Genomic DNA, 52147 nt, shown 5'->3' with positions numbered 1-52147 from the left:
TGCCCGGGGGCGACCCCCGGACCCCCGGCAGTCGGGGGTGTGGCCCTGGCCGGGGTTGCGAGGCGGGCTGGGTCAGCCGAGTGCCTTGCCGGGCAGTTCGACCTTGGCGCCCAGCTCGACGAGCTTCTCCATGAAGTTCTCGTAGCCCCGGTTGATCAGGTCGATTCCGTGGACCCGGGACGTGCCCTGGGCCGCGAGGGCGGCGATCAGGTAGGAGAAGCCGCCGCGGAGGTCCGGGATGACCAGGTCGGCGCCCTGGAGCTTGGTGGGGCCGGAGACGACCGCGGAGTGCAGGAAGTTGCGCTGGCCGAAACGGCAGTCGGAGCCGCCCAGGCACTCGCGGTAGAGCTGGATGTGCGCGCCCATCTGGTTGAGCGCCGAGGTGAAGCCGAGACGCGACTCGTACACCGTCTCGTGGATGATCGACAGGCCCGTGGCCTGCGTCAGGGCCACGACCAGCGGCTGCTGCCAGTCGGTCTGGAAGCCGGGGTGGACGTCCGTCTCCAGAGCGATGGACTTCAGCTGGCCGCCGGGGTGCCAGAAGCGGATGCCCTCGTCGTCGATACGGAAGGCGCCGCCCACCTTGCGGTAGGTGTTCAGGAACGTCATCATCGACCGCTGCTGCGCGCCGCGGACGTAGATGTTGCCCTCGGTCGCCAGCGCGGCGGACGCCCAGGAGGCGGCCTCCAGGCGGTCCGAGAGGGCGCGGTGGTCGTAGCCGCCGAGCGTGTCCACACCCGTGATGCGGATCGTCCGGTCGGTGTCCATCGCGATGATGGCGCCCATCTTCTGCAGGACGCAGATCAGGTCCTCGATCTCCGGCTCCACGGCCGCGTTCGAGAGCTCCGTGACGCCCTCGGCGAGGACGGCCGTCAGCAGCACCTGCTCGGTCGCGCCCACGGACGGGTACGGCAGCCGGATCTTCGTGCCGCGCAGCCGCTGCGGGGCCTCCAGGTACTGCCCGTCGTCCCGCTTCTCGATCTTCGCGCCGAACTGCCGCAGCACGTCGAAGTGGAAGTCGATCGGCCGGCCGCCGATGTCGCAGCCGCCGAGGCCGGGGATGAAGGCGTGCCCGAGACGGTGCAGCAGCGGGCCGCAGAACAGGATCGGGATGCGGCTGGAGCCCGCGTGCGCGTCGATGTCGGCGACGTTCGCGCTCTCGACGTACGTCGGGTCCATCACCAGCTCGCCCGGCTCCTCGCCCGGCCGGACCGTCACGCCGTGCAGCTGCAGCAGGCCGCGTACGACCCGCACGTCACGGATGTCCGGAACGTTGCGCAGTCGACTCGGCTCACTGCCCAGCAGGGCGGCGACCATGGCCTTGGGCACGAGGTTCTTCGCGCCGCGGACACGGATCTCGCCCTCGAGCGGGGTTCCGCCGTGGACAAGGAGGACATCGTCGTTGACGGTCATGTATCTCGCGTTCCATGGAAGGTGGGGCAGGGCTGGAGAGAGACAGAGTAATCGCCGAGTGCCCTTGTCCCGTAAGCCCAGGAGGCGCTCAGGAAGGTCATGGCTGTGTCACAACACGAACCGTTTCTCACCGGCCACGCAAGGTCACCGTGAGACCGCCGCCACGCGCGTGTGCCCGGCCCGCCTCCAGGCTCCCCACCTGCCCCTCACCCCTGACGCCGCATTGCCTCCCCACTCCGGGGGAAGATGCGGGATCATGTCTGGCATGACCGAGGTGTCCTCGCTCACAGGGCGGCTGCTCGTGGCAACCCCCGCCCTGGCGGACCCGAACTTCGACCGTGCGGTGGTGCTCCTCCTCGACCACGACGAGGAGGGCTCGCTCGGTGTCGTCCTCAACCGTCCGACGCCGGTGGGCGTGGGCGACATCCTCGAGGACTGGGCGGACCTCACCGGCGAACCGGGCGTCGTCTTCCAGGGCGGCCCGGTCTCCCTGGACTCCGCGCTCGGCGTGGCCGTGATCCCCGGCGGCTCCGGCGTCGACGGCGCCCCCCTGGGCTGGCGGCGGGTGCACGGCGCGATCGGCCTCGTCGACCTGGAGGCCCCGCCGGAGCTGCTCGCCTCGGCCCTCGGCTCCCTGAGGATCTTCGCCGGGTACGCCGGCTGGGGCCCCGGCCAGCTGGAGGACGAGCTGGTGGACGGCGCCTGGTACGTCGTCGAGTCGGAGCCCGGCGACGTCTCCTCGCCGGAGCCGGAGAGACTCTGGCGCGAGGTGCTGCGCCGCCAGCGCAACGAGCTGGCGATGGTGGCCACCTATCCGGACGACCCGTCGCTCAACTGATGGGTGTGAGCTTCAGTACCCTTGGGCCCATGAGCACTCTTGAGCCCGAGCGCGGCACCGGTACGGGGACCCTCGTAGAGCCGACGCCGCAGGTGTCGTCCGGTGACGGTGACCACGAGCGCTTCGCGCACTACGTCCAGAAGGACAAGATCATGGCGAGCGCTCTCGACGGGACCCCCGTCGTGGCGCTGTGCGGCAAGGTCTGGGTGCCCGGTCGCGACCCGAAGAAGTACCCCGTGTGCCCCATGTGCAAGGAGATCTACGAGTCCATGGGCTCCGGTGGCGACGACAACGGCGGCAAGGGCGACAAGTGACCGCCTGACACGCGATCAGGGGCGGCGGGCGGGAATCGGCGAGCGCCCGAGGTTCACCGAGGGTGCGTCGCGGATCTGGTTCGTCCGGTACGTCGCCAAGTGGCTCTTCGCGCGCGTGGGCTGCGCGGGTGTCACCCCTCGACGCCTCGGCGCCCTGGTCCGGCCGGCGAGCCCGCGGCGCTCGCGACGGGCCCGCGCGCAGTGGACACCGGTGGGGAGGAACCCTGCGGGGTCACCGAAGAGTGGCAATTCGAGCGCACCGGTGATGCCGTGCCAAATCGGCCCATCTCCCCGGTGAGATGGGCGAATGCCTCCTAGCGGACCCCCGCGTTCGGGCCTTGCGAAGATGTGCCAGAGTTGCCACGTCCGCCCTGTCAGCACGTACCGTACGGCAGCACAGGCGGGACCAGGTGGGGCAGCGGGAAGGGGCAGCCGGTTTTGAGCACGCACGCACCGCAGGCGGCGCACGCCGTCACGCTGCCCACGTCGTTGGACGAGGCCGTCACGGCCCTCTCGGCGAACCCCGCGGCCGTTCCGGTGGCCGGCGGCACCGACCTCATGGCCGCCGTCAACTCCGGGCAGCTCAGGCCCGCCGCCCTGGTCGGCCTCGGCCGGATCAGCGAGATCCGCGGCTGGCAGTACCAGGACGGCCACGCCCTGCTCGGCGCCGGACTCACGCACGCGCGTATGGGACGCCCCGACTTCGCAGCCCTCATCCCCGCGCTCGCCGCCGCCTCGCGCGCCGCCGGACCCCCGCACATCCGCAACGCGGGCACCCTGGGCGGCAACATCGCCTCGGCCGCGCCCACCGGCGACGCGCTGCCCGTGCTGGCCGCGCTGGAGGCGACCCTGATCGTCGCGGGCCAGGGCGGAGCCCGACGCGAGATCCCGGTGTCGCATCTGCTCGCCGGCATGGAGATGCTGCGCGGCGGCGAACTCATCGGCTACGTGCGCGTGCCGCTGCTGCACGCCCCCCAGGTCTTCCTGAAGGCGACCGGACGCACCGGCCCGGGCCGCGCCGTCGCATCCGTCGCCCTCGTCCTCGACCCCGCCCGGCGCGGCGTCAGGTGCGCCGTCGGCGCGATCGCGCCGATGCCGCTGCGGCCCCTCGAGGCCGAGCAGTGGGTCGCCCAGCTCATCGACTGGGACAACAGCCGCGCGATCGTCCCCGAGGCCCTGACCGCCTTCGGGGAGTACGTGGCGGCCGCCTGCATCCCCGACCCGGTCCCGGCCGAGGACGGCTCCGTGCAGCCGCTGCCGCCCGCCGTACTGCATCTGCGGCGCACCGTCGCCGCGCTGGCCCGACGAGCACTGGGGAGGGCGCTGTCGTGACCGACGACCAGCACGGACAGGACCACGGGCACCAGCACGGACGAGATCACGATCAGGGGCAGGGCGCGCCCCAGGGCGCGGGCCGCTGGGACCCGCTGCCCCAGGGCGACTACGACGACGGTGCCACCGCCTTCGTCAAGCTCCCCGAGGGCGGCGTGGACGCGCTCCTCGCCGCGCGCGGGGAAAGCCCGCTGGCGGCTCCCGGACACGGCTACGTCCCGCCGCGGATCACGGCGGCGCCCGACCGGCCCGACGCCGACGCGAGCGGCACGGGCGCGTGGCCGTCCCCGGTCGGCGGCGCCGAGTGGCCCGCCCCCGCGAGCGGGTCGAGCGTGGGCGACGACCGGTTCACGTACAACCCGGGCTCGACCGGACAGTGGACGTTCGAGGAGACCCCGGCGGCCCCCGCGCCCGCTCCCGGCCATGACGTGACCGGGCAGTGGTCCATTCCGGTCGCAGGCGGCGACCTCCCCGACGAGTCGGGCGAGTTCACCGCCTCGGCCCTGGTCGAGCAGTGGGGCGGCGCGCCCCCGGCCACCCTGCCCGGGGGTGCGCCCGCGCCCTGGGCGACGGAGCCGGCGCAGGACCCGGCCGACCCGTCGGCGCAGCCCTGGGAGCCGCAGCCGGAGAGCGCCGACCGTCCCGGCCGTGCGGCGGCGTCCGAACGGCATGCCGACGACGTCTCCCTGTTCGCGCCCCGGGCCGGGGACGAGGACGGCGCGCACGCCGTGGAGGCCCACGAGGCCGCCTACGGGACCTCCGAGGCCCACGGGGGCACGCAAGAGGCTCACAGGGGCCCTGAGGGCCCGTACAGCGGCTCGCGCGAGCCCTACGCCGAGCCCGGGGCCGCCGCAGAGGGCGTGCACGACCCGGAGTCCGGACATGACGTCGACGCCGTGCGGGACGCGTACGGCGACCGCGACCCGGACGCCGTACGAGACACGGAGGCCGCACCCGGAGCAATCGCCCCGGAGGACTCGCGGGCCGGGAACGCGGACCACTCGCACTCCGAGCCGTCCGCCGACGACGCAGAGACGGAATCCGCCGCTCCACGGTCCGAGGCCGACGCGTCCGACGCCGGCGACGACACCGTGTCGTCCACGCGCGTGGACGACGGCCACGGCGCCCACCCGCGGGAGGACCCCGACGCCGACCAGCCGCCCGCGGCGCCGCCCTTCCACGAGGAACACCCCCTCGCCTCCTACGTGCTGCGCGTGAACGGCTCCGACCGCCCGGTCACCGACGCCTGGATCGGCGAGTCCCTGCTCTACGTCCTGCGCGAGCGGCTCGGACTCGCGGGCGCCAAGGACGGCTGCTCGCAGGGCGAGTGCGGGGCCTGCAACGTCCAGGTGGACGGCCGCCTCGTCGCCTCCTGCCTGGTCCCCGCCGTCACCACCGCCGGCAGCGAGGTCCGCACCGTGGAGGGCCTCGCCGTCGACGGGCAGCCCTCGGACGTGCAGCGGGCGCTCGCCCGGTGCGGGGCGGTGCAGTGCGGTTTCTGCGTGCCCGGCATGGCGATGACCGTGCACGACCTGCTGGAGGGCAACCCCGCCCCCACCGAGCTGGAGGCCCGCCAGGCGCTCTGCGGCAACCTGTGCCGCTGCTCCGGCTACCGGGGCGTCCTGCGGGCCGTCCAGGACGTCGTCGACGAACGCGAGGCGCACGCCGCCGCGGACGCTGAGACGGACGGCGACGAGGCACGTATTCCGCACCAGGCGGGTCCGGGCGCGGGCGGCGTCCACCCGTCGGCGTTCGAGAACCCGGCACAGCCCCATCCGCACGACCCGGTGTACGGACAGGGCCAGGACGGAGGCCAGGCGTGACCAACGAAGCAGCCACCGCGACGAGCCCCGCGGAGGCCGCCCCGGACCCCGAGCCGATCCCGCACGGCCTCGGCGTCTCACTGCCGCCCGCCGACACGCGCGCCAAGACGGAGGGCACCTTCCCCTACGCGGCCGACCTGTGGGCCGAAGGCCTGCTCTGGGCGGCCGTGCTGCGCTCCCCGCACGCCCACGCGCGCATCGTCTCCATCGACACCTCCCACGCCCGCGAGATGCCCGGCGTGCGCGCCGTCGTCACCCACGAGGACGTGCCCGGCAGCGCGCTGCACGGCCGGGGCACGGCGGACCGCCCGGTGTTCGCCTCCGACGTCGTACGCCACCACGGCGAACCCATCGCCGCCGTCGCCGCCGACCACCCCGACACCGCGCGCATGGCCGCCGCGGCCGTCATCGTCGAGTACGAGGTCCTCGACCCGGTCGTCGACCCCGAACTCGCCTTCGAGGCCGAGTCGCTGCACCCCGACGGCAACCTCATCCGGCACATCCCGCTGCACCACGGAGACCCCGCCGCGGCCGGCGAGATCGTCGTCGAGGGCCAGTACCGCATCGGCCGCGCCGACCCCGCCCCCATCGGCGCCGAGGCCGGCCTAGCGGTGCCCCGCCCCGACGGCGGCGTGGAGCTGTACCTCGCCTCCACCGACCCGCACAGCGACCGCGACACCGCCGCCGCCTGCTTCGGGCTGACACCCGATCGGGTGAAGATCGTGGTCACCGGTGTGCCCGGCGCCACCGCCGACCGCGAGGACCAGGGCTTCCAGCTCCCGCTCGGCCTGCTCGCCCTGAGGACGGGCTGCCCGGTGAAGCTCACGGCGACCCGCGAGGAGTCCTTCCTCGGCCACGCCCACCGCCACCCCACCCTGCTCAGATACCGCCACCACGCCGACGCCGAGGGCCGGCTCGTCAAGGTCGAGGCGCAGATCCTGCTCGACGCCGGCGCGTACGCCGACACCTCCGCCGAGGCCCTGGCCGCCGCCGTCTCCTTCGCCTGCGGCCCCTACGTCGTCCCGAACGCCTTCATCGAGGGCTGGGCGGTGCGCACCAACAACCCGCCCTCCGGGCACGTCCGGGGCGAGGGCGCGATGCAGGTGTGCGCCGCCTACGAGGCGCAGATGGACAAGCTGGCGAAGAAGCTGGGCGTCGACCCGGCGGAGCTGCGCCTGCGCAACGTCATGGCGACCGGGGACGTGCTGCCGACCGGTCAGACGGTGACCTGTCCCGCGCCCGTCGCCGAACTCCTCCAGGCCGTGCAGGAGTTCCCCCTGCCGCCGCTGCCGAAGGACACCCCCGAGGAGGACTGGCTGCTGCCCGGCGGCCCCGAGGGCGCGGGCGAACCCGGCGCGGTGCGCCGCGGCGTGGGCTACGGCCTGGGCATGGTGCACATGCTCGGCGCCGAGGGCGCGGACGAGGTGTCCACGGCCACCGTCAAGGTCCTGGACGGCGTCGCGACGGTGCTGTGCGCGGCGGTGGAGACCGGGCAGGGCTTCACCACCCTCGCCCGCCAGATCGTCCAGGAGACCCTGGGAATCGACGAGGTGCACGTGGCGCCCGTCGACACCGACCAGCCGCCCGCCGGGCCGAGCTGCCACGGCCGGCACACGTGGGTGTCCGGCGGCGCGGTGGAACGCGCGGCCAAGATGGTCCGCACCCAGCTGCTCCAGCCCCTCGCGCACAAGTTCGGCATGTCCACCGAGCTGCTCCAGATCACCGACGGCAAGATCACCTCGTACGACGGCGTCCTGTCGACCACGGTCGCCGAGGAGCTGCACGGCAAGGAGCTGTGGGCGACGGCCCAGTGCCGCCCGCACCCGACCGAGCCGCTCGACGCGTCCGGCCAGGGCGACGCCTTCGTCGGGCTCGCCTTCTGCGCGGTCCGCGCGGTGGTCGACGTCGACATCGAGCTGGGCTCGGTGCGGGTGGTGGAGATGGCGGTCGCCCAGGACGTCGGCCGGGTGCTCAACCCCGCGCAGCTGACCGCCCGCATCGAGGCGGGCGTCACCCAGGGCGTCGGCATCGCGCTCACCGAGAACCTGCGCACCCCGCGCGGCCTCGTCCGCCACCCCGACCTCACCGGCTACGCCCTGCCGACCGCCCTGGACGTGCCCGACATCCGGATCGTCAAACTGGTCGAGGAACGCGACGTCGTCGCCCCCTTCGGCGCGAAGGCGGCCAGCGCGGTACCGGTGGTGACGTCCCCCGCGGCCATCGCCTCGGCGGTGCGCGCCGCCACCGGCCGCCCCGTCAACCGCCTCCCGATAAGACCGCAGGCAGCGGTGGTGACGGGGCAGTGACCGACCAGGATCCCCAGCGCTACGAACCGCCGCCCGCGGTGGGAAAGCTGCTGCTGTGGATCCTGCTGTTCGTGGCGGCGGCGGTCGTGGTCGTGCTCGGCGGGGTCTACTTCACGTGAACCCCCTCTCCGGCGCCTGCCGGGCGGGGAGCGCGGAGACGGCCGGGGTGATTCCCGTGAGCTGCCGTGAGACGGGAACGATCTCGGACGCGGTGACGTCTTCCCAGGCGAGGGCCGTTGTCAGTGGTGCCGCGTAGTGTTCGGGGAAGTGGGACGGCGGCGGGCGCGGCGACGCGGGCCGCCGCCGGGACGGCACACTTCACGCACGGGGGAACCACATGGGCACGACCGGTACCGCCGCCGGCACGGCGGTGATCACCTTCACCGACTCCGAGCTGGACCCGTACGTCACGCACGCGCCGACGCGCCGCTGGCTGACCGGGCCCGGACTGCCGGGCGTCGGCGGCCTGCTGACCTTCGACGCGCTCCGCGCGGACGGACTGCGCACCGTGGGCGACTCCACGGGCGAACCGGACGACGGCATGGCGGCCGGCCTGAGCGAACAGCTCGTCATAGGAGGGCTCGCCGGGTCGGACGGCCCGCGCGGGGAGTCGGTCCTGCTCGACGGCTCCACCGGCGAGATCACGACGACGTACTTCCTCCACGACCGCCCCCACCTGATGGGCCGCCGGCCGCTCGCGCCGTCCCTGGAGACGCTCGTGCGCTTCGCGACGGCGGCCGACGAACTGGCGGCGCTGCGCGGCCAGTTCGCCGCCTACGCGGGCCGCTACGGCCCCGAGGCGGTGGCGCAGGCCTCCGCCCAGCTCCTCGCGCTGTACGAGGCCGGGGCGCACGGCGAGGTACCGCCGTTCTGGCGTCTGATCGCGGTGATACGTCCCCTCGCCCTGATCGCGGGCCCCGGCACCCGCTCGGACCTGGCCCTCGACCTCCCGCCCCGCCTCCTGGACGACGAGTTCGGCTCCCGCGCCGTCGTCCGCTTCGAGGACGTCGACTTCCCGTCCGCCCTCACCCATGAGCCGAGCCGCCGTTTCCTGGCCGAGGTGGGCCTGCCGGAGGAATGCGTCTGGTTCGCCCTGGACACCGACGCCCCGCTCCCCACCCTCGCCGATCACCACGCGGACGACAGCCACGCCCGACTCCCCGCCGAAGCCGCCCACTTGATCCGTCTCGGCGCGCTGTCCGAGGGCGTCAGCCTGGTCCTGGACGGCGCCACGGGCGCGGTCCTGACCTGGTCCGGGGCGATGTCGGCGCTGTGCCCCCTGAACGCCGACGTCTCCACCCTCGCCGTCACCCTCTGGCTGATCCACAGAGCGAAGACCCTGGACGCCGACCACGATCTCACCGAGGCCTACGACCAGCTCGCCACCACCCTCACCCGGACCCTCGCCACCCTGGACCCGCTGGCCTGCGCCCGCACGTCGGCGGCGGCACAGGAGGACGACGGCCGGCGCTACTGGCCGAGCGCGTTCGCGGACGAAGCGGGCGGAGGCCTGCGGAGCGCGGTCTAGTGCTCTGACCGGGAAGGTTCGCCGGGTTGGAGGTTGGGGCGGTTGGCTGGACGGTGACGTCCGTTCCGACGGCTGGAGGCGTGTGTGGCCGAGCCTGTGCGGGTGCGCAGACTGACCGATCAGGAAGGGCAGAAGCTGCAGCAGATCGTGCGCCGGGGCAGCACCAACTCGGTGCGCTACCGCCGGGCGATGATGCTGCTCGCTTCGGCTGGCGGCAACCGGGTCCCGGTAATCGCCCATCTGGTCCAGGCCGACCAAGCTCGGCCAGCCCTTCACTCGCTGGTCGATCCGCAAACTCGCCGCATACCTGCGCCGCGTGCACGGACGCGTCATCCGCATCGGCCGGGAAGCCTTACGGCGCCTGCTCCGGTGCCGAGGCAGCACCTTCCAGCGCACCAAGACCTGGAAGCAGTCCCCCGACCCCCGAGCGCGACGCCAAGCTCGACCGCATCGAGCACGTCCTGGAGCACTTCCCGGACCGGGCCTTCGCCTTCGATGAGTTCGGGCCCCTGGGCATCAGGCCGACCGCCGGCTCCTGCTGGGCGAAGCAGGGCAAGCCCGACCGCCTGCCGGCGACGTACCACCGCACCCATGGCGTCACCTACTTCCACGGCTGTTACTCCGTCGGCGACGACCAGTTGTGGGGCGTCAACCGCCGCCGCAAAGGCACCGCCAACACCCTGACCCCGGCGAACGTTCCCGGTCACAGCATTAGTGAGTTGACCGCGATGGTCGGCCGGGTTGGGGTGCGACGATCTCGGTTTCCGGTCGGGTGCAGGACCTGCCACTTCGTCGTGGAAGGAGTCCTGTGATGGTCAGGCCGGTACGGGCCCGTCGGCTGACGGACGACGAGGGCCGCACCCTGCTGCGGATCGTGCGGCGGGCGGCACGGCACGATCAAGGTCCGTAGGGCGATGATGATCCTCGCGTCGTCCTCGGGCAACACTGACGAGGCGATCGCCGCGCTGGTCGCGGCCGATCCGAACACCCGTCCGCGATGGGATCCACGCGTGCAACGACCGGGGCCCGGCGCGTTGGAGCCGCAGTGGTCCTGCGGCCGACCGCGGCGGATCGCCGGGCCGACGAGGCGTACATCGTCGAGTCGCCAAGATGCGACCCAGGAAGTCCGGGGTGGACACTTTTAGCAGGACACCAGTGTCTCTCGAAATCGATCAGAGGAGTGATCGCCATGACCGAGGAACTGGTCCCTCCTCTCACGGTCGTTCGCCCCGGCGAGGGCGCCGAGGGCTTCCTCGGTTCCATCGGAGTGGTCTTCAAGCTCTGGGGTGCCGATACCAACGGCGCCTTGTCGGTCGTCGAGCACCCGTTCCCGGTCGGCGCGCTGGTTCCGCCGCACCTGCACACCCGCGAGGACGAGTACTCGATCGTCACCGAAGGCGAGATCGGCTTCCGCTCAGGCGACCGCGAAGCCGTGCTGGGCCCCGGCGGCTACATCACCAAGCCGCGCGGCGAGCTGCACACCATGTGGAACGCCGGCTCGGTCCCTGCCCGCATGATCGAGATCATCAGCCCGGCCGGTTTCGAGAACTGCTTCCGCGAGCTGGCCGAGATGTTCGCCGACGGCCCGCCGCCGTCCGCGGACGCGATCCCGGCACTCGTGGCCAAGTACGGGGTCGAATTCGGCCAGCCGGAGTGGCTGCCGGACGTCATCGCGCGGTTCGAGCTGACGCCGCCGCCGGGAGCGTAACCCACAACCCGCTGACCAGCCAGAACGCCACCGCCTAGAGAAACGCCTTCCAGGTCGCCGCACCCATGCCCGCCCAGGTCGGACCCCGGATTCGGCACTCCAGGCCGCTGAATCACTCGGAACGCGGGCTTCACCAAAGCCGACCATCTGACCCACAGTTGCCTACTGTCGCGGCGCACGATCTGCTGAAGCTTCTGCCCCACCTGGTCGGTCAGTCTGTGCACACGAACGGGCTCAGCCGCCCGCGGCTCCAGGGGTCGGATCGACCATCACCGCACGTTCAACGCCACGACCACCAACCCGGCGAACCTATGCGGTCACAGCACTAGACGCATCTGCCCTGCGCTCGGCATCGAGGCCTCGGGCTACTCCCGGGCCGCGGTGTCGGGGTCGATGCCGTGGGCGCGCAATGGCGTCGACGGTCTACGAGGAGCACGTCCTGGAAGGCCCACCGGCGCAGCTGCACGATTCCGGGACTGCGGAACAGCTCGAAGAACCCGAGCCCACGGGTCCAGAAGTCCACTGAAACGGCCAGATCACTCGTGGGAACGGTCGCGAACGCGGGCATTCCGTAGATGCCCCGGAACAACTCGGGCGCAAGCGCATCAGGCCCGGGAACGGGCACAGGACTCATCTCGAACGCGTCGTATCAGTCGCTCATGAGCCCACCTTGATCCCTCCCGCAACGTGAGGGTCAAGCCGGACCGCTGCGGGAGCGGCCCGCAGTCGGTGCGTTCACTGACTTGGTGCATAGAGCAGTTGGCCGGCGCCGAGATAGCCTCGGCGCTGCCATCGTTCAACGGGGAGGGCCGAGGCATGCGAGGGCAGGACTGGATCGAAGACGCCGGAGCGCTGTTCGAAGCGGCGATGTTCGGCGGGGACTCGTCCGCGTTGGAGCGGTCCGATGAGGTGCTGGACGCGGTCGAGGCGCCGCTTTCCATGGCGCGGGGCAAGGTTCTGCACGTCCGCTTCCTCGAGGACCGCGACGAGAACAGCCAGGAACTGGTGCTGTTCGAGCGCGCGGCCGAGTTGTATCAGCGTCTGGGGGAGGCGTCGGGTGAGGCGGAGGCGTTGTTCTGGATCGGCTGCTGGCATCAGGTGGTCAAGGGCGACAGCGCCGCCGGCAGGCCGTACTTCGAGCGGTCGTACGCGCTGGCGAAATCCGTCGACGACCGGATGACGATGTCCTATGCGGTTCGCCATCTCGGCTTCGCGGACAGGGACGCAGGCCACTTCGAGCAGGCCCGCGAGCGGCTGACCGAATCGGTGCGACTGCGCCGGGAGATCGGCTTCAGGGCCGGAGAAGCGGCCGGCCTGGTGGCATTGGCCTACCTCGCGGCCGAGACCGGCGGCTCGTCGGAGGCGCTCCATCACCTCGACGAGGCCCAGTCGGTCGCAGAAAGCTGCGGTGCCAAGGCCGTGTGCGGGTGGATCGAGGAAGCCCGCACTGTCATCCGCTCCTAGTATCCGGCCGGCTTCTGATCAGAGGATGTTGTCCCTCCGCAGGTCGAACGCCGAGTCGGATTCCCGCCAGCGTCCGGGGCCGGTGCGGGCAATGCTCAACGTCATGAACCGACTTGAGGGAAACGTGGCCTTGATCACGGGCGGCAGCCGGGGTATCGGCGCCGCTGTGGCGTTACGGCTGGCAGAAGAAGGCGCCGACGTCGTCCTGACCTATGAGAACAGTACGGAACGCGCCGCCGAGGTGGTGGAGCAGATCAAGGCAAGAGGCCGCCGGGCATCGGCCGTCCAGGCCGACTGCGCCGCTCCCGAGGCACTCACCGCCGCGGTGGACGAAGCCGCCGCGACGTTCGGCAGACTCGACATCCTGGTCAACAACGCCGGTGTGTTCATCGTCGGTCCGCTCGAGGATCTGGGGCCGACAGACATCGATCGCACCCTGGCGGTGAACGTCCGGGCGCCGTTCGCTGCGTCTCAGGCGGCCGTGCGTCATATGGGCCGGGGCGGCCGCATCATCAACATCGGCAGCAACGTCGCCGAACGTGCGGTCTTCCCCGGACTGGCGCTGTACTCGATGAGCAAGACGGCTCTGGCCGGGATGACGAAGGGTCTCGCCCGAGAACTCGGTCCGCGTGGAGTCACCGTCAACCTGGTGCATCCCGGCCCCACCGACACGGATGCCAACCCCGCTGACGGGCCGAACGCCGAGGCGATCGCCGGCTTCACCGCTGTGGGCCGCTATGCGGAAGCGGCCGAGATCGCGGCCACCGTCGCGCACCTGGCGAGTGCGGACGGCTCGTACATCACCGGAGCCTCGATCCATGTCGACGGCGGCTTCACGGCCTGACACGCGAACTCGTCCCTGGCGCCCGCGCCGAGCATGGCGAACCGCCGGGACTGAGGAAAACCTGAGACGCACAGCCGAAAGGGTGGCACCTACGAGGGGTGCCACCCCTTCCGTTCGCCTGATCAGGAACTCGCTTTGCCCTCTCGCGCTCCATCTTCGGTCAGTGCCACGGGGGCTTCACCGAGCCCGCGGCCCGGTGACATCCATGGTTGATGGTTCCCCTGGTGGACGTCATCATGTGGCCTCACGCGTATGGCTGCTGACGGCCCAGGGAGGACCGGTGGCTGAGCAGGTTTGGCGCAAGAGCTCACGATCCGCTAGTGGCGCGAACTGCCTTGAGATGGCACGTGCCCGTGACGGCATAAGGATTCGCGATTCGAAGATGGCGGAAGGTCCGCAACTACCCTTCACGTCAGCCAACTGGAGCCAATTCCTCCGTTACGTTAGTTCGTCCGCTTAGTTCCTCGTTCTCCTATGCCATCTTGCTGCAGGCTCCGTTGCTGGAGACGATGTCTGCTAGTCGCTACCGAGTCGGGGGTGGAGATGCCACATCGCAGGCCGTGGAAACATTGGACTCTCTGGATAGCAGCCGGAACAGGAGCCGTAGCTCTCGTCGCCTGGACCCCATTTATCCTGCGCGCAGCAGCACCCGCCGGAATGGACTGGAGCAGGTTGAGCGAGGTAAGCCAGGCTTACGGAGCAGTAGCAGTAATCTTCTCCGCTGCAGCTTTTCTCGGAGCGATGGTCTCGATCTGGCACCAGGCTAAACAGACGCGCATTATGCATGAAGAGATCCGATCATCCATGCATAAGGAGCTCATGCTCCGAGCCCTGGACGACGAGACGCTCATGCATTGCTGGGAACCGCCGCCCGAGCCCTGTACGTTTCAAGAGGCACGGCAGCACACGTTTTGTAATTTGATCTACCGGCTTTGGCTTACGGACTATTTGGTCGGTCGAATGACCCGTGCATCTACGCGACTAACGCTAGAGGCGCATTTTAGGGGCGAGGTTGCACGTCGCCACTGGCGAATTTCTGGTCAAGGGTGGAACGACTGGGCAAACGCAAGTGCGAATAGACGAGAGCAGGACTTCGTTTCACTCACTCAGCATGTATTCGAGAGAGCTACAGCTGCAGGGCCGCCAGTCGAAGCGAATTCTTACTACGTGCCGCCACGAGTCTGAGATACGCGCAGGGTATAGAGCGGAATGCAAAATTGGTTACCTGGAGGCGTTTTCTGAGTATCCTGGGGGTTTCTTCGCATGATCTCACGTGCTCGTTTTGCAGGTTTGTTCTGGTTGAGCTGGGCTTGATCCGAGCACGTTCGAAGATGGGCAGGGCGAACGAACGGCTTCGGGCGGTCACGTACGGAGATGAACGTGACGGAAACTGAGACGGTATGTGACCCCTTCCCGGTGCCGCACTCCTTCACTTGCTGGCGCAGCGGATCGGGGGTCTACGCTCGGTGCGTCAGGGTGGCACCTCCCGCTCAGCCGTACGGGACCAGTCGTTCCGGCGGAGACGGCCGCCTTGCCACACCTGGTCGGCGCTCTGTCTCCCGCTGGGTGATCGGTGCCTCTGGCGGCTCAGTAGTCAGAATCCTGCAACCGACTGGGCTCGTGGATGGTCCTGAGGGATGTGAGACCGAATCTGTCCCGCCGTCGGGGCCTGCGCCTGTGGCCTGTTGGCCCAGTCCTCTCCCTGACCTTCCTGACCGCCCTAGCCGTCGCCGGCGCAGTGTTCTTCACCGTATGGGACCTGTTGGGAGTTCATGGCCTCAAGTCCGAACCTCGCATCGATTCTGGAACTCTTTTTGACCTGGTGAAGCTATCCTTCGGAGTAGTCGGTGGGGCCGGGGCCTTGGTCGCCCTCGTCGTGGCCTATCGACGCCAGCGCGTCGACGAGGATGCGGCCCTAAGAGAATCCACCCGGCTGCACACCGAGCGTTTCACCACAGCAGTTTCTCAGCTTGGCGAGGAGTCCGCCGCAGTGCGTCTGGGCGGGGTGCATGCGCTCGCTGGTCTTGCCGATGATGCGCCGACTCGCGACTTGCGCCAGACCTGTATCGACGTTCTGTGCGCTTACCTCCGTCTGCCCTACATGGCTGAAATCGACCTTCCAGCCAACGACCCGCAATCCTGGCACGATTACCTCGCGCTGCGTGAAGTGCGACACACCATCATCCGACTCACCAGGGACCATCTGCGCCTGCCGCGCGACCACCCACGCTCCTGGCAGGGACATGACTTCGACTTTAGCAATGTCGTCTTCGACGGCGGCGACTGGACCCGTGCACAGTTTTCCGGTGGCCACGTCAGCTTCGCTGGCGCGCATTTTTCCGGTGGTGACGTCGAATTTAGCGGCGCGCAATTCTCCGGAGGTCAGGTTGACTTCGGTGATGCCCTTTTCTCGGGCGGTCGGGTTCGCTTTGTGATGGCCGAGTTCTCAGGCGGTGAGATAATTTTCGAGGAGACGCAATTTTCTGGCGGTCAGATCTCTTTCATCGGCGCGCAGTTCTCGGGTAGCGGAGTCTTCTTCATCACCACAGAATTTTCGGGTGCCGAAGTCTCCTTCAATACGGCGACTTTTGAAAGTGGCGAGGTAATATTCGTCGCTGATCTGTCCGGCGGTAAGGTAGATTTCAGTCGTGCGCACTTCGTTGGTGCCCAGGTATCTTTTGAGGGTTCTGATTTCTCTGGTTGTCTAATTGATCTGGAAGATGCTGTGGGAAACGTGCCCGAAGGTCTTCCGGTGGTGAATGGGAATTCGGTTTCGTAGAGTCTGCAGCCACGTGGGGGCGGCACCGACTCCCTGAGGTCATGAGCAACAAGGTTTCCGGGGGGCGATGGACCTCGGGCCCTCGGGGGGATCAGTGCGACACGTATCCCATTGATGGGATACGGCCGAAGGAGAGCGAGTGTCGCAGGCAGCGAGCCTGCGGGGGACCTTCCAGAAGATCGCGGACGCGTTGAAGACTCAGATCGACGAGGACAAAGAGATGGCGGCACTGCCGCCAGTCTCGGAACTCATGGACGGGTACGCCGTCTCACATGGTGTCGTGCTCAGGGCGTTCCCGGCACTTCGGTGGAGAGGTGACGCAGAACTGGGGACGCGGTGGATCGCCGGCCGCTTGAGGATCGGATCGCGGCAGGCATCACGGATGATCGTCTGGAGGCTGGGGCACCATTCCCCAGTGCGTCTGCGCTTGCCACCAGGTTCGGGGTCTCGCGTCCCGCCGTGACAAAAGGCGCTCGACAAGCAAGGTCCGATGGAGGCGACCCATCGGACCTGCGTCGTCTCATCGCACGTGCGTACCTTGCCTCCGGCCGGGCGCGCGGAAACAGATGCTGAACTGCTGCGGGATTTCGCCGTCGTCGTACCGCATCACGTGGCCGGGGTCGGTGTAGAGCCCGGACATGTCGAGGACTTCCGCCTTGATTCCGATCGCTTCCCAGACCTCGCGGACCACGGTGTCACTGATGGACTCGCCTACGTCGTGGCCACCGCCGGGCAGCGCCCACCGGCCGTTGTCAGACCGTTGGATCATCAGCACCTGTCCCGCGTCGTTCTGCACGAACGCAACGACGGACGACACCACGGGAACTGAGACGGGCGACCGCAAGGGCGACACCCCGCCGGGGTGCCGCCCTTGCGTTCTGCCTGGTCAGGCGCTGGAGGCCGTGGCGGGATTCGAACCCACGTAACTCGCTTTGCAGGCGAGCCCCTGAACCACTCGGGCACACGGCCGTACGGGTACTGCTGTCGCGGGTACTGCTGTTCCTCTCTGCCGTGGCGGGGTTCGAACCCGCGTGGCTCCCCGCGAGCGGAGCTCGCTGTCGGGTGCGGTGCCGGCGAGCCCCTGAACCACTCGGGCACACGGCCGATCCGCAGTTCGTTCCGGCTTTCGCCCTTCTGGACTGCGTGTCATGACCGTAGGGGGCCGGGGGAGGTGGGCTCAAGGAGTGGGGCCGGGCTGCAACAGGGTTGCCATGTGCCGTTCATGAAGCGGGGGATGAGGCGGAGGGAGTAGGACCAAGGGACCAGGTGCGGGACGGTCTCACGACAGGGGTCATCTGCTGTTGTGGGCCTTACTCTGGCGAGCATGGCCGTCCTCGAACCTCGCGACACCGATGTCGCCGACGCATCCCTTGCCGCCGCCGAGCCGTCCGGCGGTGAGACCGTGCTGGGGCGGTCGTATCGGGCGCTCAGTGTCGGGGTCGTCTCCGTCGTGTTGCTGATCGCGTTCGAGGCGACCGCCGTGGGGACCGCGATGCCGGTGGCGGCGCGGGAGTTGGACGGGGTCGGGCTCTACGCGTTCGCGTTCTCCGGGTACTTCACCACCAGCCTGTTCGGGATGGTGCTGGCCGGGCAGTGGTCCGACCGGCGCGGGCCGCTGGGCGCGCTGACCTCGGGGATCGCCGCCTTCGCCGCCGGGCTCATGGTGTCCGGCACCGCCGGGGTCATGTGGCTGTTCATCCTCGGGCGGGCCGTGCAGGGGTTCGGCGGCGGGCTGGTCATCGTCGCCCTGTACGTCGTCGTCGGCCGGGCCTACCCCGAGCGGCTGCGGCCGGCGATCATGGCGGCGTTCGCGGCGAGCTGGGTCGTGCCGTCGATCGTCGGACCGCTCGCCTCGGGTGCGGTGACCGAGCACCTCGGGTGGCGGTGGGTGTTCGTCGGCATCCCCCTCCTCGTCGTGTTCCCGCTGGCGCTCGCCCTGCCGCAGATACGGCGACGGGCCGCCGGGCCGGTCGACGGGGCCGGGGGCGCCTCCTTCGACCGCCGCCGCATCCGGCTCGCCCTCGGCATCTCCCTGGGCGCCGGACTGCTCCAGTACGCGGCGCAGGATCTGCGTCCCCTATCCGCGCTGCCCGCCCTCGCGGGCGTCGCGCTGCTCGTGCCGGCCGTCCTCGGGCTGCTGCCGCGCGGCACCTACCGGGCGGCCCGCGGCCTGCCGTCCGTCGTGCTGCTGCGCGGGGTCGCCGCGGGGTCGTTCATCGCCGCCGAGTCGTTCGTGCCGCTGATGCTCGTCACCCAACGGGGTCTGAGCCCCACCCTCGCCGGGTTCTCGCTCGCCGCCGGCGGCGGCACCTGGGCGCTGGGATCCTGGGTGCAGTCTCGGCCGCGGGTGGAGCCGTACCGGGAGCGGCTGATGACCCTGGGGATGGTGCTGGTGGCGGCCGCGATAGCCGCCGCGCCGAGCGTGCTGATCGACGGCGTGCCGGCCTGGTCCGTCGCGGTCGCCTGGGCCTTCGGCTGCTTCGGGATGGGGCTGGTGATCTCCTCCAGCAGTGTGCTGCTGCTCCAGCTGTCCGCCCCGGAGGAGGCCGGCACCAACTCCGCCGCGCTCCAGATCTCGGACGGGCTGTCCAACGTGGTGCTGCTGTCGGCGGGCGGGGCCGCCTTCGCGGCGCTCGGCGGCGGGACCGTCACGCATGCGGCCACCGAGGCCTCCGGCTCGCACCCGGCCGCGTTCGCCGCGGTGTTCCTGCCGATGGCGGGGGTGGCGCTGGTGGGGGCGTGGGTGACCACGCGGCTGCGGGTCCCCTGAGCGGTGCGCGGGTCCACCCGGGTCGGCCGTGCTCCGGCCCTCGGCCGCCGTGTTCAAGCGTCCGTTCGTTCACCGGAACAAGCGCCCACGAGACGTCGTCCGTGGCGTTCCCGGCGCCCGACGACGCGCAGTCGCGTCCCGACATCGGCCTCGCCGAACGAGCGTGTGAGGTGTGTCCCACCCGCGCCCGCCCCGGCGCAGTCCGCGCGTCGGCGGCGCGGGGCCGCCGGTAGGGTGGGCCGGTCGTCGGACGCTGCCCCACGCCGAGGCAGCGGACACACGGACACAGCCGACGCACAGACACAGCCGAACGCACAGACACAGCCGACGCAGCGAAGCAGCCGAGCCGCCCGACCCCCGAACCGGAGACCGTGACTACTACCGCCGCCTCCACCTCGCACCACCTCTCTCCCGCCTTCCCCGGCCGCGCCCCCTGGGGCACCGCCAGCAAGCTGCGCGCCTGGCAGCAGGGGGCGATGGACAAGTACATCCAGGAGCAGCCCCGCGACTTCCTCGCCGTCGCCACCCCCGGCGCCGGAAAGACGACCTTCGCGCTCACCCTCGCCTCCTGGCTGCTGCACCACCACGTCGTGCAGCAGGTGACCGTGGTCGCGCCGACCGAGCACCTGAAGAAGCAGTGGGCGGAGGCGGCCGCGCGGATAGGCATCCGGCTGGACCCCGAGTACAGCGCCGGCCCGCTCAGCAAGGACTACCACGGCGTCGCCGTCACCTACGCGGGCGTCGGCGTACGGCCGATGCTGCACCGCAACCGCAGTGAGCAGCGCAAGACGCTCGTCATCCTCGACGAGATCCACCACGCCGGCGACTCCAAGTCCTGGGGCGAGGCCTGCCTGGAGGCGTTCGAGCCGGCCACCCGCCGTCTCGCGCTCACCGGCACGCCGTTCCGCTCCGACACCAACCCCATCCCCTTCGTCACGTACGAGGAGGGCAACGACGGCATCCGCCGCTCGGCCGCCGACTACACCTACGGCTACGGCAACGCGCTCGCCGACCACGTCGTCCGGCCCGTGATCTTCATGTCGTACAGCGGCAACATGCGCTGGCGCACCAAGGCCGGCGACGAGATCGCCGCCCGGCTCGGCGAGCCGATGACCAAGGACGCCGTCAGCCAGGCGTGGCGTACGGCGCTGGACCCGCGCGGCGAGTGGATGCCGAGCGTGCTGCGCGCCGCCGACCAGCGGCTCACCGAGGTCCGCAAGGCCATCCCGGACGCCGGCGCCCTCGTCATCGCCTCCGACCAGGACTCGGCGCGCGCCTACGCCAAGCTGATCCGCGAGATCACCGGGCACAAGGCGACCCTCGTCCTGTCCGACGACGCGGGCGCGTCCAACCGGATCGACGAGTTCAGCGGCAGCGACGACCGGTGGATGGTCGCCGTGCGCATGGTGTCCGAAGGCGTCGACGTGCCGCGCCTCGCCGTCGGCGTGTACGCGACGACGATCTCGACGCCGCTGTTCTTCGCCCAGGCCGTGGGCCGTTTCGTGCGGTCCCGGCGGCGCGGCGAGACCGCCTCGGTGTTCCTGCCCACCGTGCCCGACCTGCTCGGCTTCGCCAACGAGATGGAGCGCGAGCGCGACCACGTCCTCGACAAGCCCAAGAAGGGCGGCGAGGACGAGGACCCCTACGCCGAGTCCGAGAAGGAGATGGACGAGGCGAACCGGGAGCAGGACGAGGACACCGGCGAGCAGGAGCAGTTCTCCTTCGAGGCGCTGGAGTCCGAGGCCGTCTTCGACCGGGTCATGTACAACGGGGCCGAGTTCGGCATGCAGGCCCACCCCGGCAGCGAGGAGGAGCAGGACTACCTCGGCATCCCGGGACTGCTGGAGCCCGAGCAGGTGCAGTTGCTGCTCCAGAAGCGCCAGGCCAAGCAGATCGCGCACAGCAAGAAGAAGCCGGACGACGAGGCCGACCTGCTGGAGCTGCCGGCCGAGCGGCGGCCGGTGGTCTCGCACAAGGAGATGATGGAGCTGCGCCGGCAGCTCAACAACCTGGTCGGCGCCTACGTCCACCAGAGCGGCAAGCCGCACGGGGTGATCCACACCGAGCTGCGGCGGGTGTGCGGGGGGCCGGCGAGCGCGGAGGCGACGGCGGGGCAGCTGCGGCAGCGGATCGCCAAGGTGCAGGAGTGGGCGACGCGGATGAAGTGACGCCGTGTCACGGGCGGGGCGTCTTTTCAGGACAAAGCACGGGAGATCCATACCGGCCATTGACCGGATTCTGGACAAAGTCTTCCGCTCAGCGAACCTGCTTCGCTAATGTCCCGCTACGCACACGCCCCGTGGCAGCGCCGCCGCGGAGCGCAGCCGTGAAGCGACTGGGCCCGGACACGCCGGGCCCATCTGTCGATCGGCGGCCTCTGTAGCGCGTCGCTGACGGGACTCCGTGACGCATCCGCCGCGACGGGGGTCGCCGACCTCACCACTTAAGGAGTGGGCGTCGTGACCGCGGAGACCTCCCAGACCCTCGACAGAGGGCTGAAAGTCCTGAAGCTGCTGGCCGACACCGACCATGGGCTCACCGTCACCGAGCTGTCCAACAAGCTGGGTGTGAACCGGACTGTCGTGTACCGGTTGCTGGCCACCCTGGAGCAGCACGCGCTCGTACGACGTGATCTGGGTGGACGGGCCCGAGTGGGGCTCGGGGTGCTGCGGCTCGGCCGGCAGGTGCATCCGCTGGTACGGGAGGCGGCGCTGCCGGCGCTGCGGGCGCTGGCCGAGGACATCGGCGCGACGGCGCATCTCACGCTCGTCGACGGCGCGGAGGCGCTGGCCGTCGCGGTGGTCGAGCCGACGTGGACGGACTACCACGTGGCGTACCGGGCCGGGTTCCGGCATCCGCTGGACCGCGGGGCGGCCGGGAAGGCGATTCTCGCCGCGCGGCAGCGGGCGGGGGGCGGGGCGGGCCCCGGGTACACCCTGACACACGGGGAGCTGGAGGCGGGGGCCAGCGGGGCCGCCGCTCCGCTGCTGGGGGTCACGGGGGTCGAGGGGAGTGTGGGGGTGGTGATGCTGACGGATGCGGTGCCGGAGCGGGTGGGGCAGCGGGTGATGGACGCGGCGCGTGAGGTGGCGGAGGCGTTGCGCTAGCGCGCGGCGGTGTCCGACGAGGGTGCGGTGAGCGTCGCGTGAACGTGACCCGCGGCGACCTGGGGCGGACGTCGACCATGCCGTAGCCGGGCGTGGTGGGGCGGGACGTTAGATTGGGGCTGTGTTGTCTCGGGTTTCGCGGGTTCAGGTTCTCGTCGGCTGTGCTGTGCCCCTCGTCGGGCTGATCGCGGCCGCCATGTTCGCGCCGTTGCCGTTCTCGGTGGCGCAGCCGGGGATGACGGCGAACGTGCTGGGCGAGAACAAGGGCACTCCGGTGATCACGATCTCGGGGGCGGCCACGCGGCGGACCACCGGGCAGCTGCGGATGACCACCATCGAGGCGACCAGCCCGGACACCCACGTCTCCCTCGGTGACGTCATCGACGGCTGGCTCCGCACCGACCAGGCGGTGATGCCGCGCGACGCCGTCTACCCCAGCGGGGAGAGCACCAAGGAGATCGAGCGGCACAACACCGAGCAGATGAAGGCGTCCCAGGACGCCGCGACCGAGGCCGCGCTGACCTATCTGCACCGAGCCGACGACGACGTCACCGTCACGCTGACGCTCGCCGACGTCGGCGGCCCGAGCGCCGGTCTGCTGTTCTCCCTGGGGATCGTCGACAAGCTGAACGGCGACGGCAGCGGCGGCGACCTCACCGGGGGCCGCACCGTCGCCGGCACCGGCACCATCGACGCCGAGGGACGTGTCGGCGCGGTCGGCGGGGTCGCGCTGAAGACGCAGGCCGCCCGCCGGGACGGCGCCACCGTCTTCCTCGTTCCGCGGGAGGAGTGCTCCCAGGCCAGGAGCGAACTGCCCGAGGGCCTGCGCCTGATCCCGGTGACGACGCTCAAGGGCGCCGTCGACTCCCTCGTCTCCCTGGAGAAGGGCAAGGGGCAGGTGCCCTCCTGCTGACCGGGCGGGCCCTACGGTTCCCGGTCCCGGGCCGCCTGCTCCACGAGCGGGATGATCCGCAGCGGAACCGCGTTCTCCATCACGATCGCGGTGGAGGCCCGGACGATCCCGTCGAAGCCGACGACCCGGTCGATGACCCGCTGGAGATCGGCGTTGGAGCGGGCCACCAGCCGGCACAGCATGTCCCCGCTGCCGGTGGTGGTGTGCAGCTCCAGCACCTCCGGGACACCCGCCAAGTGCGCCCGGACGTCGGTGCCTTGACCCTGCCGGATCTGGAGCGTGGCGAACGCGGTGACCGGGTAGCCGAGGGCCGCGGGGTCCACCTCGGGCCCGAACCCGCGGATGACCCCGTTCGACTGGAGCCGGTCCAGCCGGGCCTGCACGGTGCCCCGGGCGACCCCCAGCCGACGGGACATCTCCAGCACGCCGATCCTCGGTTCGCGCGCCAGGAGCCCGATGATCCGGCCGTCCAGACGATCGATCGCCATGCCCGCCTCCGAGATGGTCATCCTGTACAGAAAGCCCGCCGAAGCCGGTGAGTCGCTGTACACATTGCCCGGCCGACAGGGGAAGTGTTGCGCACCTTGCCCGGCGGGGCCACGCTTCGGCTATGACGCAGACCACATCTCACACTCCCGACACCGCCCGGCAGGCCGACCCCTTCCCGGTGAAGGGAATGGACGCGGTCGTCTTCGCCGTGGGCAACGCCAAGCAGGCGGCGCACTACTACTCCACCGCCTTCGGCATGAAGCTGGTCGCGTACTCCGGACCGGAGAACGGCAGCCGCGAGACCGCGAGTTACGTCCTGGAGAACGGCTCCGCCCGTTTCGTCCTGACCTCGGTGATCAAGCCCGCCACCGAGTGGGGCCACTTCCTCGCCCGGCACGTGGCCGAGCACGGCGACGGCGTCGTCGACCTCGCCATCGAGGTCCCCGACGCGCGCGCCGCCTACGCGTACGCCCTCGAGCACGGCGCCCGCTCGGTCGCCGAGCCGTACGAGCTCAAGGACGAGCACGGCACCGTGGTGCTGGCCGCGATCGCCACCTACGGCGAGACCCGGCACACGCTCGTCGACCGCTCCGGCTACGACGGCCCCTACCTGCCCGGCTTCACCGCCGCCGCCCCGATCGTCGAGCCGCCCGCCCAGCGGACCTTCCAGGCCGTCGACCACTGCGTCGGCAACGTCGAACTCGGCCGGATGAACGAGTGGGTGTCGTTCTACAACGACGTCATGGGCTTCACGAACATGAAGGAGTTCGTGGGCGACGACATCGCCACCGAGTACAGCGCCCTGATGTCGAAGGTCGTCGCGGACGGCACCCTCAAGGTCAAGTTCCCGATCAACGAGCCCGCCGTCGCCAAGAAGAAGTCCCAGATCGACGAGTACCTGGAGTTCTACGGTGGCGCCGGCGTCCAGCACATCGCGCTGAACACCAACGACATCGTCGCCACCGTCCGGACCATGCGCGCGGCCGGCGTCCAGTTCCTGGACACCCCCGACTCCTACTACGACACCCTCGGCGAGTGGGTCGGCGACACCCGCGTCCCCGTGGACACCCTGCGCGAGCTGAAGATCCTCGCCGACCGCGACGAGGACGGCTACCTGCTGCAGATCTTCACCAAGCCGGTCCAGGACCGGCCGACCGTGTTCTTCGAACTCATCGAACGCCACGGCTCCATGGGCTTCGGCAAGGGCAACTTCAAGGCCCTGTTCGAGGCGATCGAGCGGGAGCAGGCGAAGCGGGGCAACCTGTGAGGCCCTGACAGGGCCCACCCTCAGCCGCGTGGGGGACGGAAGTCCGGTACGTCCTCCATCGACGGCTCGCCCAGGGCGGTGAGGGCCGCGCGGGCCGTGGGGGCGTGCAGCGGGGAGAAGTAGGGGTTGATCCGCAGGGCCTCCGTCAGATGACGGCGGGCGGCGCCATGGCGTCCGAGAGAACGCTCGATCATGGCCAGGTGGTAGGTGTACGGCGCGCTGCGCATCGCACCGCCGTGCACCCTGTCGGTCGCCGTCATGGCGTACCGCAGGGCCTCACGGTCGTCGCCGGCGCGATGCAGCGCCCAGCCCAGCGCGTCGGCCACCGCGATCCCCGGCTGTCGGCGCCACTCGGCGCGCAGCCGGGCCACCGCCGCCGCCGGGTCCCCGTGGTCCGCCTCGTACTGGCCCAGCACCAGCTGATGGTCGACGCCACCCGCCTCGTCCCGCGACACACGCGCGCGCAGCAGGTCGTACTGCACCCGGGCCGCCTGGGAGAGCCCCAGCGACTCGTACAACTCGCCCAGCTCCAGCGCGTACTGCGGCAGCGGCTGCTTGGCGAGGGCCACCCGGTAGGCGCTCAGCGCCTCCGACGCCCGGCCCAGCGCGGCCAGCGCCCGGCCCTGCCCGGCCTGCGCGGCCCGCTGGTCGGGGTCGAGCCGCACGGCCTCCTGGAACTGCCGCAGCGCCGCCTCGCGGTCACCGCGCTCCCAGGACAGCTGCCCCGCCCGCTCCAGCCAGGCCGCCTGCTCGGCGGGCGAGGCCGCCCCCGCCACCGCGTCGGACAGCGCGGCCGCCGCGTCCTCACGCCAGCCGCGGTCCCGGTAGACGCCCGCCGCCCACGCTTTCACCGCCGGCCCGGAGTGCAGTTTCTTCAGCTGATCCAGCGTCGCCTGTGCCTTCTTGTACTCGCCCAGGCCGGTGTAGGCGTCGATGAGCTGCGGGTACGCCGTCCACTGCTTCGGCGCGGCCTTGCGCGCGGCCTCGCCCTGCTCGAGGGCGGCGCGGAAGTCGCGGCGTGCGTTGGCGAGGGCGGCCAGGCCGACGAGGGCCTCGGCGTTGCCGCGGGGGCGCGCCTTCAGCGAGGCGCGCAGGGCCCGGTCGGCCTTGGGGTAGAGCACGGCGGCGTCGGCGGTGCGGCGGCCCTGCTCCACGTAGGCCGCGCCGAGGACCGCCCAGCCGCGGGCGTCGTGCGGACGGCTCCGTAGGCGGGCCTCGTGCTCGGCGATCAGCTCGGCCAGCTCGGGCAGCGCCGCGGCGACCCCGCCGCGCACGGCCGCCTGCGCCCGCGCGCCCGGCGCCGGCACGACCGCCGGCCCCCGGGGAGCCTCCCCTTGCGACCACATCATCGCCCCGCCCACCCCGGCGCCTCCCACGACCGCGCCCAGGGCCAGCCCCCAGGCCAGCCGCCGCCGCCACCCGCGCGCGTGCCGCCCACGCGCGTCGGCCCCCTCGCCCCCCGCCCCACCGGCCCCCGAGCGCTCGTCCCCCGCCCCCGCCGTCGTCGGTCCCGTCGTCCTCGGTGTCGTCGTCTCCCTGGCGCGTTCGTCCATGGCGCTCACTGTGCGTCAGGGCCAGGGCGCGGCCGGAGCATCCGCCGGGTGCCGCAGCCGGGGTTCACACCGATGGCCCCGGGTGCGACTCTGTGATCATGAGCCGTATCGAAGCTCCCCGTGACGAAGCGACCGGCAACCTCCTCGACCGGCTTCTCGAGGGCCTGCCCGCGGAGGCGGTCCACACCGACCCGGACGTCATGGCCTCGTACGCCCACGACATGGCGAGCTTCTGCCCGGCCGGCGCCCCGGCCGTCGTCGTGCAGCCGCGCACCGTCGAGCAGGTCCAGCACGTCCTGCGCACCGCCACCGAGCTGCGCGTCCCCGTCGTCCCGCAGGGCGCCCGCACCGGGCTGTCCGGCGCGGCCAACGCCTGTGACGGCTGCGTCGTGCTCTCCCTCGTCAAGATGGACCGCATCCTGGAGATCGACCCCGTCGACCGGATCGCCGTCGTCGAGCCGGGCGTCGTCAACGCCGTGCTCTCCCGCGCCGTCGGCGAGCACGGCCTGTACTACCCGCCCGACCCCTCCAGCTGGGAGACCTGCACGATCGGCGGCAACATCGGCACCGCCTCCGGCGGCCTGTGCTGTGTGAAGTACGGCGTGACCGCCGAGTACGTCATCGGCCTCGACGTCGTCCTCGCCGACGGCCGGCTGATGACCACCGGCCGGCGCACCGCCAAGGGCGTCGCCGGCTACGACCTCACCCGCCTCTTCGTCGGCTCCGAGGGCTCGCTCGGCGTCGTCGTCCGCGCCGTCCTCGCGCTGAAGCCGCGGCCGCCCCGGCAGCTCGTCCTCGCCGCCGAGTTCCCGTCGGGGGCCGCCGCCTGCGACGCCGTCTGCCGGATCATGGCCGGCGGCCACCTCCCCTCCCTCCTCGAACTGATGGACCGTACGACCGTCCAGGCCGTCAACGAGCTCACCCGCATGGGCCTCCCGCAGACAACCGAGGCTCTCCTGCTCGCCGCGTTCGACACCCCCGACCCGGCCGCCGACCTCGCCGCCCTCGGAGCGCTGTGCGAGGCCGCGGGCGCCACCTCCGTCGTCCCGGCCGAGGACGCCGCCGAGTCCGAACTGCTCCTCAAGGCGCGCCGCTCCGCCCTCGTCGCCCTGGAGGCCGTCAAGGGCACGACGATGATCGACGACGTGTGCGTGCCCCGCTCCCGGCTCGGCGAGATGATCGACGGCGTCGAGCGCATCGCCGAGAAGTACGCGCTCACCATCGGCGTCGTCGCCCACGCGGGGGACGGCAACACCCATCCGACGGTCTGCTTCGACGCCCAGGACCCCGACGAGTGCCGCCGCGCCCGCGAGTCCTTCGACGAGATCATGGCCCTGGGGCTGGAACTGGGCGGCACGATCACCGGCGAGCACGGGGTGGGCGTGCTGAAGAAGGAGTGGCTGGCGCGCGAGATCGGCCCCGTGGGCATGGAGATGCAGCGGGCCGTCAAACAGGTCTTCGACCCGCTGGGCATCCTCAACCCCGGCAAGCTGTTCTGACGTACGCCTGTACGGGGTCCGGCGGCGGGTTCCCGCCCGTCGCTTCAGGCCCCGTCGCGCGGCTCGTCCGACGACGGCCCGGCCCCGGAGCCCGGCCCGGGCTCGCTCAGCCACTGGTCGCACAGCCACAGGTCGTCCCATGCCGGGGCGAACAGCTCGGTCAGGGCGTCGTCGAGGCCGAGCCGGGCCGCCTCGGTCCCCGGCGGCACCGCCCGCAGCGTCCGCTCCAGCCAGGCCGTCACCTGCTCGGCGGGCGCCTCCAGCAGGGCGTCCCCTGCGGGCGAGCTCAACGCCATCATCACGACGCCGCGCCCGTCCGCCTTCGTCGGCCACACCCGTACGTCCGCCTGCCCGCACGGCCGGAACACGCCCTCGACCATGAGTTCGCGGGCGAACGTCCAGTGCACGGGGCGCTCGGAGTGGATGTGGAAGGTCAGGTGCACGGCGAAGGGATCGTCGCTGCGGTAGCCGAGCCGGGCCGGCACCGGGACGCTGAGCTCCGGTGACAGCACGAGGCCGAGCTCCAGCTCGCGTTCCACCACGGTGGGTCGCATGTCGTTCTCCTCTCGGTACGCATCCGTACGGAAGGGAGAGCGGCTCACGACGGCGGCATTACGCCGGATCGGAGAAGTTCTTTCGCCGACGGTCCGAACGTGTGAAGCGTGTGCACGGGGTTGCCCGTATAGGGGTGGGTCCGGCGGGACTGGCGGTGGGGCTTGCGCTCGTCTGATAGATGTGGAGGCCCCCATCACACCCCCGAGCAGATACGGGACGACGGACATGAGCGCCCCCTCCCCGGCACCCGGCGACGACAGGCCCCGCGAGGGGTACTACCCGGACCCGTCCATCCCTGGCTACGTCCGGTACTGGAACGGCTCCTCCTGGGTGCCGGGCACCAGCCGGCCGGCGCCTTCCGGCGGTGAACCGCTCATGCCCCCGTCCCCGTCCGGGCCCGCGTCCCCGCCGGCTCCCGGCCCGTCCGGCGCGCCCGCCGCGTCGGTCTCCTCGGCCGCCTCGGTCGAGGAGACCGGGCCGCACTTCTTCGACGAGGACCCGCTGCCGGCGGACCAGCAGTACGGTGGCCGGTCCGAGCCCTCGTCCGCGTGGGGCGCCGACCGCTCCCACCAGTCGGGCTTCGGCGGGGAGCAGGACCGCAGGGTGTCCTGGGGCTCCCCGCAGGGGCCCGATCCGCGGGTGGGGGCGGCCGAGCCCGGAGAGGCGCCCGGCCCCGACTCCGCCTCCGGTGACGTCGCCTCCGACGGCACGTTCGTCTTCCGCCGCCCGGCTGCCGGGCCGCCCCCCGGGACCGCCCCGTCCGACGCAGGCGGCCCCGGCGGCGACCCCGGCACCATGACGTTCCGTGCGCCGTCCCCGCGCACGTCCGACGCGTCCGGGGCACCCGGCGCGCAACCGGGGAGCACGGCCTCGCCGGCCGCGGCCGGACCCCCTGTCCTCGGTCTCCAGGGCCCCGTCGGCGCGGCCGGATCCGGTGGGCCCGCGGGCGCCGGGAGCGTGTCAGGGGTCCCCGCTCCGGCCTCCGCCGGGCAGCCCGCCTCCGCCGGAAGTCCCGGAGTCGACGCGGCCCAGGCGGCCCCCGCGGCCCAGCAGATCCCCGCCCCACCGGGACCGGCCCAGGCGATCCCCGGCCGGCCGGCGCCCGCCCAGCCGGCCGGGCCCGCGGCGCCCACCACTCCTGCCGCCCCCGCCGCCCCCGCGCCCCAGGCCGCAGCACTCCAGACGTCTCAGCCCGCGCCGGCTCCCGCCCCGCCCGCTCCCGTCCCCCAGGCGGCCCCGGCCGTCCCCGCCCAACCCGGCCCGCAGCCAAGTCAGCCCCAGCCCGCCGCCGTGGCCCCCGCGGCCCCCGTCAGTGCCGGTCCCGGCGGTGGCCAGCACTCCTGGGCGCAGCAGGTGCACCAGCTGGCGGGCGGCGGGGACGACCAGCCCGTCGCGCCCTGGAAGCCGCCGGTCGACGACGTGTTCCAGGCGGCCGCCCGGCGCCAGGCGTCCGCGCGCCCCGCCGGGCTCGGCAAGCGGCTGGTCGCCCGGTTCGTCGACACACTCGTCGTGGGCGGTGTCACCGCGGCGGCCGCCGTCCCGCTGGTCACGAGGGCCGTCGAGCACGTCAACGACAAGATCGACGCGGCGAAGCTCTCCGGCGAGACCGTCACCGTCTGGCTCCTGGACGGCACCACGTCGGTGTACCTCGGCATCGTCCTGGCCGTGCTGCTGGTCTTCGGCGTCCTGTACGAGGCGCTGCCGACCGCCAAGTGGGGCCGCACCCTGGGCAAGAAACTGCTCGGTCTCGAAGTGCGGGACATCGAGGGCGGTGAGCCGCCGACCTTCGGGGCGGCCCTGCGCCGCTGGCTCGTCTACAGCGTGCCCGGTCTGCTCGCCGTCGGCGTCCTGGGCGTCCTGTGGTGCGTGTTCGACCGCCCGTGGCGCCAGTGCTGGCACGACAAGGCGGCACACACCTTCGTGGCGGGCTGACGACCCCTTAGGGCCTGTCTGACAAATCCCCGCCTGCTCTGCGGCGTCTGGCACGCACGCTCGCCGCGTTGCCGAACCGCCCACGTGACTCCGCCACGCGGGCGCTCCGGCGCCTTGCGGTCGCACGCACCAGACGCCGCAGAGCCCGCCCTTCGGGCGGACGACGGGGATTTGTCAGACAGGTCCTGGCTAGGTCCCTACGCCGCTCGGGGAATGCCGTACTCCGGACGGCCGCTCGCCGGATGCGAAGTCTTGGGGTTCGCGGTCGACTCGGGCCATGACGACCGAACCGCCCCCCGGTTCCGGCGGCGAGCCGCCGGAGGACGACCCGTTCAGGAAGCAGCCCCCGCAGCAGCCCCCGTACGGTCAGGGGCAGGGCGGCGGGCAGGACGCGCAGGGCGGCCAGGGCGGCCAGCCCCCGCCCCCCGGAGGCCGGCAGCCTCCGCCGTACGGCGCGGGTGACCCGGGCGGCCCCTACGGGGGCGGCCCCGGCGGCCCCTACGGCGGCGGTCCTCACGGTGGCGGTCCCTACGGGGGAGGCCCGGGCGACCCCTACGGCGGCTACCCCGCCGACCCCCTCGCCGGCATGCCGCCGCTCGCCGACAGCGGCAAGCGCACCCTCGCCCGGATCATCGACATGATCCTCGTGGCCATCGTCGTCTGGCTGCTGACCTGGGGCTTCGGTGTCAACGAGTACGACGTGGACAGCTCCCGCGTCGAGGTCGGCAAGTCGCTCGCACAGTCCCTGGTGGCCGCAGTCCTCTACATCGCCTACGACACCTTCATGATCGCCAGGTCCGGGCAGACCCTCGGCAAGAAGTGGCTGGGGATGCGCGTGGCCAACCTCGACAACGGCTCCACGCCCTCCATGCAGACCTCGCTGATCCGCGCGCTGGTGCTGTGGCTGCCGTTCGCGTTCTGCTGCGCCTGTCTGTGGACGGCGATCTGCGGCGGCTGGAGCTACTTCGACAAGCCGTACAAGCAGGGTCTGCACGACAAGGCCGCCAAGACGGTGGAGGTCAACGTCACCTGACGAGAGACCACCTGACGGATCGTCGGGGGAAACCGGTGCGGTGACGAGCGCCTGGGCGCTCAGCGCGCCGACGGCTCCCGGACGGCCTCGTGCGCCGCGGCGGCGACCGACGCGACCGCCGGCTCCTCCGTGGCGGAGCGTGCCACGATCACCGGGGTGCGCCGGGGCGCCGGCACCGTCATCGCGACGAGCACGCCGAGCGCGACCGCGGCGACGGCGATGACCGCGACGGCCGGGCCCGAACTCGTCTGCGACAGCAGCAACATGGCGAGCGTCGAGAGGACGACGGTGCAGGAACCGTACGTGAGCTGTGCGACAGTCGGACGAGGCATGGCAATCGTGTCCTCGGAAGGCGGGGGCGATCTCGACTCTATTCGCCTGCATGCCCGAGCGGAACGAGCGGTAAGCGTGAGCTGACCCACGGTGCCGGTGCACAGGGGGCGCACGGAGTCATGACGTCCGACCTGCGGACGGGTCCACGCGCCCGTCGAGTGACCGCCACCTGTCCGCAATGCGAACCCGGCCTCCTAATAATGCAGTTGACCTGTCCAAGTCAAGGTCTGTCTTTTCTGGTGAACCAGTAGTCAAATGACGTCACTTGACTACACGCGTATAACCGCGCGCGGACTTCCCTTGACATGGAACCCTCTTCCGCGCTGCTGGACGCGTGAGTGGGAGGAATCAAGTGACTAGCAGATCCTGGACGTTCCGGACGGCCGCCACGGTCGTCGCCCTCGCGGCGGCCTCGGCGACGTTCTCGACGTTCGCCGTGGCCCAGGCCGCCGACGGCGCGCCGGCGAAGGCACCGGCGGCGGACCGCAAGGACCCGCAGCCGGCCAAGGCTCACGAGCACGACTTCGACGGGCCGCTGAGCGCGAGGCAGGAGGCCCAGCGCAAGGAGGCGCTGGAGCAGGTCATATCCGGCGAGGCCGCGGTCAAGGACCGCGACGGCTCGAAGGTCGTGCAGCTGGCGAGCCGCAAGGGCGACCCCAAGTACGTCGAGCTGGGCCGCGAGAAGACCGACAAGATCTTCACGATCCTCGTCGAGTTCGGCGACCAGGTCGACAGCCGCTACGGCGGCACCCCCGGCCCGCTGCACAACAAGATAGCGAAGCCGGACCCGGCCAAGAACAACAGCACGGCCTGGCAGGCGGACTACGACCGCAAGCACTTCCAGGACCTGTACTTCGGCACCGGCCCGGGCACCGAGTCGCTGAAGAAGTACTACGAGAAGCAGTCCTCGGGCCGCTACTCGGTCGACGGCGAGGTCACCGACTGGGTCAAGGTTCCCTACAACGAGGCCCGTTACGGCTCCAACGCCGCCACCACCGGCGCCTGGTACGCGGTGCAGGACGGCGTCAACGCCTGGGTCGCCCAGCGTGAGGCCGCCGGCGACACCGCCGCCGAGATCAAGGCCGAGCTCGCCGAGTACGACCAGTGGGACCGCTACGACTTCGACGGCGACGGCGACTTCAACGAGTCCGACGGCTACATCGACCACTTCCAGATCGTGCACGCCGGCGAGGACGAGTCCGCGGGCGGCGGCGCCCAGGGCGAGGACGCCATCTGGGCCCACCGCTGGTACGCCTTCGGCACCGACGCCGGCTCCAGCGGCCCCGACACCAACAAGCTCGGCGGCACCGAGATCGGCGACACCGGCGTCTGGGTCGGCGACTACACCATCCAGCCGGAGAACGGCGGACTGGGCGTCTTCGCCCACGAGTACGGCCACGACCTCGGCCTGCCCGACGAGTACGACACCTCCGGCTCCGGTGAGAACTCCACCGGCTTCTGGACGCTGATGTCCTCCGGTTCCTGGCTCGGCACCGGCAAGAACTCCATCGGCGACCTGCCCGGCGACATGAACGCCTGGGACAAGCTCCAGCTCGGCTGGCTGGACTACGAGGTCGCCAAGGCCGGCGTCAAGTCCCGTCACAAGCTGGGCGTCGCGGAGTACAACACCAAGAACGCCCAGGCCCTGATCGTCGAACTGCCGAACAAGACGGTCACCACTCCCGTGGTCGCCCCCGCCCAGGGCACCCGCCAGTGGTGGAGCGGCAGCGGCAACGACCTGCGCAACACCCTGACCCGCTCGGTCGACCTCACCGGCAAGTCCTCCGCCTCCCTGTCCCTGGACGCCTGGTGGGACACCGAGAAGGACTACGACTTCGCCTACGTCGAGGTCTCCACCGACGGCGCCAACTGGACGCCCGTCGACGGCAAGCTGGCCGACGGCACCGCCATCCCGCGTGACGGCAGCGGCAAGCCCGCCCTCACCGGCACGGTCGACGCCTACCAGAAGCTGACGTTCCCGCTGGACGCCTACGCCGGCAAGAAGATCGGCCTGCGCTTCCGCTACGCCACCGACGGCGGCGTGGCCCAGAAGGGCTTCACGGCCGACCAGATCACGGTGACCGCCGACGGCGCGACGCTGTTCTCCGACAACGCCGAGGCCGCCGACGCCGCCTGGACCGCGAACGGCTTCAGCCGCATCGGCTCGGCCATCACGGACGACTACGCGCAGTACTACATCGCGGAGAACCGCCAGTACGTCTCGTACGACACGACCCTCAAGGTCGGCCCGTACAACTACGGCTTCTCCAAGACCCGTCCGGAGTGGGTCGAGCACTACGCGTACCAGAACGGTCTGCTGATCTGGAAGTGGGACACCTCCCAGGCCGACGACAACACCAGCCAGCACCCGGGTGCGGGCCTGATCCTCCCGATCGACTCCCACCCGACCCCGCTGAAGTGGACCGACGGCACCCTGATGCGCAACCGCGTCCAGTCCTTCGACGCCACCTTCAGCACCTTCCCGACCGACGCGATCACGCTGCACAACGCCGACGTCGCCACGAAGATCCCGTCCCGCCCGGGCGTCCCGGTCTTCGACGACGGCAAGTCCAGCTACTACGACGCGTCGAACCCGCAGGCCGGCGTCAAGGTCACTGACACCAACACCTCGATCCGGATCGTCAGCGAGCCCGCGAACGGCCAGACGATCACGGTCCGCGTCGGACCGTCCGCGAAGTAAGCGGAGTTTTAGCAGGTCAGAAGCGTTTCGGCGGCGACCCACTGGCGGGTCGCCGCCGATCGTGTTTAGGTGCGTCCTGTGCTTCTCTTATTGACAGTCCCCGAGACGGCCCCGGCGCCGGTCCCGGCGGCGGCGATACGTACGGGGGTGTGACCGCATGGCCGCAGGAGGGTTCTGCAAACTGCCGAACGGCAGCGTGGTGGTGGCGCTGAACCTGCCCAGCCCCACCGCCCAGGCCGCCGCCGGCGTGCGCGTCCTCGTCCTCGCCCAGAACCGCGCCCGCGCCCTGACCAGGCTGCGCAACCTGGGCCTGCGCGCCGTCTACCTGCGGGGCAACGCGGCCCCGCCGACCCCGGACGAGATCACCGCCGTGCTGCACCACCCCGACGGCCTCGTCTGGCGCACGGCCCCCGACCACACCGTCCACGCGGTGGCGGGCGTCCCCGAGCTGTGGCGTCCGATCAGGTCCCTGCTGAAGCGGCCGGCGGCGCAGCCGTGAGCCGGGCGGGCTACTGCACCACCGGCTTGCCGGTCAGCTCCACGCCCGCCGCCCGCAGCTCCTCGATCGCCCGTTCGGTGGTCTCCTGGGCCACCCCGGCGGTCAGCTCCAGCAGCACCTGGGTGCGGAAACCCTCGCGCGCCGCGTCCAGCGCGGTGGCCTTCACGCAGTGGTCGGCGGCGATCCCGACGACGTCCACCTCGTCGATCTCCCGCGCCCGCAGCCAGTCGCCCAGCGTCACGCCGTTCTCGTCGGTCCCCTCGAAACCGCTGTACGCGGCCGAGTAGGCGCCTTTGTCGAAGACGGCGTCGATGGAGCCCGAGGCGACCGCCGGGGCGAAGTTCGGGTGGAAGCCCACGCCCTCGGTGCCCGCGACGCAGTGCGCCGGCCATGAGTCGACGTAGTCGGGGTTGTCGGCGAAGTGGCCGCCGGGCGCGATGTGGTGGTCCCGGGTGGCCACGACGTGCCGGTACCCGGCGGGGGCCTGCCCGATCAGCTCGGTGATCGCGGCGGCCACGTCGGCGCCGCCGGCCACCGCGAGGCTGCCCCCTTCGCAGAAGTCGTTCTGCACGTCGACGACGATCAAGGCGCGGCGCATGATGGGTGTCCTTCGACTGTCGGTGAAGTCCCGAGCCTAGAGACTTCGGCGGCGGTAGGGGAGGGGGCGCGGACGCCCCGGTGCGGGAGACGGCGGGCCGGTCCCGCACGGGCCGTCCCGCCGTTTAGCTACCCGAGGGCCCTTGGACGTACTCCGTCGCGAGCACGGGTTCCCCGCGCGAGAGCTGGGCCGCGGAGAGCGGGAGCCGGGAGCGGACGGCCGCGTGGCGGTCGCGGACGGCGTCCAGCGGCTCGCGGCCGACGACCTCGCCGCCCTTGACCAGCTCCACCAGCAGCTGCCGGTCCGCGAGCTCCGCGGGCACGGCGCCGGTGCCGACGACCTCCGCCTCCGCCACCCCGTGGGCGTCCAGGCGTCGCGCGGCCCACTTGCGGCCGCCGATCGAGGTCTTGCCGCCGGTGGACTTCTTCGCCACCGGCACCAGCGGCGCCCCGGGGTCGTCGGACTCGGCGCGGGCGACCAGCTTGTAGACCATCGAGGCCGTGGGGTGCCCGGACCCGGTCACCAGCTGGGTGCCGACGCCGTACGCGTCCACGGGGGCCGCCGCCAGCGAGGCGATGGCGTACTCGTCCAGGTCCGAGGTCACGACGATCTTGGTGTGCGTGGCGCCCAGCTCGTCCAGCTGCTGGCGCACCCGGTGCGCGACGAGCAGCAGGTCGCCGGAGTCGATGCGCACGGCGCCCAGCTCGGGCCCGGCGACCTCCACCGCGGTGCGGACGGCCTCGGTGACGTCGTAGGTGTCCACCAGGAGCGTGGTGCCCCGGCCCAGGGTGTCCACCTGGGCCTGGAAGGCGTCGCGCTCGGTGTCGTGCAGCAGGGTGAAGGCGTGGGCGCTGGTGCCCACGGTGGGGATGCCGTAGCGGAAGCCGGCGGCGAGGTCGGAGGTGGTGGCGAAGCCGCCGACGTAGGCGGCGCGGGAGGCGGCGACGGCGGCCAGCTCGTGGGTGCGGCGGGCGCCCATCTCGATCAGCGGGCGGCCCCCGGCGGCCGAGGCCATCCGGGAGGCGGCGGCCGCGATCGCGGAGTCGTGGTTGAGGATGGAAAGGATCACGGTCTCCAGCAGCACGCATTCGGCGAAGGTGCCCTCGACCCGCATGATCGGCGAGCCCGGGAAGTACACCTCCCCCTCGGGGTAGCCCCAGACGTCACCCGAGAAGCGGTACGAGCCGAGCCATTCCAGGGTCGCCTCGTCGACGATCCTCCGCTCCCGCAGGAAGCCGAGGAGGCCCGGATCGAAACGGAAGTTCTCGACGGCGTCCAGGACCCGCCCGGTGCCGGCGACCACGCCGTAGCGCCGTCCTTCCGGAAGTCGCCGGGTGAAGACCTCGAACACGCTGCGCCGCCCGGCGGTGCCCGCCTTGAGCGCGGCCTGCAGCATCGTCAACTCGTACTGGTCCGTGAAGAGCGCCGTCGAGGGAACATCCACCGGCAGCCCAAGGTCCGCTGTGTTCATGAGGCGCATCGTACCCCCTTTTCGTCGGTGTGACGATTTCAGCGGGGCGTGGCAGCATGGGGCCTGTGACGTCACCCGCGCCCGTAGAGATCGAACGCACCGAGTCGGCGGAGGAGGTCTTCGCCGTCCCCGAGCCGGACGTCCCCTGGGTCACGATCGTCCACAACGACCCGGTCAACCTGATGAGCTACGTGACGTACGTCTTCCAGACGTACTTCGGCTACTCCAAGGACAAGGCCACCAAGCTCATGCTCGACGTCCACCACAAGGGCCGGGCGGTCGTCTCCAGCGGCACTCGCGAGGAGATGGAACGCGACGTGCAGGCGATGCACGGCTACGGTCTGTGGGCCACCCTCCAGCAGGACCGGAAGTAGTCACCTCACTGATGCCAGGACACTTCGAACCGCTCCCCGGCGGCGGCGCGGCCGTCGCCCTCGACGACGTCGAGATCTCCATCATCCGGTCGCTGGCCGTGCAGCTCCTGGAGCTGATCGGCCCCGGCCCCGCGGAGGACGCCCCGGACGACCCGCTCGCCGAGCTGTTCGCGGAGGGGCCGAGCGAGCCCCCCGCCGACCCGGTGCTCAGGCGGCTCTTCCCCGACGCCTACACCGACCCCGAGGCCACCCCCGGGCCGCGCGAGGCGGAGGAGCAGCGGGCCCACTCCTCCGAGTTCCGCCGCTACACCGAGAACGACCTGAGGGCCGGCAAGCGGGAGAACGCCCTGGCCGTGGTGCGCTCGCTGGACGAGCTGACGGTCGGGAGCGAGGGCGGCGCGGTGCTCGAACTGTCGCCCGCCGCGTCCCGGCAGTGGCTCGGCGCGCTCAACGACCTGCGCCTCGCGATCGGCTCCCGGCTGGACATCGCCGACGAGGACGACACCGATCTGCTGTACCGGCTGCCGGACGACGATCCCCGTAAGCCGATGGTGATGGCGTATCTGTGGCTGGGCGGGCTCCAGGAGACGCTCGTCTCCACGTTCATGCTCTGAGCGTGTGATGGTTTCGCCGCGTATGTGGCGATTCCGTGTTCGCTCAGCGGACGCTCAAATCCGGATAACGATCGCGTCACCGGCGTGGCCGACTGTGTCCCTTTTGTGCCCTGTTTGACCGCTTCTTCTTGTGCGATGTGCCACAGCCGCCTCGGGTGATCACTGTTACGGCCGTGATAAATCTTCACGACCGCCCGGCGAACACCACCCTTATGTTCCGCCGGGTGCGCCACCGAGCCGGTTGATCGCCGGCCAGGCACGGGCGGGCCCGCGAAGCCCGCTCAGCTCCATCATCCGGGGGGATCGAAACCCGATCCGAGGCCGACGAGAGGCCCGGTCGGCATGGAGAAAGGCGCACATACATGACCTCCGCACAGGTCGGCACGGACAAGGCTCCGCAGGGGGCCGAAGAGGGGTACGAGCGCGGCCTCGGCAGCCGCCAGGTCCAGATGATCGCCATCGGCGGCGCCATCGGCGTCGGCCTGTTCCTGGGAGCCGGGGCGAACATCGCCAAGGCCGGTCCCAGTCTCATCTTCATGTACGCCCTCGCCGGCGTGATCATCTTCTTCATCATGCGGGCGCTCGGCGAGCTCCTGCTCTACCGCCCCGTCTCGGGCTCCTTCGCCGAGTACTCCCGTGAGTTCCTCGGCCCGTTCTTCGGCTACTTCACCGGCTGGACGTACTGGCTGATGTGGGTCGTCACCGGCATGGCCGAGCTCACGGCGGCCGCGATCTACGTCAACTACTGGTTCCCGCAGATCCCGCAATGGGTGACCGCCCTGGTCTTCCTGGTGGTCCTCTTCGGGGTCAACCTGATCTCCGTGAAGCTCTTCGGCGAGCTGGAGTTCTGGTTCTCGATGGTCAAGGTCACCGCCCTCATCGGCATGATCGTCATCGGCCTCGGCGTCCTGACCTTCGGCTTCAGCTCCGCCGGCGACACCGCCGCCGTCTCCAACCTGTGGGCCTTCGACGGCTTCTTCCCCAAGGGCATCGGCTCGTCCCTCATGACCCTGCAGGGCGTCATGTTCGCCTACCTCGCCGTCGAGCTGGTCGGCGTCACCGCCGGCGAGTCGGAGGACCCGGAGAAGACCCTCCCCAAGGCGATCAACACCCTGCCGTGGCGTATCGCGCTGTTCTACGTCGGCGCGCTCACCGTCATCCTGTGCGTGGTGAAGTGGACCGAGTTCGCGCCCGGCGTCAGCCCGTTCGTGGCCGCCTTCGCCAAGATCGGCATTCCGGCCGGCGCGGGCATCGTCAACTTCGTGGTGCTCACCGCCGCCCTGTCCTCCTGCAACTCGGGCATGTACTCCACCGGCCGCATGCTGCGCAACCTGGCCGAGAGCGGCGAGGCCCCCAGGGCCTTCAAGAAGCTGTCCTCGACCAAGACCCCGGCCTTCGGCATCACCGTCTCCGTCCTCTTCATGGGCATCGGCGTGGTCCTGAACTACGTGGTCCCGGAGAAGGCCTTCGGCTACGTCACCTCCGTCGCCACCGCGGCCGGCATCTGGACCTGGCTGATGATCCTGATCAGTCACGTCCTGTACCGCCGCGCCGTCGACGCGGGCCGCCTGCCCGCCTCGTCCTTCCCGGCGCCGGGCGGCGCGAAGTGCTCCTACGTCGCCATCGCCTTCCTCCTCTTCGTCACCGGCCTGATCGCCTACGACGCCGACTCCCGCGTCTGCCTCTACGTGATGGCCGGCTGGGCCGTCGCCCTCGGTATCGGCTGGGCCGTGCTGAAGTCGCGCAACCCGCAGATCGCCGACCGCGAGCCGCAGCCGGAGAAGGTGGGCTGACCACCGCACAGGACGCCCGGCCCCAGGGAACACTCGTGGCGCTCCCTGCGGCCGCCGCTCAGGGCGTCCACCATGTGGGCCTCCTCGTACCGCACCTCGGTACGAGGAGGCCCCTTGTGTCTATCCTGGCGACCATGCTGACCCTCACCCAGGACCTCGTCGACAAGATCGTCGCGCACGCGCGCAAGGACCACCCCGACGAGGCGTGCGGCGTCGTCGCGGGACCGGCCGGATCCGACCGCCCCGAGCGGTTCGTCCCGATGCTCAACGCGGCCATGTCCCCCACGTTCTACGAGTTCGACTCCGGGGACCTGCTCAAGCTCTACCGCGAGATGGACGACCGCGACGAGGAGCCGGTGATCGTCTACCACTCCCACACCGCGACCGAGGCCTACCCCTCCCGCACCGACATCTCCTACGCGGGCGAACCCGGCGCGCACTACGTCCTCGTCTCCACCGCCGACACCGACGGCGCGGGCGAGTTCCAGTTCCGCTCCTTCCGCATCGTCGAGGGCCAGGTGACCGAGGAAGAGGTCCGGATCGTCGAGGCGTACTGACCGGCGCGACCCCGCCCACCGGCCGAAAGACGCAGGCGGTCTCACCCACCGACCCGATTCGGTCCACGATGTGGGATCACCCTCCGGGGGACGGGTCGGGAATCGATACGATGAGCCCATGGTTGTGAACGACGTGAGCGACAGGACGCCCGGAGCGCTGCTCGTGGCGCGGCTGCACGTCGACCTGTGCAGGCTCGCCAGCGCCATCTGTTGACGCACGCCCTGCCGCCGTACGGCCCGTGAGCCCGCGGCGCGCCGCATCACCCTGCCCGACCCGCGCTGCCGTGCGCCCACCGATCCGACCACTTCCGACAGGAGCCGCATCATGGCCATCGAGGTCCGCATCCCCACCATCCTCCGCCAGTACACCGACGGTCAGAAGGCGGTGGAGGGCAGCGGCGACACCCTCGCCGACCTGTTCACCGACCTCGAGAGCCGGCACTCGGGCATCCAGGCCCGCATCGTGGACGACGGCCAGCTGCGCCGCTTCGTCAACGTGTACCTCAACGACGAGGACGTCCGTTTCGTCGACGGCATCAACACCAAGCTCGCCGACGGCGACACCGTGACGATCCTGCCGGCCGTGGCCGGCGGCATGGCCTGACGGGCATCCGGCGCCCATGCGTTACGACTCCCCGCTGGCCGCGGTGGGCAACACCCCTCTGGTGCGCCTGCCGCGGCTGTCGCCGTCCGCCGACGTCCGCATCTGGGCGAAGCTGGAGGACAGGAACCCCACCGGCTCGGTCAAGGACCGCCCCGCCCTGCACATGATCGAACAGGCGGAGAAGGACGGCCGCCTCACCCCCGGCTGCACCATCCTGGAGCCGACCAGCGGCAACACCGGCATCTCCCTCGCCATGGCGGCCAAGCTCAAGGGGTACCGCATCGTCTGCGTGATGCCCGAGAACACCTCGCAGGAACGCCGCGACCTGCTCGCCATGTGGGGCGCGGAGATCATCTCCTCCCCGGCCGCGGGCGGCTCCAACACCGCCGTACGCGTCGCCAAGGAGCTCTCCGCCGAGCACCCCGACTGGGTGATGCTCTACCAGTACGGCAACCCCGACAACGCGGGCGCCCACTACGCCACCACCGGCCCGGAGATCCTCGCCGACCTCCCCTCCGTCACCCACTTCGTCGCGGGCCTGGGCACCACGGGGACGCTCATGGGCGTCGGCCGCTACCTGCGCGAGCACAAGCCCGACGTCCGGATCGTCGCCGCCGAGCCACGCTACGACGACCTGGTCTACGGCCTGCGCAACCTCGACGAGGGCTTCGTACCCGAGCTGTACGACGCCTCCGTCCTGACCACCCGGTTCTCCGTCGGCTCCGCCGACGCGGTCACCCGCACCCGCGAACTGCTCCAGCAGGAAGGCATCTTCGCCGGCGTCTCCACCGGCGCCGCGCTGCACGCCGCGATCGGCGTCGGCATGAAGGCGCTGAAGGCCGGCGAGAGCGCGGACATCGTGTTCGTGGTGGCCGACGGCGGCTGGAAGTACCTCTCCACCGGCGTCTACACCGCCGCGACTACGGAAGAAGCCATCGAGACGCTCCAGGGCCAACTCTGGGCGTGAGCCGCACGATGCGGATACCGAGCCATGCGTCTGCTAACGCGTCAGATGACGGACCTGGTCCCACAGGGCCGGGTCCACCACGCCGACGCGTCGCCTGAAGTCCGCGACCCGGACCTGACGCAGCTCGTCCGTCTCCAGGAAGCTCGGCCGGCCCTGGGCGTCCCCCACCGCGCCCGGCGGCAGCGGGATCACCCCGGGCCGCTCGTCGCGGTACCTGCTGGTGATCTTCGCTACGGTCACCCGGTCCCCGCGCACCACCAGCACCAGACACGGCCGGTCCTTCGCACCCGGCCCGTCCTCGAAGGGCACGTTCGCCCACCAGATCTCCGCCGGCCGCGGCCGCCCCGCCTTGCCGCGCCCCCGCGTCGGCCGCCCCGGAGGCCGGGTCCGCCGCCCCGCGGGCCGCCGCCCGCGCCCCCAGCCGTCGACGAGCGTGGCGACGAGCGCCAGCAGTACCACCGCCGCGAGCGCCAGCCACCAGGACGTGTCCATGGGCACGACGTTACCGGGGCGCGCACGCAGCCGCGCCTCCTGGGCCCATGCGCCGTGCCCGTCCGGGTCGGGCGCTCATAGCGCAAGGAGCCCGTCCCGCGCGTCTCACGCGCCCGGCGTCCAGCCATACCGGTGACAGCACAGGTGAGTTCGCCCACAACGGCCCCTGGCGGAGGAGCTACCGAGGGTTTCGCGCCTTACGCTCGACGGACCGCACAACCCCTGTCGCCACCCCGTCACGCCCCTTTTCGTCCCCGGTCCTTCCCCGTATCCCTCGGATCCCCGCCAGCGGAGGTTTCTGCTTTATGAAGCTCACCGTCGTCGGCTGCTCAGGGTCGTTCCCGTCCGCGGAATCGGCCTGCTCGAGCTACCTCGTCGAGGCCGACGGCTTCCGGCTGCTCCTCGACATGGGCAACGGCGCCCTGGGCGAGCTGCAGCGCCACTGCGGTCTCTACGACCTCGACGCGATCTTCCTGAGCCATCTGCACGCCGACCACTGCATCGACATGTGCGCGTACTTCGTGGCGCGCTACTACCGCCACGACGGCGGACGCTGCGACCCCCTCCCCGTCTACGGCCCGGAGGGCACCGAGCACCGCCTCACCACGGCCTACGCCGACACCCCCTCCGCCTCCTCCATGAGCGAGGTGTTCGACTTCCACACGGTCAAGCCGTCCACCTTCGACATCGGCCCCTTCACGGTGCACACCGAACGCGTGGCCCACCCGGTGGAGGCCTACGGCATCCGCGTCGAACACGGCGGCAAGGCGCTGACCTACTCCGGCGACACCGGAGTCAGCCCGGCGCTCGACGAACTGGCCCGCGACGCCGACCTGTTCCTGTGCGAGGCCGCCTTCACGCACGGCAAGGAAAGCATCCCGGACCTGCACCTCAACGGCCGCGAGGCGGGAGAGACGGCGACCCGGGCGGGCGCCCGCCGCCTGGTCCTCACCCACATCCCCCCGTGGACCGACCCCGAGGCCAACCTCGCCGACGCCCGCGAGACCTTCACCGGCCCGGTGGAACTGGCGGTGCCCAGAGTGTCGTACGAGATCTGACACCGGCCCGGCCCACGCGAGGTCCGTCACACGGGACGGGCGCGCGAGCCGGGCCGGGCCGGGCCGGAGCCGGAAAGCCTCCTACTTGGCTTCCGCCTTCTGAATCTCCGCCAGCTCCTCGTCGGACTCACGGCCCGGAGTGGGCAGGTTGAACTTGACGATCGCGAAGCGGAAGACCCCGTAGTAGACCGCCCCGAAGCACAGGCCCACCAGCATCAGACCCCACGGGTTCGTCGCGATGCCCAGGTTCAGGAAGAAGTCCACCGCGCCGGCCGAGAAGCCGAAGCCGTCCTTCATGCCCAGCGCCCAGGTCAGCGCGAGCGAGACACCGGTGAGCACCGCGTGGATGGCGTACAGGACGGGCGCGATGAACATGAACGTGAACTCGATCGGCTCGGTCACACCCGTGACGAACGACGTCAGCGCGATCGAGAACATCATGCCGCCGACCACCTTGCGGCGCTCCGGACGGGCACAGTGCCAGATGGCGAGGCAGGCCGCCGGAAGGCCGAACATCATGATCGGGAAGAAGCCCGTCATGAACTGGCCCGCCGTCGGGTCGCCGGCCAGGAACCGTCCGATGTCACCGCTCTTGCCCTCGTACTCGCCCGCCTGGAACCACGGGAACGAGTTCAGCAGGTGGTGCATGCCGATCGGGATCAGCGCGCGGTTGGCGACACCGAAGACACCGGCGCCCACGGCGCCCGAACCGACCAGCCACTCGCCGAAGTTGTGCAGACCGGTGCCCAGCACGGGCCATATGTAGCCGAAGACGATGCCGATGACCAGGCCCGCGAACGCCGACAGGATCGGCACCAGCCGGCGGCCGCCGAAGAAGCCCGCCCAGTCCGGCAGCTTCGTGCGGTGGAACCGCTGGTAGAGCAGCGCGACCACGAGGCCCATCACCACACCGCCGAGCACCTTCGCGTCGACCGGCGCGTCCACCATGACGACCTTGCCGTCGACGGCCTGTGCCACCTTCGGCAGGTTCTTGTCGGTGAACGTGCCGAGCACGTTCTTGAAGACCAGGTAGCCGACGACCGCGGCGAGCGCCGTGGAGCCGTCCGACTTCTTGGCGAAGCCGATCGCGATGCCGACGGCGAACAGCAGCGCCATGTTGTCGAGGATCGCGTTGCCGCCCGCCGCCATGAACCCCGCGATCTTCGTGAGGAAGGTGGGGAACGACGAGCGCCCGAGCATGTCGTCGTTGCCCAGGCGCACCAGGAGGGCGGCGGCGGGCAGCACGGCCACCGGCAGCATCAGGCTGCGCCCGATGCGCTGGAGCACGGCCATCACACCGGCGCCCTTCTTCTTCTCAGCCGCGGGAGCGGCGCTGGCCGTGGTCACATTCTCCTCCTGAGACCCCCGGACGCAGGCCGGGAGGGCAAGGCGCCGTCCGGGACAAGGGGAAGGGACGGCAGCGTCTCTGGTCTAAACCACTGGGTGGTGTAGACCTGTTGTAGCACGATGAAGGCGGGATAAGGAACCGCCGGAACCATCACAGAACCGCTACGCCCGACGCCCGCCGCGACCCGCCCCGCCGAGGCCGGCGAAGCACCCCGCCGGGCACACCGAAAGGCCCCCGGACCGGTGGTCCGGGGGCACGGTGGGACGGGCCTCGCTCGCCCCTCAGGCCTTGGTGGCGTCCTCCCGCTCCTCCTCCGCCTCACGCCCCGGAGTCTTCAGGTCGAACCTCGTGATCGCGAACCGGAAGACGACGTAGTACACGGCCGCGAAGCACAGACCGATCGGGACGATCGCCCACGGCTTCGTCGCCAGGTTCCAGTTGATGACGTAGTCGATGAGACCCGCCGAGAAACTGAACCCGTCGTGCACCCCCAGCCCCCAGGTCACCGCCATCGACACACCCGTCAGCACCGCGTGCAGCGCGTACAGCAGCGGCGCCACGAACAGGAACGAGTACTCGATCGGCTCCGTGATCCCCGTGACGAAAGACGTCAGCGCCACCGACAGCATCAGCCCGCCGACCTCCTTGCGCCGCTCCGGACGCGCGGTGTGCGTGATCGCCAGAGCCGCCGCCGGCAGCGCGAACATCATGATCGGGAAGAACCCCGAGGTGAACTGCCCCGCGTCCGGATCACCCGCCAGGAACATGTTGATGTCACCGTGCACCACCGTCCCGTCCGGCTTGGTGTAACTGCCGAACTGGAACCAGATGGGCACGTTCAGGAACTGGTGCAGCCCGATCACCAGCAGCGCCCGGTTCGCCACACCGAAGATGCCCGCGCCCCAGGCGTCCAGACCGTCCAGCCAGTCGCTGAAACTCTCCAGCCCGCTGCCGATCGGCGGCCACACCCACAGACACAGCGCCGCGAACGCGATCGCCACGAACGCCATGATGATCGGCACCAGCCGCCGCCCGTTGAAGAAGCCCAGCCAGTCCACCAGCCGCGTCCGATGGAACCGCTGCCAGAAATAGGCGGCCGTCAGACCCATCACGATGCCGCCGAACACCCCCGGGTTCTGATAGGTGAACGCCGTCACCGTCCCGTCCAGCGTCGCCTGGCAGCCGATGCCCGGCACCGCCTTCGACCCCCCGGGGCAGTCCTGAGGGAACTGCCGCAGCACGTTGTAGTAGACGAGGAAACCCACCACCGCCGCGAGCGCCGTCGAACCGTCGGCCTTCCTCGCCATCCCGATCGCCACGCCCACGCAGAACAGCAGCGGCAGCCCCAACTGCCCGTCGAGCAGCGCCCCGCCCGCCCCCACCATCACCCTGGAGACGTTCGTCCAGCCCAGCCCCTCGTCCCCGAACACATCCGGCTGGCCCAGCCGGTTGAGGATGCCGGCGGCCGGCAGCACCGCGATCGGGAGCTGGAGGCTGCGACCCATCTTCTGCAGCCCCTGGAACAGACCGTTCCAGCGAGCGCGCGCGGGACTCACCTGCCCCCGCGCGGCACTTCCGGCACTCTCGGCACTCATGGTTTGGCGACCGCCTGTCAGGTGGTGTAGACCAGCTACCGACGATTACGTCACTGTGCCGCCATCCTTCGGCATCCACGACGCGATCGCTCGCGAAGTTGGGCCAACTGTGGGTTACTGCGACAAAACGGTTCGCACACCAGGGAATTCAGGGAGACCGAACATGGCCAGCAAGGCTGAGAAGATCGTCGCCGGGCTCGGCGGCATCGACAACATCGAGGAGATCGAAGGCTGCATCACGCGCCTGCGCACCGAGGTCTCCGACCCCTCGCTGGTCGACGACGCCGCCCTGAAGGCCGCCGGCGCCCACGGCGTCGTCAAGATGGGCACCGCCATCCAGGTCGTCATCGGCACCGACGCCGACCCCATCGCGGCCGAGATCGAAGACATGATGTGAACCCCGCCGACCACCGCTGACGGGCCCCTCCCATCCCCGGGAGGGGCCCGTCGCGCTCCGCTCCTCCCGCTAGGCTCGACGGCATGTCTCGAATCGACGGCCGCACGCCCGATCAGCTCCGCCCAGTCACCATCGAACGCGGCTGGAGCAAGCACGCCGAGGGCTCCGTCCTCATCTCCTTCGGCGACACCAAAGTCTTCTGCACCGCCTCCGTCACCGAAGGCGTCCCCCGCTGGCGCAAGGGAAGCGGCGAAGGCTGGGTCACCGCCGAATACTCCATGCTGCCCCGCGCCACCAACACCCGCGGCGACCGCGAGTCCGTCCGCGGCAAGATCGGCGGCCGCACCCACGAGATCAGCCGCCTCATCGGCCGCTCCCTGCGCGCCGTGATCGACTACAAGGCACTCGGCGAGAACACCGTCGTCCTCGACTGCGACGTCCTCCAGGCCGACGGCGGCACCCGCACCGCGGCCATCACCGGCGCGTACGTCGCCCTCGCCGACGCGATCACCTGGGCCCAGGGCAAGAAGCTCATCAAAGCCGGCCGCCAGCCCCTCACCGGCACCGTCTCCGCCGTCTCCGTCGGCATCGTCGGCGCGATCCCCCTCCTCGACCTCTGCTACGAGGAAGACGTCCGCGCCGAGACCGACATGAACGTCGTCTGCACCGGCGACGGCCGCTTCGTCGAGGTCCAGGGCACCGCAGAAGCCGAGCCGTTCGCCCGCGACGAGCTCAACTCCCTCCTGGACCTCGCCGTTTCGGGATGCAAGGAACTCGCCGCCCTCCAGCGCACGGCACTCGACGCCGTCCTCGAACGGTAGGGCCGAAAGCACAGAGGCGCACGAAGCAGGACTGGCCGGGACGGGCGGCCGGGACGGGCAACCAGGCCGCCCGCGCTCGCGTCTAAGGGGTACGGGCGCACGGCTCACCGCCGCACGCCCGGCCAGTCAGCGCACGGGGCCCTCGGGGCTGTGCAAGGGGAGGACCAACACCATGGCCGAGAGCCGACGCCGACGTCGCCGTATCGCCGCAACCGCCGCAGCCGCAGCGGTGTTCGCACTCACGGCCGCGCTCACCACCGGCTGCGACGCCGTCAACAAGGCGCTGGACTGCGTCCAGACCGCCGACGCCATCGCCGACAGCGTCACCGAGCTCCAGCAGGCCGTGCAGAACGCCTCCGACGACCCCACCCAACTCGAGGAGTCCCTCGACTCCATCGACAAGAACCTCACCAAGATCGGCGACACCACCGACGACGCCGACGTCGACAAGGCGGTGGACGACCTGACCACCGCCGTCAGGAACGTCCGCACCACCGTCAAGAACGGCGACGCGACCCCCGACCTCAGCCCCGTCACCGACGCGGCGGGCGAACTGACGAAGGTCTGCACGCCGTAGCGACGGACGGAGCCGGCCGCCGCCGCGCACGCCGGGCGGCCCCGCGATACTGGGGGCCATGACCCGCCTGATCCTCGCCACCCGCAACGCCGGAAAGATCACCGAACTCAGGTCGATCCTCGCCGACGCAGGACTGCCCCACGACCTCGTCGGCGCGGAGGCCTACCCCGACGTCCCCGACGTCAAGGAGACCGGCGTCACCTTCGCCGAGAACGCCCTCCTCAAGGCCCACGCCCTCGCCCGCGCCACCGGCCTGCCCGCCGTCGCCGACGACTCCGGCCTCTGCGTCGACGTCCTGGGCGGCGCCCCCGGCATCCTCTCGGCCCGCTGGTCCGGCCGCCACGGCGACGACAAGGCCAACCTGGACCTCCTGCTGGCCCAGCTCTCCGACATCGCCGAGGAACACCGCGGCGCCCACTTCGCCTGCGCGGCGGCCCTGGCCCTGCCGGACGGCACGGAACGCGTGGTGGAAGGCCGGTTGAGGGGCACCCTGCGCCACACCCCCACCGGCACGAACGGCTTCGGCTACGACCCGATCCTCGTCCCCGAGGGCGAGACCCGCACCTGCGCGGAACTGTCCCCGGAGCAGAAGAACGCGATCAGCCACCGAGGAAAGGCCTTCCGCGCCCTGGTACCGGCGGTACGGGAACTGCTGGGCTGAGCGGGCACGAGTAAGGGGCCGCCTGGTCGGGCGGCCCCTTTGCAGGTGCGGCCGGTGGGACTCGAACCCACACGGGTGTGAACCCACTGGTACCTAAAACCAGCATGACTGCCAAATTCCATCACGGCCGCTCAAAAACGGTCATCACGCTCGACCGACGGCACTCAGTGTACGGGGCCGCCGTGTCGTCCGGCGAGGGCGCACCAGCTTTCCGGCGACACCACGTGTCCGTCAGCGCATGGCAGTTGGGACAGAGATAACGCAGGTTCGCACGGCGATTGTCTCGCCAGTTCCCATTGACGTGGTCGATCTGCAAAGTGATCGGGCGTCCTCGCCATTCTCCGGTGTTGCCGCACTCCGCACATGCGTACGGCACCCCGATCTCGGTCAGAGCCTGGTGAAGGCGGGTCCTGTTCGTCCGCCCGGCCTGCTCCGGCAGCACGACCAGCACTCGATGCGCGACCGGTGCGGGAGCCGGGCGTTCCGGCTGCGCCCATGACCTGCGCCTGAAGTGGCTGGTGTCGAGTTCGAGGCGTGAAGCGGCGCGCCTTACGCGGCGGTGATTGGTGTCGTCGACCTCCATGCCGAGACCGCGCATGACGTCCGCATAACTGGTGGCTTTCGCTACCAGGGTGCGCAGCTCGTCTTCGGGGACGGCCGTCCGCCGGTGGGAAAAGTGGCTGACGTCGATGCGGTGGGCGGCCAGCATGCGGCCCAGCGCCGCCCGGGAGCGGCTGTCGTCGGGAACGCCCAGTGCGCGCGCTGCGTCACGCACGCTGCTGGCTTCCGCCGCGGCCACCCGCAGCTCTTCCGGTGTGAAAGGCAGGTCCGTTCCGAGGCGATCAATACCAGGGAAATGGCTGATGTCGATTCCCGCGGCGGCGATGCGGCGTCGGATGTGGGAGAGGGTTCCCGTTGCGGGGACGGCGCCCAGCTTCAGAACCACTTCCCGAAGAGACGACGACGAGGCGGCAGCTTCTGCGATGGCGGCATCGGGATATTTGCGCCAGGGGCTGCGCTTGACGAAGTGGCTCGTGTCGAGTCCGAGACCGGCAACCTTCTCCTGCAGTACCCGCCGCCGGCCGCCACTCGGTGCGAGACCGAGCCGCCGCATCAAGTCCGCCCAGCTGCGAGCTTCGGCAACCTCTGACGCGAGCCGTTCCCGGCTGTACACGTCCGATCGTTGCGACGCATTCCCTGCCTTCACGGAATCCCCTCCGTCCCCGACCACCCGTTCGTGGTCTCGTACGGAGTAACGAACCGTTTATCGGACGGTCACGCGGGACGGGTGAGGCCCGCGCCGGGGGCGGAGCGGGCCTCGGGGTCGGGTGGGTCGGCTGCTCAGATGCCCAGGTCTTTGATGATCTTGGCGACGTGGCCTGTGGCGCGGACGTTGTACAGGGCCCGTTCCACCTTGCCCTCCTCGTCCACCACGATCGTGGAGCGGATGACGCCCAGATACGTCTTGCCGTAGTTCTTCTTCTCGCCGTAGGCGCCGTACGCGTCGAGGACCTTCTTCTCGGGGTCGGCCAGCAGCGTGACCCGCAGGGATTCCTTGTCGCGGAACTTGCCCAGCTTCTCGGGGCTGTCCGGGGAGACCCCGATGACGTCGTACCCCGCGCCGGCCAGCACGTCGAGGTTGTCGGTGAAGTCGCAGGCCTGCTTGGTGCAGCCGGGGGTCAGCGCGGCCGGGTAGAAGTAGACGATGACCTTGCGGCCCTTGCGGTCCGACAGGGACACCGCGTTGCCGTCGGCGTCGGGGAGGGTGAAGGCGGGGGCCACGTCCCCGGGCTGGAGTCGCTCGCTCATCGGACCAGCGTAACCGGGGGTCCTGACGGTGCGGTCGTGGACGGAGCTGACAGACTGTCCACACCAAGTACGAACGTCGGCTCACTTCGGAGGCCCCACCGTGGCGGACACGTCGGACACCAGAACCCCGGCGCAGATCGAGGCGGACATCAGGCGCCGCCGTGAAACCCTGGCCGAGACGCTCGACGAGATCGGGGTGCGGGTGCACCCCAAGACGATCGTCGGGGACGCCAAGGCCAAGGTCGTCGCCAACGTCGACCACACGCTCGGAAGGGCCTATGTGCAGGTCAACCGGGCTGTGAGCGATGTGCGGGCGCAGTTGGTGGACGAGGAGGGCGCCCCGCGGCTGGAGCGGGTCGTGCCCCTCGCCCTGGTCGTGGTCGGCGTGGTGGGGCTGCTGGCCCTGAGCACCCGGCGTCGCAAGGGCTGACCCGACGGCGTCCCCGTCCGGCCGAGGCAGGTAGGTTCGAAGGCGTGAGCGGTAACAGAAGCGAGCACAGCACCCAGCACGACAAGCTCCCCATCCGGATGCTGCACGACCGTGTCCTCGTCCGGCAGGACGCCGGCGAGGGCGAGCGCCGATCCGGCGGCGGGATCCTGATCCCGGCGACGGCGGCGGTGGGCCGTCGGCTGGCGTGGGCCGAGGTCGTCGCGGTGGGGCAGAACGTACGGACCGTGGAGCCGGGCGACCGGGTCCTGTTCGACCCGGAGGACCGGGCCGAGGTGGAGGTGCGGGGCATCGCGTACTCGCTGATGCGTGAGCGCGACCTGCACGCGGTGGCCGCGGACCGCTTCGAGGGCTCGGAGGACTCCACGGGCCTGTATCTCTGAGACGGATCCCGACGGACGGAGGGGGCCGGTGACCTTGGTCACCGGCCCCCTCCCGTCCGTTTGCTAGCGTGGACGACGCCCGACGAGACGCGCCGTACCGGGATGACGCAGGCAAAGACGACGCACCCCCGTATCCGTCGACGTCGTCTCCCGGAGGTGCTCACCGTGGCGTGGGTCCTGCTCGTTCTCGCCGGTCTGCTCGAAGTCGCCTGGGCGGTCGGCATGAAGTACACCGACGGCTTCACCCGTCTCGTCCCCAGCCTGTTCACCGGCGCCGGCATCGTTGCCAGCATGCTGCTGCTGTCGTACGCCACCCGCTCGCTGCCCATCGGCACCGCCTACGGCGTGTGGGTGGGGATCGGTGCGGCCGGTGCGGCGGTGCTCGGCATGGTGGTGCTGGGTGAACCGGCGACCGCCGCCCGGATCTTCTTCGTGTGCCTGCTGCTCGTCGCCGTGGTGGGGCTCAAGGCGACTTCGGGCCACTAGGGCGTGTTTCGAAAGTCCCTCCCCCACTGCCCTAAGGGCGTGGGAGGTGCCCCCAGGCTCGCGACGCCTGGCACGCGCGCTCGCCGCGTTGTCG

The 52147-nt window shown here is 70.7% G+C and carries 50 protein-coding genes, 2 tRNA genes, 3 pseudogenes and 1 riboswitch; of the genes and pseudogenes, 39 read left to right on the top strand and 16 right to left on the bottom strand.

Going from position 1 to position 52147, the window contains the following annotated elements; genetic code table 11:
- Window positions 1-72 precede the first annotated feature (72 nt).
- On the bottom strand, window positions 73-1413 hold the full coding sequence (gene murA / locus ACIRS4_RS29470; RefSeq protein WP_404201766.1) for a UDP-N-acetylglucosamine 1-carboxyvinyltransferase: 1341 nt from the start codon (window positions 1411-1413) through the stop codon (window positions 73-75).
- A 265-nt stretch (window positions 1414-1678) separates the two neighbouring features.
- Here murA and ACIRS4_RS29465 point away from each other — a divergent pair, with 265 nt between their 5' ends.
- The 9 genes and pseudogenes from ACIRS4_RS29465 to ACIRS4_RS29425 all read left to right on the top strand — a co-directional run bounded on the left by ACIRS4_RS29465 (window position 1679) and on the right by ACIRS4_RS29425 (window position 11262).
- A complete protein-coding gene (locus tag ACIRS4_RS29465) occupies window positions 1679-2251 on the top strand; it encodes a YqgE/AlgH family protein (RefSeq protein ID WP_358798157.1) in 573 nt (190 codons plus the stop codon).
- A 29-nt stretch (window positions 2252-2280) separates the two neighbouring features.
- A complete protein-coding gene (locus ACIRS4_RS29460; protein WP_130436531.1) occupies window positions 2281-2565 on the top strand; it encodes a DUF3039 domain-containing protein in 285 nt (94 codons plus the stop codon).
- Between the two features lie 438 nt (window positions 2566-3003).
- Complete coding sequence (locus ACIRS4_RS29455; protein ID WP_404201763.1) at window positions 3004-3897, top strand: FAD binding domain-containing protein; 894 nt, start codon at window positions 3004-3006, stop codon at window positions 3895-3897.
- Window positions 3894-5720 carry a 2Fe-2S iron-sulfur cluster-binding protein gene (locus ACIRS4_RS29450; protein WP_404201761.1) on the top strand — a complete coding sequence of 609 codons (1827 nt, stop codon included), beginning with the start codon at window positions 3894-3896 and terminating at the stop codon, window positions 5718-5720. Before ACIRS4_RS29455 ends, ACIRS4_RS29450 begins: the two co-directional genes overlap by 4 nt.
- Window positions 5717-8026, top strand: a complete 2310-nt coding sequence (locus tag ACIRS4_RS29445) for a xanthine dehydrogenase family protein molybdopterin-binding subunit (protein WP_404201759.1) — start codon at window positions 5717-5719, stop codon at window positions 8024-8026. The genes ACIRS4_RS29450 and ACIRS4_RS29445 overlap by 4 nt, the downstream gene beginning before the upstream one ends.
- Entirely contained in the window at window positions 8023-8145 is a 123-nt protein-coding gene (locus ACIRS4_RS29440) for a hypothetical protein (protein WP_404201757.1), read from the top strand. The genes ACIRS4_RS29445 and ACIRS4_RS29440 overlap by 4 nt, the downstream gene beginning before the upstream one ends.
- A 218-nt stretch (window positions 8146-8363) precedes the next feature.
- The gene (locus ACIRS4_RS29435; RefSeq protein ID WP_404201755.1) at window positions 8364-9554 is read left to right on the top strand and encodes an SUKH-4 family immunity protein; all 1191 of its coding nucleotides are present in this window, start codon (window positions 8364-8366) and stop codon (window positions 9552-9554) included.
- A gap of 84 nt (window positions 9555-9638) precedes the next feature.
- A pseudogene (locus ACIRS4_RS29430) lies at window positions 9639-10237 on the top strand (IS630 family transposase); the annotation flags it as partial.
- Window positions 10238-10743: 506 nt separating this feature from the next.
- Window positions 10744-11262, top strand: a complete 519-nt coding sequence (locus ACIRS4_RS29425) for a cupin domain-containing protein (protein WP_404201753.1) — start codon at window positions 10744-10746, stop codon at window positions 11260-11262.
- Window positions 11263-11686: 424 nt separating this feature from the next.
- Here ACIRS4_RS29425 and ACIRS4_RS29420 read toward each other — a convergent pair.
- Window positions 11687-11896, bottom strand: a pseudogene (locus tag ACIRS4_RS29420) (VOC family protein); the annotation flags it as partial.
- A 182-nt stretch (window positions 11897-12078) separates the two neighbouring features.
- Between ACIRS4_RS29420 and ACIRS4_RS29415 the strand changes: the two are divergent.
- The 5 genes from ACIRS4_RS29415 to ACIRS4_RS29395 all read left to right on the top strand — a co-directional run bounded on the left by ACIRS4_RS29415 (window position 12079) and on the right by ACIRS4_RS29395 (window position 16349).
- On the top strand, window positions 12079-12726 hold the full coding sequence (locus ACIRS4_RS29415) for a tetratricopeptide repeat protein (protein ID WP_404201751.1): 648 nt from the start codon (window positions 12079-12081) through the stop codon (window positions 12724-12726).
- A 103-nt stretch (window positions 12727-12829) separates the two neighbouring features.
- Window positions 12830-13570, top strand: coding sequence for an SDR family NAD(P)-dependent oxidoreductase (locus ACIRS4_RS29410; protein ID WP_404201749.1), 741 nt, complete (start codon window positions 12830-12832; stop codon window positions 13568-13570).
- Window positions 13464-14030 (top strand): DUF397 domain-containing protein, encoded by a 567-nt coding sequence (locus tag ACIRS4_RS29405; RefSeq protein ID WP_404201747.1) that lies wholly within the window; start codon window positions 13464-13466, stop codon window positions 14028-14030. Before ACIRS4_RS29410 ends, ACIRS4_RS29405 begins: the two co-directional genes overlap by 107 nt.
- Before the next feature lie 14 nt (window positions 14031-14044).
- Entirely contained in the window at window positions 14045-14755 is a 711-nt protein-coding gene (locus ACIRS4_RS29400) for a DUF6082 family protein (protein ID WP_404201745.1), read from the top strand.
- A 454-nt stretch (window positions 14756-15209) separates the two neighbouring features.
- The gene (locus ACIRS4_RS29395) at window positions 15210-16349 is read left to right on the top strand and encodes a pentapeptide repeat-containing protein (RefSeq protein WP_404201743.1); all 1140 of its coding nucleotides are present in this window, start codon (window positions 15210-15212) and stop codon (window positions 16347-16349) included.
- A 498-nt stretch (window positions 16350-16847) separates the two neighbouring features.
- Here the strand turns inward: ACIRS4_RS29395 and ACIRS4_RS29390 are convergent.
- Both ACIRS4_RS29390 and ACIRS4_RS29385 read right to left on the bottom strand, forming a co-directional pair.
- Window positions 16848-17202, bottom strand: a pseudogene (locus ACIRS4_RS29390) (NUDIX domain-containing protein); the annotation flags it as partial.
- 41 nt (window positions 17203-17243) lie between these two features.
- Window positions 17244-17318, bottom strand: a tRNA-Cys gene (locus ACIRS4_RS29385).
- Window positions 17319-17673: 355 nt separating this feature from the next.
- Here ACIRS4_RS29385 and ACIRS4_RS29380 point away from each other — a divergent pair.
- The 4 genes from ACIRS4_RS29380 to ACIRS4_RS29365 all read left to right on the top strand — a co-directional run bounded on the left by ACIRS4_RS29380 (window position 17674) and on the right by ACIRS4_RS29365 (window position 23139).
- Complete coding sequence (locus ACIRS4_RS29380; RefSeq protein ID WP_404201741.1) at window positions 17674-19119, top strand: MFS transporter; 1446 nt, start codon at window positions 17674-17676, stop codon at window positions 19117-19119.
- A 371-nt stretch (window positions 19120-19490) separates the two neighbouring features.
- Window positions 19491-21287 (top strand): DEAD/DEAH box helicase, encoded by a 1797-nt coding sequence (locus ACIRS4_RS29375; protein WP_404201739.1) that lies wholly within the window; start codon window positions 19491-19493, stop codon window positions 21285-21287.
- 291 nt (window positions 21288-21578) lie between these two features.
- Window positions 21579-22226, top strand: coding sequence for a helix-turn-helix domain-containing protein (locus ACIRS4_RS29370; RefSeq protein WP_352252624.1), 648 nt, complete (start codon window positions 21579-21581; stop codon window positions 22224-22226).
- A gap of 121 nt (window positions 22227-22347) precedes the next feature.
- Window positions 22348-23139: a S16 family serine protease gene (locus tag ACIRS4_RS29365; protein ID WP_404201736.1), complete on the top strand. Its 792-nt coding sequence runs from the start codon at window positions 22348-22350 to the stop codon at window positions 23137-23139.
- 11 nt (window positions 23140-23150) lie between these two features.
- On the opposite strand, the gene ACIRS4_RS29360 is transcribed toward ACIRS4_RS29365, so the two are convergent.
- Window positions 23151-23627 (bottom strand): Lrp/AsnC family transcriptional regulator, encoded by a 477-nt coding sequence (locus tag ACIRS4_RS29360; protein ID WP_130436541.1) that lies wholly within the window; start codon window positions 23625-23627, stop codon window positions 23151-23153.
- Window positions 23628-23749: 122 nt separating this feature from the next.
- On the opposite strand from ACIRS4_RS29360, the gene hppD reads away from it, so the two are divergent.
- Window positions 23750-24895, top strand: coding sequence for a 4-hydroxyphenylpyruvate dioxygenase (hppD, locus tag ACIRS4_RS29355; RefSeq protein WP_404201733.1), 1146 nt, complete (start codon window positions 23750-23752; stop codon window positions 24893-24895).
- Between the two features lie 20 nt (window positions 24896-24915).
- On the opposite strand, the gene ACIRS4_RS29350 is transcribed toward hppD, so the two are convergent.
- Window positions 24916-26448, bottom strand: coding sequence for a tetratricopeptide repeat protein (locus ACIRS4_RS29350; protein ID WP_404201731.1), 1533 nt, complete (start codon window positions 26446-26448; stop codon window positions 24916-24918).
- Between the two features lie 92 nt (window positions 26449-26540).
- On the opposite strand from ACIRS4_RS29350, the gene ACIRS4_RS29345 reads away from it, so the two are divergent.
- Window positions 26541-27947, top strand: coding sequence for an FAD-binding oxidoreductase (locus ACIRS4_RS29345; protein WP_404201729.1), 1407 nt, complete (start codon window positions 26541-26543; stop codon window positions 27945-27947).
- Window positions 27948-27991: 44 nt separating this feature from the next.
- On the opposite strand, the gene ACIRS4_RS29340 is transcribed toward ACIRS4_RS29345, so the two are convergent.
- On the bottom strand, window positions 27992-28501 hold the full coding sequence (locus ACIRS4_RS29340) for an SsgA family sporulation/cell division regulator (protein WP_404201727.1): 510 nt from the start codon (window positions 28499-28501) through the stop codon (window positions 27992-27994).
- A gap of 226 nt (window positions 28502-28727) precedes the next feature.
- Between ACIRS4_RS29340 and ACIRS4_RS29335 the strand changes: the two genes are divergently transcribed.
- A complete protein-coding gene (locus ACIRS4_RS29335; protein ID WP_404201725.1) occupies window positions 28728-30434 on the top strand; it encodes an RDD family protein in 1707 nt (568 codons plus the stop codon).
- Between the two features lie 277 nt (window positions 30435-30711).
- Window positions 30712-31467: an RDD family protein gene (locus tag ACIRS4_RS29330; protein ID WP_404201723.1), complete on the top strand. Its 756-nt coding sequence runs from the start codon at window positions 30712-30714 to the stop codon at window positions 31465-31467.
- A 59-nt stretch (window positions 31468-31526) separates the two neighbouring features.
- Here the strand turns inward: ACIRS4_RS29330 and ACIRS4_RS29325 are convergent, their stop codons facing one another.
- Window positions 31527-31799, bottom strand: a complete 273-nt coding sequence (locus tag ACIRS4_RS29325; RefSeq protein WP_404201721.1) for a hypothetical protein — start codon at window positions 31797-31799, stop codon at window positions 31527-31529.
- Between the two features lie 353 nt (window positions 31800-32152).
- Here ACIRS4_RS29325 and ACIRS4_RS29320 point away from each other — a divergent pair, with 353 nt between their 5' ends.
- Both ACIRS4_RS29320 and ACIRS4_RS29315 read left to right on the top strand, forming a co-directional pair.
- A complete protein-coding gene (locus ACIRS4_RS29320; RefSeq protein ID WP_404201719.1) occupies window positions 32153-34501 on the top strand; it encodes an immune inhibitor A domain-containing protein in 2349 nt (782 codons plus the stop codon).
- A gap of 157 nt (window positions 34502-34658) precedes the next feature.
- Window positions 34659-35000: a hypothetical protein gene (locus ACIRS4_RS29315; RefSeq protein ID WP_404201717.1), complete on the top strand. Its 342-nt coding sequence runs from the start codon at window positions 34659-34661 to the stop codon at window positions 34998-35000.
- 10 nt (window positions 35001-35010) lie between these two features.
- Here the strand turns inward: ACIRS4_RS29315 and ACIRS4_RS29310 are convergent, their stop codons facing one another.
- Both ACIRS4_RS29310 and ACIRS4_RS29305 read right to left on the bottom strand, forming a co-directional pair.
- The gene (locus ACIRS4_RS29310) at window positions 35011-35598 is read right to left on the bottom strand and encodes an isochorismatase family protein (protein ID WP_404201715.1); all 588 of its coding nucleotides are present in this window, start codon (window positions 35596-35598) and stop codon (window positions 35011-35013) included.
- A gap of 124 nt (window positions 35599-35722) precedes the next feature.
- The gene (locus ACIRS4_RS29305; RefSeq protein WP_404201713.1) at window positions 35723-37069 is read right to left on the bottom strand and encodes a nicotinate phosphoribosyltransferase; all 1347 of its coding nucleotides are present in this window, start codon (window positions 37067-37069) and stop codon (window positions 35723-35725) included.
- A 56-nt stretch (window positions 37070-37125) separates the two neighbouring features.
- On the opposite strand from ACIRS4_RS29305, the gene clpS reads away from it, so the two are divergent.
- The 7 genes from clpS (at window position 37126) to ACIRS4_RS29270 (ending at window position 41978) form a co-directional block, all read left to right on the top strand.
- Window positions 37126-37443, top strand: coding sequence for an ATP-dependent Clp protease adapter ClpS (gene clpS, locus ACIRS4_RS29300; RefSeq protein ID WP_058925046.1), 318 nt, complete (start codon window positions 37126-37128; stop codon window positions 37441-37443).
- 11 nt (window positions 37444-37454) lie between these two features.
- On the top strand, window positions 37455-38057 hold the full coding sequence (locus ACIRS4_RS29295; protein ID WP_404201711.1) for a DUF2017 domain-containing protein: 603 nt from the start codon (window positions 37455-37457) through the stop codon (window positions 38055-38057).
- Window positions 38058-38419: 362 nt separating this feature from the next.
- Window positions 38420-39850: an amino acid permease gene (locus tag ACIRS4_RS29290; RefSeq protein WP_404201709.1), complete on the top strand. Its 1431-nt coding sequence runs from the start codon at window positions 38420-38422 to the stop codon at window positions 39848-39850.
- Between the two features lie 134 nt (window positions 39851-39984).
- Complete coding sequence (locus ACIRS4_RS29285) at window positions 39985-40407, top strand: Mov34/MPN/PAD-1 family protein (protein WP_404201864.1); 423 nt, start codon at window positions 39985-39987, stop codon at window positions 40405-40407.
- A gap of 118 nt (window positions 40408-40525) precedes the next feature.
- On the top strand, window positions 40526-40621 hold the full coding sequence (locus tag ACIRS4_RS29280; protein ID WP_347400473.1) for a putative leader peptide: 96 nt from the start codon (window positions 40526-40528) through the stop codon (window positions 40619-40621).
- 111 nt (window positions 40622-40732) lie between these two features.
- A complete protein-coding gene (locus ACIRS4_RS29275; RefSeq protein ID WP_358798185.1) occupies window positions 40733-41011 on the top strand; it encodes a MoaD/ThiS family protein in 279 nt (92 codons plus the stop codon).
- A gap of 16 nt (window positions 41012-41027) precedes the next feature.
- The gene (locus ACIRS4_RS29270; protein ID WP_404201706.1) at window positions 41028-41978 is read left to right on the top strand and encodes a PLP-dependent cysteine synthase family protein; all 951 of its coding nucleotides are present in this window, start codon (window positions 41028-41030) and stop codon (window positions 41976-41978) included.
- A gap of 33 nt (window positions 41979-42011) precedes the next feature.
- Here ACIRS4_RS29270 and ACIRS4_RS29265 read toward each other — a convergent pair whose 3' ends face one another.
- Entirely contained in the window at window positions 42012-42470 is a 459-nt protein-coding gene (locus tag ACIRS4_RS29265; RefSeq protein ID WP_404201704.1) for a type II toxin-antitoxin system PemK/MazF family toxin, read from the bottom strand.
- 305 nt (window positions 42471-42775) lie between these two features.
- On the opposite strand from ACIRS4_RS29265, the gene ACIRS4_RS29260 reads away from it, so the two are divergent.
- A complete protein-coding gene (locus tag ACIRS4_RS29260; protein ID WP_351098849.1) occupies window positions 42776-43528 on the top strand; it encodes an MBL fold metallo-hydrolase in 753 nt (250 codons plus the stop codon).
- Window positions 43529-43609: 81 nt separating this feature from the next.
- Here the strand turns inward: ACIRS4_RS29260 and ACIRS4_RS29255 are convergent, their stop codons facing one another.
- A complete protein-coding gene (locus tag ACIRS4_RS29255; protein ID WP_404201702.1) occupies window positions 43610-44875 on the bottom strand; it encodes a PTS transporter subunit EIIC in 1266 nt (421 codons plus the stop codon).
- Window positions 44876-45157: 282 nt separating this feature from the next.
- Window positions 45158-46471, bottom strand: coding sequence for a PTS transporter subunit EIIC (locus tag ACIRS4_RS29250; RefSeq protein WP_404201700.1), 1314 nt, complete (start codon window positions 46469-46471; stop codon window positions 45158-45160).
- Between the two features lie 163 nt (window positions 46472-46634).
- On the opposite strand from ACIRS4_RS29250, the gene ACIRS4_RS29245 reads away from it, so the two are divergent.
- The 4 genes from ACIRS4_RS29245 (at window position 46635) to rdgB (ending at window position 48927) form a co-directional block, all read left to right on the top strand.
- The gene (locus ACIRS4_RS29245) at window positions 46635-46868 is read left to right on the top strand and encodes a PTS glucose/sucrose transporter subunit IIB (RefSeq protein WP_366010034.1); all 234 of its coding nucleotides are present in this window, start codon (window positions 46635-46637) and stop codon (window positions 46866-46868) included.
- Between the two features lie 83 nt (window positions 46869-46951).
- The gene (gene rph, locus ACIRS4_RS29240) at window positions 46952-47689 is read left to right on the top strand and encodes a ribonuclease PH (protein WP_404201697.1); all 738 of its coding nucleotides are present in this window, start codon (window positions 46952-46954) and stop codon (window positions 47687-47689) included.
- A gap of 172 nt (window positions 47690-47861) precedes the next feature.
- On the top strand, window positions 47862-48266 hold the full coding sequence (locus ACIRS4_RS29235) for a hypothetical protein (RefSeq protein ID WP_404201695.1): 405 nt from the start codon (window positions 47862-47864) through the stop codon (window positions 48264-48266).
- Between the two features lie 58 nt (window positions 48267-48324).
- Window positions 48325-48927, top strand: coding sequence for an RdgB/HAM1 family non-canonical purine NTP pyrophosphatase (gene rdgB, locus ACIRS4_RS29230; protein WP_404201693.1), 603 nt, complete (start codon window positions 48325-48327; stop codon window positions 48925-48927).
- A 46-nt stretch (window positions 48928-48973) separates the two neighbouring features.
- Here the strand turns inward: rdgB and ACIRS4_RS29225 are convergent.
- The 3 genes from ACIRS4_RS29225 to bcp form a co-directional block, all read right to left on the bottom strand.
- Window positions 48974-49058, bottom strand: a tRNA-Leu gene (locus ACIRS4_RS29225).
- The gene (locus ACIRS4_RS29220; RefSeq protein WP_404201691.1) at window positions 49049-50101 is read right to left on the bottom strand and encodes an HNH endonuclease signature motif containing protein; all 1053 of its coding nucleotides are present in this window, start codon (window positions 50099-50101) and stop codon (window positions 49049-49051) included. The genes ACIRS4_RS29225 and ACIRS4_RS29220 overlap by 10 nt, the downstream gene beginning before the upstream one ends.
- 167 nt (window positions 50102-50268) lie before the next feature.
- Complete coding sequence (gene bcp / locus ACIRS4_RS29215; RefSeq protein WP_404201689.1) at window positions 50269-50736, bottom strand: thioredoxin-dependent thiol peroxidase; 468 nt, start codon at window positions 50734-50736, stop codon at window positions 50269-50271.
- 100 nt (window positions 50737-50836) lie between these two features.
- Between bcp and ACIRS4_RS29210 the strand changes: the two genes are divergently transcribed.
- The 3 genes from ACIRS4_RS29210 (at window position 50837) to sugE (ending at window position 52053) form a co-directional block, all read left to right on the top strand.
- Entirely contained in the window at window positions 50837-51166 is a 330-nt protein-coding gene (locus ACIRS4_RS29210; protein ID WP_130436569.1) for a DUF3618 domain-containing protein, read from the top strand.
- Window positions 51167-51264: 98 nt separating this feature from the next.
- Window positions 51265-51567 carry a co-chaperone GroES gene (locus ACIRS4_RS29205; RefSeq protein ID WP_207228680.1) on the top strand — a complete coding sequence of 101 codons (303 nt, stop codon included), beginning with the start codon at window positions 51265-51267 and terminating at the stop codon, window positions 51565-51567.
- A 48-nt stretch (window positions 51568-51615) separates the two neighbouring features.
- Window positions 51616-51694: riboswitch (guanidine-III (ykkC-III) riboswitch) on the top strand.
- A 38-nt stretch (window positions 51695-51732) separates the two neighbouring features.
- On the top strand, window positions 51733-52053 hold the full coding sequence (sugE, locus tag ACIRS4_RS29200; protein ID WP_404201687.1) for a quaternary ammonium compound efflux SMR transporter SugE: 321 nt from the start codon (window positions 51733-51735) through the stop codon (window positions 52051-52053).
- Window positions 52054-52147: the final 94 nt, after the last annotated feature.

It is taken from the genome of Streptomyces sp. NPDC101166 (assembly GCF_044768125.1).
Taxonomy (GTDB): Bacteria; Actinomycetota; Actinomycetes; order Streptomycetales; family Streptomycetaceae; genus Streptomyces.
Note: the sequence above shows the minus strand (reverse complement) of the source record. Positions and strands in the feature narration are given on the sequence as shown.

Bases quoted from the DNA above. Each gene is read 5' to 3' on its own strand.
- hppD (WP_404201733.1), top strand. From the start codon at position 23,750: ATGACGCAGACCACATCTCACACTCCCGACACCGCCCGGCAGGCCGAC.
- ACIRS4_RS29245 (WP_366010034.1), top strand. From the start codon at position 46,635: ATGGCCAGCAAGGCTGAGAAGATCGTCGCCGGGCTCGGCGGCATCGAC.
- ACIRS4_RS29295 (WP_404201711.1), top strand. From the start codon at position 37,455: ATGCCAGGACACTTCGAACCGCTCCCCGGCGGCGGCGCGGCCGTCGCC.
- ACIRS4_RS29435 (WP_404201755.1), top strand. From the start codon at position 8,364: ATGGGCACGACCGGTACCGCCGCCGGCACGGCGGTGATCACCTTCACC.
- ACIRS4_RS29325 (WP_404201721.1), bottom strand. From the start codon at position 31,799: ATGCCTCGTCCGACTGTCGCACAGCTCACGTACGGTTCCTGCACCGTC.
- bcp (WP_404201689.1), bottom strand. From the start codon at position 50,736: ATGAGCGAGCGACTCCAGCCCGGGGACGTGGCCCCCGCCTTCACCCTC.
- ACIRS4_RS29205 (WP_207228680.1), top strand. From the start codon at position 51,265: ATGCTGCACGACCGTGTCCTCGTCCGGCAGGACGCCGGCGAGGGCGAG.
- ACIRS4_RS29360 (WP_130436541.1), bottom strand. From the start codon at position 23,627: ATGGCGATCGATCGTCTGGACGGCCGGATCATCGGGCTCCTGGCGCGC.
- ACIRS4_RS29290 (WP_404201709.1), top strand. From the start codon at position 38,420: ATGACCTCCGCACAGGTCGGCACGGACAAGGCTCCGCAGGGGGCCGAA.
- rdgB (WP_404201693.1), top strand. From the start codon at position 48,325: ATGACCCGCCTGATCCTCGCCACCCGCAACGCCGGAAAGATCACCGAA.
- ACIRS4_RS29425 (WP_404201753.1), top strand. From the start codon at position 10,744: ATGACCGAGGAACTGGTCCCTCCTCTCACGGTCGTTCGCCCCGGCGAG.
- ACIRS4_RS29405 (WP_404201747.1), top strand. From the start codon at position 13,464: ATGCGGAAGCGGCCGAGATCGCGGCCACCGTCGCGCACCTGGCGAGTG.
- ACIRS4_RS29315 (WP_404201717.1), top strand. From the start codon at position 34,659: ATGGCCGCAGGAGGGTTCTGCAAACTGCCGAACGGCAGCGTGGTGGTG.
- ACIRS4_RS29340 (WP_404201727.1), bottom strand. From the start codon at position 28,501: ATGCGACCCACCGTGGTGGAACGCGAGCTGGAGCTCGGCCTCGTGCTG.
- ACIRS4_RS29280 (WP_347400473.1), top strand. From the start codon at position 40,526: ATGGTTGTGAACGACGTGAGCGACAGGACGCCCGGAGCGCTGCTCGTG.
- ACIRS4_RS29260 (WP_351098849.1), top strand. From the start codon at position 42,776: ATGAAGCTCACCGTCGTCGGCTGCTCAGGGTCGTTCCCGTCCGCGGAA.
- ACIRS4_RS29335 (WP_404201725.1), top strand. From the start codon at position 28,728: ATGAGCGCCCCCTCCCCGGCACCCGGCGACGACAGGCCCCGCGAGGGG.
- murA (WP_404201766.1), bottom strand. From the start codon at position 1,413: ATGACCGTCAACGACGATGTCCTCCTTGTCCACGGCGGAACCCCGCTC.
- ACIRS4_RS29265 (WP_404201704.1), bottom strand. From the start codon at position 42,470: ATGGACACGTCCTGGTGGCTGGCGCTCGCGGCGGTGGTACTGCTGGCG.
- ACIRS4_RS29250 (WP_404201700.1), bottom strand. From the start codon at position 46,471: ATGAGTGCCGAGAGTGCCGGAAGTGCCGCGCGGGGGCAGGTGAGTCCC.
- ACIRS4_RS29305 (WP_404201713.1), bottom strand. From the start codon at position 37,069: ATGAACACAGCGGACCTTGGGCTGCCGGTGGATGTTCCCTCGACGGCG.
- ACIRS4_RS29460 (WP_130436531.1), top strand. From the start codon at position 2,281: ATGAGCACTCTTGAGCCCGAGCGCGGCACCGGTACGGGGACCCTCGTA.
- ACIRS4_RS29330 (WP_404201723.1), top strand. From the start codon at position 30,712: ATGACGACCGAACCGCCCCCCGGTTCCGGCGGCGAGCCGCCGGAGGAC.
- ACIRS4_RS29410 (WP_404201749.1), top strand. From the start codon at position 12,830: ATGAACCGACTTGAGGGAAACGTGGCCTTGATCACGGGCGGCAGCCGG.
- ACIRS4_RS29465 (WP_358798157.1), top strand. From the start codon at position 1,679: ATGACCGAGGTGTCCTCGCTCACAGGGCGGCTGCTCGTGGCAACCCCC.
- ACIRS4_RS29270 (WP_404201706.1), top strand. From the start codon at position 41,028: ATGCGTTACGACTCCCCGCTGGCCGCGGTGGGCAACACCCCTCTGGTG.
- rph (WP_404201697.1), top strand. From the start codon at position 46,952: ATGTCTCGAATCGACGGCCGCACGCCCGATCAGCTCCGCCCAGTCACC.
- ACIRS4_RS29400 (WP_404201745.1), top strand. From the start codon at position 14,045: ATGCCATCTTGCTGCAGGCTCCGTTGCTGGAGACGATGTCTGCTAGTC.
- ACIRS4_RS29415 (WP_404201751.1), top strand. From the start codon at position 12,079: ATGCGAGGGCAGGACTGGATCGAAGACGCCGGAGCGCTGTTCGAAGCG.
- ACIRS4_RS29380 (WP_404201741.1), top strand. From the start codon at position 17,674: ATGGCCGTCCTCGAACCTCGCGACACCGATGTCGCCGACGCATCCCTT.
- ACIRS4_RS29350 (WP_404201731.1), bottom strand. From the start codon at position 26,448: ATGGACGAACGCGCCAGGGAGACGACGACACCGAGGACGACGGGACCG.
- ACIRS4_RS29285 (WP_404201864.1), top strand. From the start codon at position 39,985: ATGCTGACCCTCACCCAGGACCTCGTCGACAAGATCGTCGCGCACGCG.
- clpS (WP_058925046.1), top strand. From the start codon at position 37,126: ATGGGGCCTGTGACGTCACCCGCGCCCGTAGAGATCGAACGCACCGAG.
- ACIRS4_RS29235 (WP_404201695.1), top strand. From the start codon at position 47,862: ATGGCCGAGAGCCGACGCCGACGTCGCCGTATCGCCGCAACCGCCGCA.
- ACIRS4_RS29310 (WP_404201715.1), bottom strand. From the start codon at position 35,598: ATGCGCCGCGCCTTGATCGTCGTCGACGTGCAGAACGACTTCTGCGAA.
- ACIRS4_RS29275 (WP_358798185.1), top strand. From the start codon at position 40,733: ATGGCCATCGAGGTCCGCATCCCCACCATCCTCCGCCAGTACACCGAC.